At 48.3% G+C, this 53,019-nt stretch carries 53 protein-coding genes and 4 tRNA genes; 45 read left to right on the top strand and 12 right to left on the bottom strand.

Translation table 11 applies throughout. The annotated features are described in order from the left end of the window. The first annotated feature begins 22 nt into the window (after window positions 1-22). From DCCM_RS16585 to DCCM_RS16530, 12 genes are all read left to right on the top strand, one after another. A complete protein-coding gene (locus DCCM_RS16585) occupies window positions 23-217 on the top strand; it encodes a hypothetical protein (protein WP_104373503.1) in 195 nt (64 codons plus the stop codon). Window positions 218-253: 36 nt separating this feature from the next. Next, on the top strand, window positions 254-652 hold the full coding sequence (locus tag DCCM_RS16580; RefSeq protein WP_104373502.1) for a single-stranded DNA-binding protein: 399 nt from the start codon (window positions 254-256) through the stop codon (window positions 650-652). Window positions 653-737: 85 nt separating this feature from the next. Further along, window positions 738-3,014, top strand: a complete 2,277-nt coding sequence (locus DCCM_RS16575; protein WP_165792222.1) for a ParB/RepB/Spo0J family partition protein — start codon at window positions 738-740, stop codon at window positions 3,012-3,014. Beyond that, window positions 3,015-3,152 (top strand): aspartyl-phosphate phosphatase Spo0E family protein, encoded by a 138-nt coding sequence (locus DCCM_RS16570; protein WP_104373500.1) that lies wholly within the window; start codon window positions 3,015-3,017, stop codon window positions 3,150-3,152. A 47-nt stretch (window positions 3,153-3,199) separates the two neighbouring features. Further along, on the top strand, window positions 3,200-3,508 hold the full coding sequence (locus DCCM_RS16565; protein ID WP_104373499.1) for a hypothetical protein: 309 nt from the start codon (window positions 3,200-3,202) through the stop codon (window positions 3,506-3,508). Window positions 3,509-3,601: 93 nt separating this feature from the next. Then, entirely contained in the window at window positions 3,602-3,862 is a 261-nt protein-coding gene (locus DCCM_RS16560) for a hypothetical protein (protein ID WP_104373498.1), read from the top strand. Between the two features lie 3 nt (window positions 3,863-3,865). Beyond that, window positions 3,866-4,504, top strand: coding sequence for an HNH endonuclease signature motif containing protein (locus DCCM_RS16555; protein WP_104373497.1), 639 nt, complete (start codon window positions 3,866-3,868; stop codon window positions 4,502-4,504). A 56-nt stretch (window positions 4,505-4,560) separates the two neighbouring features. Then, entirely contained in the window at window positions 4,561-4,977 is a 417-nt protein-coding gene (locus DCCM_RS16550; RefSeq protein ID WP_104373496.1) for a hypothetical protein, read from the top strand. Between the two features lie 47 nt (window positions 4,978-5,024). Further along, window positions 5,025-5,342 (top strand): hypothetical protein, encoded by a 318-nt coding sequence (locus DCCM_RS16545; protein ID WP_104373495.1) that lies wholly within the window; start codon window positions 5,025-5,027, stop codon window positions 5,340-5,342. Window positions 5,343-5,373: 31 nt separating this feature from the next. Then, window positions 5,374-5,634 (top strand): hypothetical protein, encoded by a 261-nt coding sequence (locus DCCM_RS16540; RefSeq protein ID WP_104373494.1) that lies wholly within the window; start codon window positions 5,374-5,376, stop codon window positions 5,632-5,634. A gap of 42 nt (window positions 5,635-5,676) precedes the next feature. Beyond that, window positions 5,677-6,123: a hypothetical protein gene (locus DCCM_RS16535; RefSeq protein WP_104373493.1), complete on the top strand. Its 447-nt coding sequence runs from the start codon at window positions 5,677-5,679 to the stop codon at window positions 6,121-6,123. A gap of 420 nt (window positions 6,124-6,543) precedes the next feature. Then, window positions 6,544-6,753, top strand: coding sequence for a hypothetical protein (locus DCCM_RS16530; RefSeq protein WP_104373492.1), 210 nt, complete (start codon window positions 6,544-6,546; stop codon window positions 6,751-6,753). Window positions 6,754-7,160: 407 nt separating this feature from the next. Here DCCM_RS16530 and DCCM_RS16520 read toward each other — a convergent pair whose 3' ends face one another. Continuing rightward, the gene (locus DCCM_RS16520) at window positions 7,161-8,351 is read right to left on the bottom strand and encodes a DNA polymerase IV (RefSeq protein ID WP_104373491.1); all 1,191 of its coding nucleotides are present in this window, start codon (window positions 8,349-8,351) and stop codon (window positions 7,161-7,163) included. Between the two features lie 191 nt (window positions 8,352-8,542). On the opposite strand from DCCM_RS16520, the gene DCCM_RS16515 reads away from it, so the two are divergent. The 4 genes from DCCM_RS16515 to mobP3 all read left to right on the top strand — a co-directional run bounded on the left by DCCM_RS16515 (window position 8,543) and on the right by mobP3 (window position 14,604). Further along, window positions 8,543-9,475 carry a tyrosine-type recombinase/integrase gene (locus DCCM_RS16515; protein ID WP_104373490.1) on the top strand — a complete coding sequence of 311 codons (933 nt, stop codon included), beginning with the start codon at window positions 8,543-8,545 and terminating at the stop codon, window positions 9,473-9,475. 233 nt (window positions 9,476-9,708) lie between these two features. Next, window positions 9,709-10,044, top strand: coding sequence for a hypothetical protein (locus tag DCCM_RS16510; protein ID WP_104373489.1), 336 nt, complete (start codon window positions 9,709-9,711; stop codon window positions 10,042-10,044). A gap of 475 nt (window positions 10,045-10,519) precedes the next feature. Continuing rightward, window positions 10,520-10,816, top strand: coding sequence for a hypothetical protein (locus tag DCCM_RS16500; protein WP_128739179.1), 297 nt, complete (start codon window positions 10,520-10,522; stop codon window positions 10,814-10,816). Then, window positions 10,816-14,604, top strand: coding sequence for a MobP3 family relaxase (mobP3, locus tag DCCM_RS16495; protein WP_104373486.1), 3,789 nt, complete (start codon window positions 10,816-10,818; stop codon window positions 14,602-14,604). The genes DCCM_RS16500 and mobP3 overlap by 1 nt, the downstream gene beginning before the upstream one ends. Before the next feature lie 278 nt (window positions 14,605-14,882). On the opposite strand, the gene DCCM_RS16490 is transcribed toward mobP3, so the two are convergent. Then, window positions 14,883-17,954: a tetratricopeptide repeat protein gene (locus tag DCCM_RS16490; protein WP_104373485.1), complete on the bottom strand. Its 3,072-nt coding sequence runs from the start codon at window positions 17,952-17,954 to the stop codon at window positions 14,883-14,885. Between the two features lie 344 nt (window positions 17,955-18,298). Here DCCM_RS16490 and DCCM_RS16485 point away from each other — a divergent pair, with 344 nt between their 5' ends. The 11 genes from DCCM_RS16485 (at window position 18,299) to DCCM_RS16435 (ending at window position 29,073) form a co-directional block, all read left to right on the top strand. Further along, window positions 18,299-18,712 (top strand): hypothetical protein, encoded by a 414-nt coding sequence (locus DCCM_RS16485; RefSeq protein ID WP_104373484.1) that lies wholly within the window; start codon window positions 18,299-18,301, stop codon window positions 18,710-18,712. Continuing rightward, window positions 18,712-20,217 (top strand): VirD4-like conjugal transfer protein, CD1115 family, encoded by a 1,506-nt coding sequence (locus DCCM_RS16480; protein WP_104373483.1) that lies wholly within the window; start codon window positions 18,712-18,714, stop codon window positions 20,215-20,217. The genes DCCM_RS16485 and DCCM_RS16480 overlap by 1 nt, the downstream gene beginning before the upstream one ends. 22 nt (window positions 20,218-20,239) lie before the next feature. After that, the gene (locus DCCM_RS16475) at window positions 20,240-20,578 is read left to right on the top strand and encodes a hypothetical protein (protein WP_207655621.1); all 339 of its coding nucleotides are present in this window, start codon (window positions 20,240-20,242) and stop codon (window positions 20,576-20,578) included. Window positions 20,579-20,613: 35 nt separating this feature from the next. Next, the gene (locus tag DCCM_RS16470; RefSeq protein ID WP_104373482.1) at window positions 20,614-21,459 is read left to right on the top strand and encodes a conjugal transfer protein TrbL family protein; all 846 of its coding nucleotides are present in this window, start codon (window positions 20,614-20,616) and stop codon (window positions 21,457-21,459) included. 11 nt (window positions 21,460-21,470) lie between these two features. Then, window positions 21,471-21,794 (top strand): PrgI family mobile element protein, encoded by a 324-nt coding sequence (locus tag DCCM_RS16465; RefSeq protein WP_231702828.1) that lies wholly within the window; start codon window positions 21,471-21,473, stop codon window positions 21,792-21,794. A gap of 2 nt (window positions 21,795-21,796) precedes the next feature. After that, window positions 21,797-22,453, top strand: a complete 657-nt coding sequence (locus tag DCCM_RS16460; RefSeq protein WP_207655620.1) for a TraC-like domain-containing protein — start codon at window positions 21,797-21,799, stop codon at window positions 22,451-22,453. A 47-nt stretch (window positions 22,454-22,500) separates the two neighbouring features. After that, the gene (locus DCCM_RS16455; protein WP_104373480.1) at window positions 22,501-24,354 is read left to right on the top strand and encodes a VirB4 family type IV secretion system protein; all 1,854 of its coding nucleotides are present in this window, start codon (window positions 22,501-22,503) and stop codon (window positions 24,352-24,354) included. After that, complete coding sequence (locus DCCM_RS16450) at window positions 24,355-25,296, top strand: M23 family metallopeptidase (protein WP_104373479.1); 942 nt, start codon at window positions 24,355-24,357, stop codon at window positions 25,294-25,296. A 106-nt stretch (window positions 25,297-25,402) separates the two neighbouring features. After that, window positions 25,403-26,137: an EAL domain-containing protein gene (locus DCCM_RS16445; protein WP_231702827.1), complete on the top strand. Its 735-nt coding sequence runs from the start codon at window positions 25,403-25,405 to the stop codon at window positions 26,135-26,137. Window positions 26,138-26,222: 85 nt separating this feature from the next. Continuing rightward, entirely contained in the window at window positions 26,223-27,257 is a 1,035-nt protein-coding gene (locus tag DCCM_RS16440) for a DnaD domain-containing protein (protein WP_104373477.1), read from the top strand. A gap of 31 nt (window positions 27,258-27,288) precedes the next feature. Next, complete coding sequence (locus tag DCCM_RS16435; RefSeq protein WP_104373476.1) at window positions 27,289-29,073, top strand: recombinase zinc beta ribbon domain-containing protein; 1,785 nt, start codon at window positions 27,289-27,291, stop codon at window positions 29,071-29,073. On the opposite strand, the gene DCCM_RS16430 is transcribed toward DCCM_RS16435, so the two are convergent. The 4 genes from DCCM_RS16430 to DCCM_RS16415 all read right to left on the bottom strand — a co-directional run bounded on the left by DCCM_RS16430 (window position 29,052) and on the right by DCCM_RS16415 (window position 29,405). Continuing rightward, window positions 29,052-29,126 (bottom strand) — tRNA-Cys (locus tag DCCM_RS16430). The two genes, DCCM_RS16435 and DCCM_RS16430, sit on opposite strands and share 22 nt — an antisense overlap. Before the next feature lie 8 nt (window positions 29,127-29,134). Next, window positions 29,135-29,209: transfer RNA gene (locus DCCM_RS16425), tRNA-Gly, on the bottom strand. Between the two features lie 39 nt (window positions 29,210-29,248). Next, window positions 29,249-29,324 (bottom strand) — tRNA-Phe (locus DCCM_RS16420). A 5-nt stretch (window positions 29,325-29,329) separates the two neighbouring features. Then, window positions 29,330-29,405 (bottom strand) — tRNA-Asp (locus tag DCCM_RS16415). A gap of 431 nt (window positions 29,406-29,836) precedes the next feature. Between DCCM_RS16415 and DCCM_RS16410 the strand changes: the two genes are divergently transcribed. The 14 genes from DCCM_RS16410 to DCCM_RS16345 all read left to right on the top strand — a co-directional run bounded on the left by DCCM_RS16410 (window position 29,837) and on the right by DCCM_RS16345 (window position 42,991). Continuing rightward, on the top strand, window positions 29,837-31,027 hold the full coding sequence (locus tag DCCM_RS16410; RefSeq protein ID WP_104373475.1) for a type II secretion system F family protein: 1,191 nt from the start codon (window positions 29,837-29,839) through the stop codon (window positions 31,025-31,027). Between the two features lie 16 nt (window positions 31,028-31,043). After that, on the top strand, window positions 31,044-31,511 hold the full coding sequence (locus tag DCCM_RS16405; protein ID WP_104373474.1) for a type II secretion system protein GspG: 468 nt from the start codon (window positions 31,044-31,046) through the stop codon (window positions 31,509-31,511). Beyond that, complete coding sequence (locus tag DCCM_RS18255; RefSeq protein WP_165792221.1) at window positions 31,486-31,977, top strand: pilus assembly FimT family protein; 492 nt, start codon at window positions 31,486-31,488, stop codon at window positions 31,975-31,977. The genes DCCM_RS16405 and DCCM_RS18255 overlap by 26 nt, the downstream gene beginning before the upstream one ends. After that, the gene (locus tag DCCM_RS16395) at window positions 31,955-32,344 is read left to right on the top strand and encodes a type IV pilus modification PilV family protein (protein WP_104373472.1); all 390 of its coding nucleotides are present in this window, start codon (window positions 31,955-31,957) and stop codon (window positions 32,342-32,344) included. Before DCCM_RS18255 ends, DCCM_RS16395 begins: the two co-directional genes overlap by 23 nt. Next, on the top strand, window positions 32,341-32,817 hold the full coding sequence (locus DCCM_RS16390) for a PulJ/GspJ family protein (protein WP_104373471.1): 477 nt from the start codon (window positions 32,341-32,343) through the stop codon (window positions 32,815-32,817). Before DCCM_RS16395 ends, DCCM_RS16390 begins: the two co-directional genes overlap by 4 nt. Beyond that, on the top strand, window positions 32,765-33,259 hold the full coding sequence (locus DCCM_RS16385) for a hypothetical protein (protein WP_128739178.1): 495 nt from the start codon (window positions 32,765-32,767) through the stop codon (window positions 33,257-33,259). Before DCCM_RS16390 ends, DCCM_RS16385 begins: the two co-directional genes overlap by 53 nt. A gap of 71 nt (window positions 33,260-33,330) precedes the next feature. Beyond that, window positions 33,331-34,254, top strand: coding sequence for a type IV pilus biogenesis protein PilM (gene pilM / locus DCCM_RS16380; protein ID WP_128739177.1), 924 nt, complete (start codon window positions 33,331-33,333; stop codon window positions 34,252-34,254). Continuing rightward, on the top strand, window positions 34,251-34,886 hold the full coding sequence (locus DCCM_RS16375; RefSeq protein ID WP_128739176.1) for a PilN family protein: 636 nt from the start codon (window positions 34,251-34,253) through the stop codon (window positions 34,884-34,886). The genes pilM and DCCM_RS16375 overlap by 4 nt, the downstream gene beginning before the upstream one ends. Further along, window positions 34,879-35,505: a hypothetical protein gene (locus DCCM_RS16370; protein WP_104373467.1), complete on the top strand. Its 627-nt coding sequence runs from the start codon at window positions 34,879-34,881 to the stop codon at window positions 35,503-35,505. Before DCCM_RS16375 ends, DCCM_RS16370 begins: the two co-directional genes overlap by 8 nt. 114 nt (window positions 35,506-35,619) lie before the next feature. Continuing rightward, window positions 35,620-37,038 carry a TldD/PmbA family protein gene (locus DCCM_RS16365; protein ID WP_104373466.1) on the top strand — a complete coding sequence of 473 codons (1,419 nt, stop codon included), beginning with the start codon at window positions 35,620-35,622 and terminating at the stop codon, window positions 37,036-37,038. 183 nt (window positions 37,039-37,221) lie between these two features. Continuing rightward, window positions 37,222-39,213 carry an oxidoreductase gene (locus DCCM_RS16360; RefSeq protein ID WP_104373465.1) on the top strand — a complete coding sequence of 664 codons (1,992 nt, stop codon included), beginning with the start codon at window positions 37,222-37,224 and terminating at the stop codon, window positions 39,211-39,213. Between the two features lie 279 nt (window positions 39,214-39,492). After that, window positions 39,493-40,929 carry a hypothetical protein gene (locus tag DCCM_RS16355; protein ID WP_104373464.1) on the top strand — a complete coding sequence of 479 codons (1,437 nt, stop codon included), beginning with the start codon at window positions 39,493-39,495 and terminating at the stop codon, window positions 40,927-40,929. Continuing rightward, window positions 40,926-41,798 carry a PRC-barrel domain-containing protein gene (locus DCCM_RS16350; protein WP_104373463.1) on the top strand — a complete coding sequence of 291 codons (873 nt, stop codon included), beginning with the start codon at window positions 40,926-40,928 and terminating at the stop codon, window positions 41,796-41,798. The genes DCCM_RS16355 and DCCM_RS16350 overlap by 4 nt, the downstream gene beginning before the upstream one ends. Window positions 41,799-41,860: 62 nt before the next feature. Further along, on the top strand, window positions 41,861-42,991 hold the full coding sequence (locus DCCM_RS16345) for a VanW family protein (protein ID WP_104373462.1): 1,131 nt from the start codon (window positions 41,861-41,863) through the stop codon (window positions 42,989-42,991). A 114-nt stretch (window positions 42,992-43,105) separates the two neighbouring features. Here DCCM_RS16345 and DCCM_RS16340 read toward each other — a convergent pair whose 3' ends face one another. From DCCM_RS16340 to DCCM_RS16330, 4 genes are all read right to left on the bottom strand, one after another. Further along, window positions 43,106-43,726 (bottom strand): GNAT family N-acetyltransferase, encoded by a 621-nt coding sequence (locus DCCM_RS16340; RefSeq protein WP_104373461.1) that lies wholly within the window; start codon window positions 43,724-43,726, stop codon window positions 43,106-43,108. 120 nt (window positions 43,727-43,846) lie between these two features. Continuing rightward, window positions 43,847-45,202, bottom strand: a complete 1,356-nt coding sequence (locus tag DCCM_RS16335; protein WP_104373460.1) for a sigma-54-dependent transcriptional regulator — start codon at window positions 45,200-45,202, stop codon at window positions 43,847-43,849. Window positions 45,203-45,237: 35 nt separating this feature from the next. Next, a complete protein-coding gene (locus DCCM_RS18810; protein ID WP_165792220.1) occupies window positions 45,238-45,408 on the bottom strand; it encodes a hypothetical protein in 171 nt (56 codons plus the stop codon). After that, window positions 45,405-46,934: an ATP-binding protein gene (locus DCCM_RS16330; protein WP_231702825.1), complete on the bottom strand. Its 1,530-nt coding sequence runs from the start codon at window positions 46,932-46,934 to the stop codon at window positions 45,405-45,407. Before DCCM_RS16330 ends, DCCM_RS18810 begins: the two co-directional genes overlap by 4 nt. A 747-nt stretch (window positions 46,935-47,681) precedes the next feature. On the opposite strand from DCCM_RS16330, the gene DCCM_RS16320 reads away from it, so the two are divergent. The 3 genes from DCCM_RS16320 to DCCM_RS16310 are packed head-to-tail and all read left to right on the top strand — an operon-like array spanning window position 47,682 to window position 50,020. After that, entirely contained in the window at window positions 47,682-48,623 is a 942-nt protein-coding gene (locus DCCM_RS16320) for a sulfite exporter TauE/SafE family protein (RefSeq protein WP_104373457.1), read from the top strand. A 21-nt stretch (window positions 48,624-48,644) separates the two neighbouring features. Beyond that, entirely contained in the window at window positions 48,645-49,127 is a 483-nt protein-coding gene (locus tag DCCM_RS16315) for a DUF1634 domain-containing protein (protein ID WP_207655619.1), read from the top strand. 44 nt (window positions 49,128-49,171) lie between these two features. Further along, window positions 49,172-50,020: a hypothetical protein gene (locus DCCM_RS16310; protein ID WP_231702824.1), complete on the top strand. Its 849-nt coding sequence runs from the start codon at window positions 49,172-49,174 to the stop codon at window positions 50,018-50,020. On the opposite strand, the gene DCCM_RS16305 is transcribed toward DCCM_RS16310, so the two are convergent. Together DCCM_RS16305 and DCCM_RS16300 are read right to left on the bottom strand one after the other, a co-directional pair. Further along, window positions 50,017-51,012, bottom strand: a complete 996-nt coding sequence (locus DCCM_RS16305) for a sulfite exporter TauE/SafE family protein (RefSeq protein ID WP_104373456.1) — start codon at window positions 51,010-51,012, stop codon at window positions 50,017-50,019. The genes DCCM_RS16310 and DCCM_RS16305 overlap by 4 nt on opposite strands. A gap of 134 nt (window positions 51,013-51,146) precedes the next feature. Next, a complete protein-coding gene (locus DCCM_RS16300; RefSeq protein WP_104373455.1) occupies window positions 51,147-51,470 on the bottom strand; it encodes a hypothetical protein in 324 nt (107 codons plus the stop codon). Window positions 51,471-51,987: 517 nt separating this feature from the next. Here DCCM_RS16300 and DCCM_RS16295 point away from each other — a divergent pair. Further along, window positions 51,988-52,947, top strand: coding sequence for an MBL fold metallo-hydrolase (locus tag DCCM_RS16295; RefSeq protein WP_165792219.1), 960 nt, complete (start codon window positions 51,988-51,990; stop codon window positions 52,945-52,947). Window positions 52,948-53,019 lie beyond the last annotated feature (72 nt).

The raw sequence follows: 53,019 nt of genomic DNA, 5'->3' as shown, positions 1-53,019 counted from the left end.
TTTAGTATTAAGGATATAAAAGATGCTGATAAAAAGCGGAAGGGAATATAACGGCATGTGGTCTCGGTTTGAGTCGATGCCGGTGATAGGAAGGGGGTATTTTGATGGAATTCAAGGATGTTGGCATCAGATTGCTGTGCTGAGGTATTTGGCCCTGGTCAGGGTGGTGGGTATTTATTCATGGCGCCGAAACATAGTGCGGCAGCTGCTTGCGTGAAATGAAAAGATTTAATTAAAGAAGGGTGGTCAAAAAATGTTTAATAAGATTATTTTGATCGGCAGACTGACCAGGGAGCCTGAATTGCGGTATACTCCCAACGGTACTCCGGTATCCAAGTTCACCTTGGCGGTGGACAGAAGGGTCAGCAAGCAGGGGGAAAAGGAAGCTGATTTTATTGACATCGTTACCTGGCAGAAAAAAGCGGAGGTATGCGCCAACTATCTGGGCAAGGGCCGCCTTGTGGCAGTTGAGGGGCGGCTGCAGATCCGTTCCTATGAGGACAACCAGGGAATCCGCCGCAAGGCTGCGGAGGTTGTGGCGGAAACGGTTAAGTTTTTGGATAGGGCGAAGGAATCCCAGCAGCAGGATGGAGAGGGCCCTGGGCCTGATGATTTTATCAGTGAAAGCAGCTACGATGATACGCCGTTTTAATTGAAGTAGTGTGGGATTGCCGGTTGTGAAGCCGGCAGTCCCTTGTTCCTTTCATATTTTTTTAATGGACGGGGGTGCAGTTTTAATGCCGGACATTTACAAAGAAATATCTCCTGGCTTAATTTATCCCAATCCGCATAATCCGCGTAAGACTTTTGAACCTGAAGCGATGGCTGAATTAGTGGAAAATATTAAGCAGCATGGGGTGATTCAGCCTCTGGTTGTGGTGGCGGATACGGAAAAGGAGCCGCATATGTGGCGTCTGGTTTGTGGTGAACGTCGCTGGAGGGCGGCGGTGGATGCCGGGTTGGACCTGGTGCCGGTGGTGGTTAAGGATTATACGCCGGAGCAGGAACTGGAGGCAATGATTATCGAGAATTGGCAGCGCAAGGATGTTAACCCGGTCGAGGAGGCGAAAGGCCTAAAGACTTTGCTTGATGCCGGCGGGTATACCCAGGAGGAGCTGGCTAAAAAAATCGGATGCAGCCAGGCCCAGATAGCAAATCGTTTGCGTTTATTAGAGCTGCCTGATAGCGTGAAAGAAAATATTTCACGTGGAATAATTTCTGCCGGCGCGGCAAAGGAGTTGCTGGCCTGCAAGAAGGCTGGCCCGGCCGTCATCGAGGCGGTGGCCGAAAAGGCCGCCGAAGAAGGAATGACGGTGAAAGAGGTGGCCCGGGCGGTGGCCAGGGAGGTATGGAATGCTTCCCGCTGTCTGACACCGCCTCCCGCTCATCAGCCGGGCTTGGGCGGTCCCAAGTTTGACACGGACGGCTGCGAAAAGTGCAAGAAAAAGACCATGCTGAAGTATCCTTGGTCCGACGACAGAGAAGAATTGCGTTGCCTGAAGCCGGCCTGCTGGGATGCCAAACAAAAGGAGGCCCAGCAGGCGGCACAAGAGGAGCAGGAGGCCGAGTTGTTTGAAAAGTATCCGGACGCCATCCTTATCGACGACCTGCCGGAGGCTGTCCGGCACTCAAATGTCTGGTTCGGCGACTACTGCCGGGCTAAAGAGTGCGAACACTACAAACTGGGCCGATGGCGCGGCATAGACGGGACGCGGCATATCTGTCTGGCGCCGGATTCCTTCGCGGCCTGCGAAAAAGACTATGAGGCTGGCCAGCGCGAAGCCAGGGACAGAAAGGCGAAAGAAAAAAAGCAGACCGAATCCTCCGCCGAGGCGGAAATTGAGCAACTGGTCAACAAGAAGCTGGATGGCATGACGTTTGCTGACGTCGGCAAGGATGCCCTGATATATATTGCCGGCGCAATGTTGGGTGGTTTTGAGTATCCGGTCCACTGCGACGTTTTTGAATACCTCGAGCGCGTGGCCGGCCCACTTCCGGGGGACTGGGAGGACGGCCTGCCGTGTGACGCCGAGGGGTGGCCGCACCTGCTTGGCGTACTGAAAAACCTGTCCGAAGCCCAGCTCATACGAATTATATTCGAGTGGCCGGCCCTTGCCCTGGGGATGGAAACCGCCGGCATGGTGGAGTGGTTTCTGAAAGGTGTTCCGGCATCGGAAAAAGAGCCGGCGAGAAAAATCAGCAACAGGGTAGGCTGGATTTTGAACAACAGCTGCGGCGACATAAACTACAACACCAACATTCCCCTGCTCACTGACGAGGAGTTAATCTATTGTCTCGAGCATGAAGATCGAACGAGCGGGATGCAAAAGCTTCTCAGGGAAGCTAAAAAACGCGGCATGGATAAAAAACCAAGTCCGAAGACGGAAGCTGATGTCGGCGCGGGCCCGGGGGGAAGGTACCGCTGCGGAACGTGTGATATAGGCCATTGGTACAGTGGGGAATATACCTACACTCAGCACATGGTTTCCAATGGAGATGCCGTTGAGAAACGGCCATGCGAACCGCATACGCATTATTGCTGCGACTTTCTCGACTTTAAGAGAAAAATCGCACCGGACCGAGAGTTTAATCCGGATATAGCTCCAGACTGGTGCCCCCGGAGCGAATGCGCTGAAGAAGACCCTGACGGACACGGCACTTGCCGTGTCTGCGGCTGCACCGATGACGCCGCCTGCCCGGGCGGTTGCTACTGGGTAGAGCCGGACCTGTGCAGCAGGTGCGCGGGAGAGAATATCCAAGAACCCGAGCCTGAGCCGGCTCCCGAGCTCAGGCGCTACCTCGACACCAAAGGCCGTGAATTCTTTGTCTCTGCCGACGGCGAGGAGGAATATGGTACCTTCTGGAAGTCGCACCGTTTCGGCGGTCATTACCGCATGGAATCCCCGGCCATGCCCATGGTGGCCAGCCAGGCGGAAGCGCAGGCCAACCTTGATGCCTGGGCGGTAAAGAATGGGCTGCAGCCGGTACCGGAGAAGCAGGAGGGGGTGGCGTAGATGATGGATAAAATTAAGCTTCGCCTTAAAATCGAACGTCTGCGCCGGCGTATGTACAATATGAAAGATAATAGCCGCCGTCTAAGGGTCAGCCAGGATTTGGACAGGCTTATCAACGAGTATATGAAGAATGTTTAATTCTTTTACAATAGTATATTTTTCTTGAAATGCGAAGGAGTGAAACAATGAAATTTTATAGTGATGATTATTACACCGTTGTAGCCAAAAATAGGAAAGAAGCTGTTAAATTTTTCATTACTGAAAAATTAACTGATGAGGAAGGGTTAGATGAGATTCAAGAAATAAATCCCGAAAAGAAGAAAATGTTATTCCCAGTGGATGAGTTACCCGAACAATACCATGACGAAGAAATGTATCCCCGAAAAAATTTGTTTGGCGAATACCTTGGAGTTGAAATTACGTTGCAAGAGGCAGTACAATACCACAAAGAAAAACCGCCATATATAATCAGCATGTCTAGCGAATTAATGTAACTGCATACTTCAAATAATATTATGCGGCACCGGCTCGGCAATACCGGTGCTGCACACAATGTTTATGTTGTGCAGTAAGGAGGAGTGTGAAAAATGAGGAACACTCTTGGCGATTTGAACAACCATTTATTCGCCCAGTTGGAGCGCCTGAGTGATGAGGAGTTGAAGGGAGAAGAGCTGAAGGAAGAAATGGCGAGAGCCAAAGCAGTTACGGGCTTGGCGTCGCAAATCATAGCCAATGGTACGCTGGTGCTGAAGGCGAGGGCATTACAACTTGAGTATGTTGGCGATGACGATGGCAGCGGCGAAAAGAAAATGCCCAAGATGCTGAAGGCGCAATTTTTAAAGGAGTAGCGTATGAACCGGAAATATACCCAGGAACACATAGATTATGTAGCGGCCAATATACAAGGATGCCCCTTTAAAGAGCTGACGGATATGTTTAACAGACGTTTTGGGATGAACCTAAAAGTTTCAGCTATGATTTCACTGGCCGACCGTCACGGCCTGCATAACGGGCGCGACACAAGGATACTGCCTGACGGGACTCTGCTCGGCGTGGAAACCCGGTTCAGGCCGGGCCTCACCCCCTGGAATAAAGGCATGAAAGGCTTTAACTGCGGGGGCAAGGAGACCCAGTTTAAAAAAGGCAACAAACCTGCCAACTGGGTACCGATAGGCTCCGAAAGAGTAAATGGGGACGGCTATATAGACATAAAAGTTGACGACGGCAAGCTGCAAAAGAACTGGAAAGGTAAGCATATCCTAATCTGGGAAGAGCATAACGGCCCTATTCCGCCGGGTCATGTGGTTATTTTTGGGGACGGCAATAATAGAAATTTTAATCCGGAGAACCTTCTTTTAGTGTCACGTGCGCAATTGGTTAGACTGAACCAAATGAAGATGATCCAGGAGGACGCCGAACTGACGAAGGCAGGGATCGCCATCGCGGATATCTGCAACAAAATCGGAGAACGGAAAAGAGCTAAAGTTTAAGTCGCATTTCAACAATTCGGTGAAGGTTATTTAACGCAATAAAGGAGTTGGAAAATTTGTTAGAAAAAAGCGTTGCCGGTATGAATGTACTTCATGTTCTTGAGGGCCTATCGAGAGAAGAGTGCTTGAAGGTATTGTCTGAGGTTATAGAGAGTCTAGGGGATTTAGATTTTATTGCAGAGCTGGTCAGAAAAGACTTCGAACCTACAATTACCGCAAAATCTATGTATGAAAGCAATGCCTATGATGAGGGCGATGAAAGTTCTGGTCATGTGTCTCTTGGTGATGTTCTGGAATTTGCCGAAGATATCCTGACCAAAAGCAGTAACTATAATATATCGTTCAGCCACTTTGTAAGGCCAGAAACAGACGAGGAAAGAGAGGAAAACGGGCATACAGCGGTTGATACATGGTATACCGAAGACGAAAGAACTAAAATTGGCGATCTGGAATTGCAGTTTGAAACAGCATAATGTACATTTCAATAAACACGACGAATGTTAGCATTGGGGGTTATGTTTTGGAACCAGAATATCTAATAAAGGCGTTAAGAGATACAGATTCTTATATAGAAATGATCTATCTTAACGGCGGCTGCTATCGCTTTTACAAGTTTTTAAAGAGCATATTTCCAAAGGCTGAACCCTATATAAACCCAAGGAAAGATCATGTTGTTACTAAAATAGGAGATAACTTTTATGATATTAGGGGTAAGGCAGATGGGATGTTTTTACCGCTATTAGAGCAGGACATTAAAATGTGCGAAGAGTGGAGTTTTGCAAGAAATAACTGGTTATATAGAGAGTGCCCATTGTGCAATGAACCTATAATTGCTTGATGCACACTCCAATAAGATTGGAGGATTAGTTATGGCGAAAGAGCTTCTTTGGTCTGAAGATATGGATTATGTTTATGGCTGGAAAAAAGATTTTGAAAGCAAGGATGAATTTATAGGCGAAGTTAAAAAGCAATACGAAGATGGAGAGTGTGAGGTTGTGAATGTTAAGATTGAGCCTTGCATTGCTTCTGAAGAAGGCATTCCTGGGGATAAGGTTATACCGCTGGCATTAACCGATGTGGTTATTGAAAACTTTTACACTGCCCAGGTTCAACCAATTAATGAAGAATAGCTGCGCATTTCAATAAAAATGTGAAGGGAGTAATTTGTTTTTATGAAGATTTATATAAGTGCTTCGTGGAAAAAGCGCGAAGAAGTTAGGACGCTGGCAAATAAACTACGGAAACTCGGGCACGAGGTCTTTGACTTCACGGACCATAGGCGGCGGAATGCGCCGGAAATACCGCCAGAAAAGTTTCCGGAACAATTTGATCCTGAAAAACATGATTATCATGACTATCTGGACCGGCCTGAGTTTAGATTCACCATGAGGGAGAATTATCAGGCCATTGCCTGGTCAGATATAATAATTCTCCTCCTGCCCTGTGGTCTGGATGCTACCGCTGGCTGGGCGTTGGGAGTTGGGATGGGTAAACGCTCAATTATCGTTGGCAACCCAGGTGCGGGGGTGCGTTGCCCCACTCATTTATGGGCAGATGTTTTCACGGGGTCTATCGACGAAGTTATTCAAAGGTTTAGTTGGAGCATATTGACATCTTAATAAACATTTCAAAGAAAATGTGCTGTAGTGACCGAGCAGAAAGCGAGTGAAAAAATTGGAGAAAATGGTATTGCCTCGGTATTTGATAGTAGACAAAGACCACGGAGAACACCGAAATTTATGGGGTGTTGTTAGACGTAGAATCTCAATCCATTCGGTACGACATTGCAAGGTCTGGGCAGAAGCAGCACTTTCGCAGCTTATCAGTTTATATCCGGAAAAAGAGTATCGCATAGAGGAGACCACATACGAAACATACCGCGATCTTTCCGTTGACGATTGTTTAGTATGCCCAGTTGGGAGATGTAAAGATGTTAAAACCATAGAGTGCTGCACACTTCAAAGATGTGGCGACTGGGGAAATGATTCTAGCGATGGTGCAGCACATGTTATTTTTATGAAGAAGGAGTTGGAACGGTATTGATAAACTGGGAATTGCTTGACATGGCGTTTGGCGGAGATTCACCGCCAATACAATACGATGGTACGGATGGAGATCTTCGAAAGCAGCTTCAGAACCACGGTTTTGAGAATCCGCACATCGAAAAAATTATATCCAATGCAAGGTTATTAAGAAGGGTTGTTGGCGGAAACTACAGAGGACAGTTTTACGGTCAACACGACAGATGATGTTTGGCCGCACCCCAAGACAGGGAAGCCGTGCGGTGAGGGAGGTCAGACTGTCCATGGGAATAGTGGCCCGGAAGTGGGGTGATGTCGGCACTGGAGGTGGAAATAAAATCAGGAGATATAATACCTAACACCTGGGATGAAACCTTATGCAGGCCGTGTTCTCTGGGCTATTTTTAAGACACTGCTCTAGCCCCTCCAGACCCACGCGCCTAACGATGTCCATTACCTGCACAGTGTCCGGTACTTTTTCCCGCCGGCTGTTGTAAGCTCTAATATTGACCAAGCATCCTTTTTTTGCTTCGGATTTGCCTTGGATCGTAACAAAAAAAATGCAGTCCTTGCAGCGGTGGATGGCCAAATTTCTCATCTCCGGCAGGAATAACCGGTGCTTTTCCCATAGTGTGTTATCTTTGCTGGCCAAATACGCTCACCTCCATCAGGGAAACACCTCTGGTAATGGCCTTTTCGCCGAAGCGGTCCCGTATTTTGTCGCAGGCCAGGGCCAGTTCCAGCCGACGGCTCTTCTGGCCGAATATATCGTATTGAATGGCGCCGCACCTAGTCAGCTTGTCAAGGGAGACGCCCACAAGCCTCACCGGCCAAGACTCGTTCCAGTGCCTGTGCAGGAGTAGACAGACGTTGTGATATATGTCGTCGGCTAGGTTGGTATAGGGCATGCTCCGGGATCTGGACAGAGAACAGAATTGGGCGTCCCGCAGGGTCAGGGTAACCGTACGTCCCAGGTAACCTCCCTGGCGCACCCGGCGAGCCACCATTTCGCTGAGTTCCAGCATTACCACCTTTATTTCTTTAAATCCCTTTAGATCCCTGGGCAGTGTCCGCTGTTGCCCCATACTTTTGGAGGTGTCCAGGGAACCCGGAACCACTGGGCTATAATCCCGAGCGTGGGCGCAAGACCAAAGCGTTTCCCCATTTTTGCCCCATCTCTTTTTTAATATCTCCAGGGGGAAATTGGCCAGGTCTTCGATTGTGCGGATGTTGTATCGGCGCAGGTGTTTTTCGTACTTGGGCCCAATGCCAAATAATTTCCTAACGGGCTGCGGCCAGAAGATCCTTTTAAAATCCTCGGCGGTTTCCAAGATGGTAAGCCCATCCGGCTTTTGCAAACCTGCCGCCATTTTGGCGATTAGTTTGTTTGGGCCTATTCCTACGCTGCAATATACGCCCACTTCCAGGCGGATTCGCTCTTTCAGTGCTCGGGCTATGTATTCCGGTGTTTTCCAGAGGTGTAGCACACCGGTGAGGTCAGCGAATGCCTCATCGATGGAAAAAGGTTCTATTTGGTCAGTAATATCTCGCATTATCCCCAGGATCATACTGGAGAGTTCCATATACAGCGGATAGTCCGGCCTGAAATAATGGGCGTGCGGACATAGCTTTCTTGCATCCCAAATGCCCATACCGGTTTTTACGCCCAGGGCCTTTGCGGGATATGAGGCGGCCAATACAATGCCCGTTCTTTTTTGGGGATCACCGGCCACAATAACTTCTTTGCCCTGGAGTTCGGGTTGAACTGCCTGATGACAACTGGCAAAAAAGCTGTTCATATCAGCAAGTAAAATCACTCTTTTCATAGTACATATACACCACCAAACAAATGTTCTGTGCTGTATATTATATTTTTATGAGGCGAGGTCGTCAATTGGTAATATATAGAACATTGATGTTCAATAGAAAAGTAATTGGTGGTATAAAGAATATACCTTCTTTATACCTAATGCTTTTAAGTTGATTTTAAAGCCCAGTTAAATAGGGGTGGAATAAATTGCCACAAGTTAATTATCTTAAGAAATTTGGTATAAAGAATTTGGATTGCCTCCTGGACGGTTTTAAAGCCCATCTGCAGTTCACTGATAGAAGTGCTTCATCTGATACTTATTTGGGAATTGTTAAAGCTTTTGCTGGGTGGATGAACACTAAGTACGGTGACTTTAACCCAGCCAGCGTTTCTCCCCTTGATGTTACGGAGTACAGAGGCTATTTACAGAACCAGAAGGGGCGCAAGGGTAAACCGATGTCCCCGTTGACGATAAACAAGAAGATCGTCAGTTTGAGAGTATTTTTTACTTGGCTTGAGAAGAGTGGCCAGGTGAGAGATAATCCTGTGTCTGGAGTGAAGCAGATTGCTTTGGCTAACAAGTCCGTTCCTAAGTGGCTTAACCGGAATGAACAGGCTGCTTTGATTCATGCAGTCCAGGATGGTGGTAACCTGCGGGATATGGCCATTGTAGGCATAATGCTTCACGCAGGCCTTCGGGTGAGTGAAGTATTTGTCCTAGACAGGGCCGATATTGAGATTTCCCATCGAAAGGGTGTTGTCCGGGTTAGAAGGGGCAAGGGAAACAAGTACCGGGAGGTGCCTTTAAATAAAACTATAAGAAAAATACTTGTGGACTGGATGAATATGAACCCGAATCAGGAAGTTCCACTGTTTCCCAACCGTTACGGAAGGGCCATTGGTGTCCAGGGGATCGAAAAACTTTTCAGTTATTATGTTAATCGGGCCAGGCCAAAACTGGATAATGTTACTCCCCATTCGCTGCGTCACACTTTTTGCAAAAACTTGATTGACTCAGGGGTTTCCCTTGACCAGGTGGCCATGCTTGCCGGGCATAGTTCCATGGATGTCACCAAAAGATATACCGCACCATCCATGAATGATTTACAGGCGGCAGTGGAAAAGACGGCTTGGGAATAAATTGCACTCTGTTATATATTGTGCCATTTGCTTATCGCTTGTATTTATTAACTTTTTCAGACTTTTTTTGCCTCTTTGTGCCACGGTGTTTATACCTGTGGCACGTTTTCATTTTCTATGAGTCTTTTTATCAGTATTATCAATGGTTTGAGCCGTGGCAGCATTTTGTGGCACAAATTCTAAAATTATTCCCGTGAAGCCTTGAGTTTCTAGGGCTGGAGGTGTGGCAGCAGATGAAAAAATTCAGGGTTATGTTTGCTCTCTCTAATGAGTGTGCAGAAAAGTTTGATGCGATTGAAAACAAATCGGAATATGTTTCGCTGGCTGTTGAGTGGTACTTGAAATTTGGCGTTGATTTCATTGATCGCATTAGGAGCATTGAATCTATTTTAAAAGAAAAATGTGATCTTAAAGGTCATCAGGAAGAGGTGATTATCAAGAGAATTGATGATTTGGAAGCATCATTGCTAAAAGAACTGGGTTTCCAGGGAGCAGAAAGCCTGAAAGACAGGAATGCCGTCCGGGAAGAGCTTGCCAAACTCCGTCGAAAGCTCTTTCTTAACGACTAATCGGGGGCAGGCCTGGACAGTCTGGCAGGATGAATGTCAACCCTCTGGGGGCTGGATGCTGATCAGGAGGTGTCTTGAATGTGGAGCAGTTCTATGAACGGGTATGTGCCCGTGATGGAGTTGTTTTTTTTTTCGGTCCCGCAGGCTGGCGGGGGCAGAATTATTGACTGCATTTCAATCGCTTTTTCGGGGGTCTACGGCCTCCGATTTTTAAGGCAGGATAAGGCGCGGTGCCCGCGCTTATCACACATGCCCGGCAGAGCCGGGCAGAAAAGATTTTGAGGATTTTCAATAGAGGTTCTCTTGATGTGTTAGAGATTCTACTGCGGTTCTCTCTTTACTTAAAAGCTAGGAATATCACGGCATGAAAGGAGATTCTTTAGTGAATCAAAACAAACTAAAACCAATTACTATTCGTCTTCCATTAGATATTTACAGAAATTTGCAGTGTATTGGAAATGAACGTGGTGAGTCTGTGGCGGTAATTGTCAGAAGAATTATTAGTGAGGCCCTGGCATCTGATGCAGCTGTATCCTCATTGGATATTATCAGAAGTGCCACCAGGGAGGTTATCAGAAACGAGGTAAAGCCATTGGAGAACCGCCTTGCCAAATTGAATGCCAAAACTGGCATGGCAAGCGCTACTGCAATGTTTATGCTTGTTCAAACCCTGGATGATCTGGGTAAACATGATTGTGTGGAGATATATGAAAAGAGTCGCAAGAAGGCGCACGCCTATTTGAAAGAGCGCAACGATCATGAGGTGTTTTGATGAGAGCGCCTTTTATTTTTAAAATGTCCTTTTATAAACCCGGTGATGGCAACGAGGCTAAAAATGCGTGTCATATTCTTTATATCGGTACCAGGCCTGGGGCTGATAGAGGCGAGGGCGATGTGGAGATCGGAGACAAGGAGTCCAGTTTTTATTATAAATACTTTGTTAAATATGATGAGGATGAGGCGGCAAAGCATGTCAAATATGCCTCTGAGCGGCCCAGAAGCCACGGTCTGTTCGGTCGGGATGAAAAAAATGTTCCCGATCTCGAAGCAGTACAAAATGAGTTGTGGCGGCATAAAGGTATCGTCTGGCGGGCTGTTTTATCCTTGCGTGAAGATGATGCCATTCGTATGGGATATGACAATAGGAAGGCCTGGGAGGATGCACTGCGGGCTTCAGTCCCCGAGGCTGCTGGAAAGATGGGCATTTCCGAGGAAAATCTGCGCTGGGTGGCCGCATTTCATGCCGAACCGGGGCACCCTCACTGTCACCTTGTATTCTGGGAAGCCAAGCCTGAGAGGACGCGCGGCGTATTAAGCAAGGGCAAAAGTAGCGGCGAACTAATAGATGTGAGGAAGGTTTTTGTCCAGCGGATATTAGCCGGGGAAAGGGCCAGGCTAGGCGGTGAAAAGACGTTGTTGCGTGATATGGTTAGAGATTTCGGGAGGAATGACGTAAGGGAACTTCTTAAAGAGATGAGGTCGGAACAAAATTACGTGCGTTCAATTGACGGCGCTGCTGGCAGGGTTTCGCCCAGGCTGAACGATGATGTCAGGGCCGCATTGAGTGAAAAGCTTGAGCAGATTGCCGGCATGTTGCCAGGTAAGGGCCGGGTTGCTTTAAAATATATGCCGCCTGAAGTGAAGGAAAAGCTTCGTGATGTGGCTGATTGGCTGCTGAAACAGCCTGGATTTTCCGAATCTGTCGGGCGATATGTTGAGATAGCCCGGGAGATGGCCAGCCACTATTCTCATAATGTTCATTCGCTTGACGAGTCAGGCAGGAATGCTTATGAAGACCTTCGGGATAGGCTCAGCCAAGATTTGCTGAAAGGTGCCGTTGAAATTGGAAAAGTGGAAAGGGCAAGCGATTCTTCATGTGATGATTTAGTTAAAGACGGGGGAAGTTTGGAAGGCTTTGAAGGTGATGCGGAGCCGCCTGAACCGGAAAGCGGACAATTGGAAAATTATGTGGAGCCGCTGGAAAGTGAACCGGCAGCAAGTGGTATGGAGCCGAAAGCATCCGGAACAGCGGGTTCCAGCAATGTCATACCCGGTGGAAATGTAAAAGAAGTTTCCGAAAAACTGGTAGAAGATGCCTGGCGAACAGTGGATAGGGCGGTTTTCCGGGTTGATCCTTCTGTACGGCTTTTGAGAGGTGAAATGCCGGCGATTGAGGCCGGCATTAAAGAACAGGTTATCAAAAGCTTGAAAGAAATCTCCGGACTTATTCCGGAGGATTCGTTGAAAGGCAGGATTGCCCTGGCCTATTTACCCCGGGAGGTGAAGGAAAGGGCGCGGGAGGTGGCCGGACAGCTTTTGGAATCAGACGTAACAAAACCGATCATTGAAAAATATTTTAGACTTGCCGGCGGAGGCCAGGGCAGTGACGCCTTCCGCCAAATTAAGGAGCGTGTTGCGGAGCAGGTTGTTGAAAGGGCGGCGGAACTGCTGACCAGGGTAATTCCGCCCGTAATCATGCTGCCTCACAAGGGGCGGGTTGAAGATGCCGTAGCGCTATTAAAAGGCGCTTCAGCCGACTATATTCGCGGTAACATGAAAGAGGTGAAATGGACCGTCGGGTCAATGTACCGCGCTTTGACAATGCTTGGCGTTGATGAGGCCGAAAGAATAACGGCCAACTGGGCGGCGGGAGCTGGCATCAAGGACTTTAAAAAAATACTATCCGATGCTGCTGATGATAAAAAGCGAAAACATATAAGCCGCAAGGGCTGGACCAGGCTACGGGAGAATTTGGGGTTGGAGGATGAGGAATGTCTCTATCCCTGGTTTGGCGTTGTGCAGGAACAGAAGCAGTTGCCGGAAGAGGGTGGACAGCAGGAGCAGGAGAAGGAAGATATTCCGCATGTTTTGGTTGAGAGTCGCATAGCTTCTGCACTGAATTCTCTTGAAAGCGCTGCGGACAAACCTGGAAGTTATGCAGAGGTATACTGGACTGCCAGGGCTTTCTGCAATACGCTGCATGCACTGGGTGTTGGCGAGGAGGAACGGGCGCGGATTATCAGAGGGTGGGTGGAAAGGTCCGGGGTGGAAGTGTCCGAAGCCAAGCTCCGGGATGTACTGGATAGGGTTACGGTCGCGCCCAGGGAAGGCTTCTGGTTGGGGCGGTCCGGCTGGGTTCGTTTGAGTGTGAATTTGGGTGTTACTGTTCCGGCTGCGGTTCCCTGGAAAATCACAACTTCCCCAGGAAAATATCCGGGTGCCGATAAAAATAAGGTTGCCGGGGAGCTCTGGCGTGACGCCTGGCATACTTCTGAAAGGGCTATCCACCGCCTGGACGGGGGCGGGTGTGAAAGCGTCCCGAAAATAGAGGACGGTTTCAGGGCTGAGATTGCCGGTAAATTGAAGACAATTGCGGACCTTATTCCGGAGGAATCCTTGAAAGGCCGGCTTGCCCTGGCCTACCTGCCCCAGGAGGTGAAGGAAAGGGCGCGGGATTTGGCCGGACAGCTTTTGCAGTCGGGGAAACTTGCCCTGCGCACGGAAAAATTTGTTGAGCAGGTTTGCGCCGACCAGGGTGAGGATGCCGGTAAAGAAGCTTTTCACGAGCTTAAGGAGCGTGTTGCCGAGCAGGTTGTTGGCCGGGCTGTGGAACTGCTGCCCAGGGAAATCCCCCAGGTGGAAATGCTGCCCCATGATGGCCGGGTCCAGGATGCTGTAAAGCGGTTTGAAAGCGCTACCGCCGAATATATCCGCAGTGATATTGATGAGGCTAGGTGGACTGCCGGGACCATGTACCGCGCCCTGGTCCGCCTGGGTGTGGACGGCCAGGCGGCGCGGGAAGCAACTGAAAGGTGGGCTGATGGCGTCGGCCTGAAAAAGGAGGCAGCCAGGGCCATAAGCGGAGAGATTGTAAGGATGGAGTGCATAGCGCAGGAATGTCGGGAGGAAAACAAGCCGGAACCCGTTCACGTCAGCCGCAAGGACTGGACCAGGCTACGGGAGAATCTGGGTATGGAAGAGGAAGAATGCCTTTATCCCTGGTTTGGCATACTGCGCGAACAAGAGCAGTTGCCGGAAAATGAAAAACAGCAGGAGAAAGAAACTATTCCGCATGAGCTTATAGATAAGCGCATTTCCCCGGCTTTACATGCACTTGAAGGCGCTGCCGGAAATCCGGAAAATTATGCCGAGGTATACTGGACACTCCGGACTTTTGCCAATACACTTCATGCCTTGGGAGTAGGAGAAGAAGATAGTGCCCGGATGGTAAGGGGGTGGGTGGAAAGGTCCGGGGTGGAAGTGTCGGAAGCTAGGCTCAGGGACGTATTGGATAGGGTTACTGTGGTTCCAAAGGAGGATTTCTGGCTGGGACGGAGGTCGTGGAACAGATTAACGGAAAACCTTGGTATTCACAACCCGCCGGCATCCCCTTGGCGGGCTAATGTTGACCGGTATGGAAATATAGCGGGACAGTTGTGGAAAGCTGTCTGGAGGAACATGGAGAGAGAGCGAACCAAGCTGGAGGCGAAAAGGCTGGTATTAAAACGTATGAATGATATGAGGCGACAAAGAGCTAAGGAGGGGAGAGAGATTGATTAAAGATGATGGATGTCGAGAGTGTAAAGTAGCACCGATGTAATTAAACCCGGTGCTAACATGAATTGATATACTATAAATTTAAACAAATGAACCCACAGGAAGATGTGAATTGTCAGTAAAATTGATTGATATTTTGTATAACCTTTCTATTGGTTTTGTGTATAACATATCTTTTTACGGCAGAACCTACATAGTGTTAGGTGTAGTTATTTTATCGAGAGAGCTCTTATTGTAAAATATTGAGAAATCAAAAACGTGTCAAGAATCCATACCTTTAATTAATCTTTAGTTAAAAATATTGGCTCCTCAGTAGCTTCATCTGGATCTGCATCGTTAATTTCTAAATAATCTTCTTCTAAAGGACATTCAGTCTGCTCATAAAATTTATCATTTAATCGTTTTAGAAAGTCGTAGTCAGGGTCAATATTCCTTGCTTTGTCAAGTTTTTCAATAGCTTTTTGCTTGTATCCATTATCAAATAAGTAAAGGGCGTACATGCATAGGTAATAACAATTTGTTTGCTCAAGATCACAAGCTTCATCATATAATCGAAGTGCCTTATCGGGATTTTCATAGCGACATGCTCGAGCCTGAGCAAATTTTATTTCCGCAAGTTCCCATTTAAAGCTGTTTCCATATTGATCATAAATATTCTCAGCTTCATTTGCGTGCTCATTTGCTAAAGGAATATAGATTTTTTTACTTGACAATGCAATTGCATAACTAGCCCATAAATATGCGCCTCGCGGATTGAATTTTGTGGCTAACTTAAAATATTTTTCAGCATTTATAATATCACTGCAATAAACGTAAGATTTAGCCATTCGAATAAAAATATCTGTTCTTTGCTCGCCAACAGCATCGTAAATCATATGATAATAGCGAACAGCCTCTTCATAATTTTTGTCTTTATACAAACGATCTGCAATAGGCTTTAGTTCCTCAATGTATCGGTATTTAAATTGCATAACTTTATCTATTTGCAAACTTCCAGCGCAATGATAGATCAGGTTAGATAAAATAAGTGGGTTAGTTTGTGTCTTTTCTGCTTGCTGATTACTATAAAGTTCCTCGTAATAAGTGGCTAATGACTTGTGGTAATTTGCTCGTTCCTTTACCTCAAGTAAATCATAGTAGTATTCTTTGAATAATGGATGCACTTTAATGCGTAAATCGCCTTTTTCTACTAAGAAGCGGTTAGCGAGACTGTCTGCTGCAGGTAGTAAATATGCGTAGTATTTTTTGATAAAATTTATTTCAATTGGTGTTTTTGTTGTGGATAGTAAATTCATTAGCATGGTTTCGTCGTCAGAAAGATTGACTTCTCCTAGTAGATTTTTAATCATACGCTCTTGAAATCTCAGGAGTAGAGCTCCTTTTAACTCAAAGTCCTGCAATTTATTCTCGTCTATGAGTTGTGCAACAAGAATAGCTGCAAGAGGATTTCCATAAACGATATCAATAATGTTGTCACCTATTTCAATGGGTTTTGTAGAGTTTGTGATTTTACGATAGCAATAACTTATAATAAATCGCACATCTTGGTCGATTAGGCGTGATATTGCTGTTGGCTGAATTCCGATTTTTTCAATGTCTAAGATCTTTCGGTTGCTTGTTAATATTAATTTTAACTTGGTTGAATTTTTTGCATGCTCTAGGAAGTGAAGAAAGAAATTCTTGATCTTCGTATCGGAAAAGACACCATTTGTTTCAGTTAAGTTGTTGATATTATCAACAATTAAGGAAATGGGAGGGCCAAGCTCAATAATCTCAAATATTTTACCTGCTACGTTTTCTATCGGTACGCCTTTTTGCTCAATATATGGGAGGTTTAGAACGTAAGATATCTGATCAAAAAGTAACTCATAGCCAATACCTTTTTCTAACTCTATATATCTTATCTCCCAAGGAGGTGGAGAAGGTAAAACCTTTGTGCTAATCTTTTTAACCAGCTTTGTTTTGCCTATGCCACGCAACCCTTGTAAAAGAAAAACGTTGTCGTTGCTATTAAAAAACTGGCTAAGACATGAAAGTTCATTGTCACGTCCAGAAAAAAGATTATCATCATCTAAAATATTAATCTGCTGTTTAGTATTTTTTTCAAAGGAAGAAAGATGTTCGGCAAGCTTCGATAGGTTATAATAGAGCTTATCTTCCGAAGAAGCTTGATGCATATTTGCTGCAATGGTATTTAAAGCTAGTTTGCTTTGTTCATATTTTAATTGCTGGAAAGGGATGTTGTTTATTTTGATGTATTCAAGAGTATTCTCAGCTACAGATTTTTCAAACAACCCATTTTCGGCTACTATTTGCAAATAACGAATTTTTTTAGCTAATATTGCATCTCTACACTGATTGATTGTGTCATCTATTGTGTTAGAATCGTAATTGATTAAATAATTATCAATCGACTGCATGGTTAATAAATGCGATTTTTCTTGACCATAAAAAATATTAACAACTTCATTAATAGAAATTGCTTCAACAGTATTTACTGTTCCAATAGCACTATGCATTCGGTCTAAGTCTATTGTAGCAGTAACTAGGCATTCAATATTTCTTGGAACTGGTGCTGTTCTATTATCATCTGCAAACCAATGTTTGCTGTATTTTGAGAACGCACCTGAAATCAAAGAGCCACCTATACTAGCACAATTTGCATAAATAACAGGTGTTTCATTAAATTTGGAAATTGTTGCCAATGCTTGGAATGGTTCGGTATTTCTTGACCAAGACGGTATTACTAGAATGCCTTTATTGTCTTTATTAAACGATAATATTTTGCTTCCACTAATTGCATCAATGCATATTTTAATTTGCATTGTATAATTTCCCATATTAAACTTATCTTCCGTTGGATTTTTAGGTACGCGAAGGCTACTAATTTCAGGTGCAGCTTTTTGGTTTTTTAATGTGTACCCCAATACACCTATAGAAGATAAGACTGGGCACATTGCACAGCCAAGAATGCTTTTTATGTCTGGATAATTTTTTGGCAATTTGCAGTCTGCATTTGTTATCATGTGAGTGCCCGCTACAATAATTATATTAGTGTCTTGTATTGCTTCAACCATATCATTAAGTATGGACACAGGAATAGCGTATTCAGGAAATACTAAAACATTAATCCTTAAACTTATTGCTTTTTTAATTAATGTAAGTATTTTTAGTTTAATCCAACTTATGTAATTATCTTTCAAACTTTTTCTTAGTCTCCTACTTCCAGGATAAATGAATTCAGATATTGATGTGCTATCGTCACCATGTGGTTCAATTAACATGTCTATTTGATTGTAGAGAAATGTTGGTTTAAAGTCAATTTGAGCTACTGCTACTTTTAACTTAGCCATTACTTATCCTCCTTTAAAACTCTTAAAGGCAAAATGTGTTATAATTTAAGGGCACTTTGCTAAAAAAATCTCCTACCTGAATATGCTTACTAACAATAAAATTGTTAATTTTTTATAAAATTATGGATTAAAATTAATTAAAATTAAGTTGGTGGGATATTGAAAATATCATAATGTACTATATTGCAAATAATTACAACAGGAAGTTTATTTATTCCTTTTTTTAAAGAGAGAAATTTCATTATTTTTCAACAATAAAAAAATTAAAGTTACAGAGATACTGAAAATACCTTTAAACCGAGAGCCGCAAGGCTCTTTTGTTTTTTGAGGAGGTGTATACGCAAATGAAATTCCGTTTGTACCTTGTGTTGACCCTGGTTCTGCTGGATTTGTTCCTATTGCCGCCTGTCCTTCATATGCCCAACCATTGGAAGGCATACGGGTTTAAGGCAGGTGCTGTTCAGTGGAAACAGGAGTTTCTCGGGAGGCCCTGGGAAGGGCCGATGATTCTGGTTGCTGACGAAAAGGTCAGGACTGCCTGGTGCTGGGCGCAGCTTATAATGGGTGCGGCTGTTGTCAACATTTTTCAAAAAGGGAGGCGAAGAAGCGGAAAAAAAGGTGACGGCCCGGGCGGGCCGCCGGCAGCTGGGGATGGGCAGTTTGGCACGTCGCGATGGCAGACGGAGAAGGAAATAAAATCAAACTTTAAAATGGTTAGCTTCTCATTTAAAGGGATAAAGTCAAGGGGGAAAAGTTGATGGTAAAGGTTCCTGGTGGGATCGTCGTTGGTGCCCAACGTCGGGGAATGCGTTTTGATACTTGGCTGGACGTGGAAGATACCCACATCCTTTTAATTGGCGGCACCAGGTCCGGGAAATCGCGCAGGGTGATTATGCCTTCCATATGGATTTTGGCGCATGCCGGGGAAAGTTTTATTGCAACCGATATTAAGGGGGAATTGAATGCACACAGTGCGGCCTTTTTAAGAAAGATGGGCTATAGGGTCGTGGTGCTGGATCTCCGCGACCCGGCCAGGAGTTTGAACAGGTGGAATCTTTACGATCCTGTCCTGGCTGCTTTGAAGAATGGCGATTATTCCAGGGCCTCACGGGCGGCCCAGTCAATTGCCCACATAATGACTTGCAAGGATATGCCGCCCGGGCTTTACAGGGGTGATCCGATCTGGCCCAACTCGCAAAGAAGCCTAACCACCGCCTTGATCATGGCGGTGGCCATGGAAGCGCCTGATGAGGCCCGGCATATGGGAAGTGCTTACCGTATGCTGACCACGTTGGGTATTGATGGAGGTGAGTTGCTGGATGAGTATTTTAACCGATTGCCGCTTGGTCATCAGGCACGTCTTGACTACGGAGTGGCGGCCATGGCCGAAGGGCGGCTGAAAAGCGGCATTTATACCGGGGCGGCGGCGCAGTTGGCTCTTTGGACCGATCCCGGGGTGTGCTGGCTGACTTCGGAACAGGATCATGACCTGGCCGGACCGGGAAACGAAAAGACTGCCGTCTTCCTGGTGATACCCGATGAGGACAGCGCTTTTCACACTCTTGCCACTATTTACATTACCCAGGCATACCAGGCGTTGGTGGAGCTGGGCAACCGGCACGGGGGAGTGCTGCCCCGGAAAGTTTATTTTCTGCTGGACGAATGCGGGAACCTGCCTCAATTCCCCGACTTTGATATAAAGATTACGACCGCCGCTGGCCGTAACATGAAGTTCCTTCTTGCACTCCAGGGGTTGGACCAGCTTAAAAAACATTACGGACTTCAGGCCAATACCATATCCGGAAACTGTGCCACCTGGATTTATCTGTCCACTTCCGATCAGGATACGCAAAGGTTGCTTAGTGCCAAAAGCGGCCAATATACTGTCCGGACGGACAGTTATTCCAGCCAATCAAGGTCCAAGTCATTTGAATATTCCCATGGTGTTTCTGAGAGCCTTACGGGCCGGGCGCTGCTAACGCCGGATGAAATAGGCAGGTGGCCCAAAGGAAGATCCCTGCTGTTTAAAGCAGGCCAGTATCCTGCTCAGCTTCCGCTGCCGGATCTTTCCGAATGGCCGGCGGCAGCTGACCTGGTGATTAAAGATACTGAAAATTACGCTGAGGGGGTGAGTTTCGAGACACCGCAGTTCTGGGTGCCCCAGTTTTCAAGCCCGGTTAAAAAGAAGTCTTCTGTTGATGGAACTGTAAAGAGGTCTTCTAAGAAAGGGCCGGCCAGGGATGCCATTGATAATGTTCATTAAAGCATACAAAGGAGGAGTTTGAATGAAGAATAAGGTAATTCGCGTTGCAGGCAAAGGTGCTAGGATTCTATTGAGCGCTGTTCTAATAGTTTCATATACTTCCGCAGCCCATGCAGCACCACCAGCTATAATCACGGGGTTTTTAAATCTGGTTAATGACGCCACAACCTGGCTGCTAGGCCTGGTGCCCGGTACCGCAGCAACAATGATAGGCTACCACGCGTTAATGAAGCAGACCTCGGAAGGTGACCAGGCCGAGGTTGCAAGCCATAACAGGGCCATGGTCAACGTGCTGAAGGCCGGCGCCATCGGCACGGGGGCGGTCGGCTTGGTAAAGACCATTCTTGCATACTTCAGCTGATGGTTTTTTCCGTATCTTGAAAGGGGGATTGCTTCTTGGGGGTACTTGCAAACCTTATATGGGAAGGCTTTGTGAATGTTCTGGCCAAACTTTACAACAATCTGGTGACAAGCCTTACTGGCGGGATGCTGAATTCCATGGCGGCTGCGCTGCAAATTCTGGATTCCACTTATGTCAGGAATGTCATAGTTGACGCCCAGGTAATCGGCGGGTCCTTACTCACATTAAAAATCCTTTACGATACTCTTTACACATACATTCTTCGCGCCAACGGAGAGCCCACAGATCCAGGTGGGCTATTGTTTAGGGTATCCATGGCGGCGGCTGTGGTTGGGGGCGCTCCTTGGATAGCCAGACAGGTATATTCCGCCTGCACGGACCTGGCGACGGAGATTGCGGGTTCCCAGGCCATTGACTCCAGCCAGCTGTCCCCCTTTGTCGCCCTGACCAACCCGGGGGTGATCATTACCCTGGTGGCCATAGCCGGCCTTGTGCTTTGGATATTGATACTGATTCAGACCGGCGTCAGGGCAGTGGAGCTGGCGGTGCTGTCCATCACCGGTTCGGTTATGGCCGTGGGCCTTACAAGCCCGGACCAGGGGACTTTCGCCGCTTGGTGGAGGGAGTTGGTGGTGCTGAGCATGAGCCAGGTGATTCAGATATTCTTGGTTAAAGGTGCGTTGAGCTCGCTGACCCTGGTGTCTGTTGGGACCGTCATGCAGATGTTTTTTTTCCTTGGATGGCTGTGGGTGGCCTACAGGACGCCGGCGGTGTTAAGACAGTTTGCCTATTCCACCGGTATAGGCGGCGCGGCGGCAGGAACCGCCCAGCAGGCCGGCTATCTGCTGATTATGCGTAGAATATTTACAAGGGGGGTTTGAAGTTGAGCGATATGAATGACTCAATGGATTCTAATATGAAATCTTATTTAATCCCGCAGAATGTGGAGACCAAATTTCAATTCTTTCCGGGGTTTGGCTGGTTCGAGGTGGGGGCGGTTGCCGCCGCTTTTCTTTTGGGTGCTCTTTTGGTATATGTACTGGGATGGTTTACAAACAGCCCGGGGAAATACATCCTGCTGTTACTTCCGCCGGCTGCGGCTTTCTTTCTGTTTAAACCGACGCCGGACGGGAGCAGTCTGTACCAGCTGCTCAAGAATTATAGGGATTGGCTTCGGTCGCGGAAAAGGTATTTATATGAGTACAGGGAGGATTGAATATGTTACTCAGGATTAAAGGCAGAGGTAAAAAGAAAAAGGGTGATTTGCCGGCGCGGGAGGATATATCCTCCCGTGAGCCTTCCACCCGGGACTGGCTTCCCATAGAGGATATTGGCGGCGGCCTGATTGTAAGGCGTGACGGCTGGCTTGTGGCGGTCCTGAAGGTGGAGCCGTTGAATATAGACTTGAAAAGCGATAGGGAAAAGAAAAGGATCATCAAGGCTGTGCATGAGGTTTTCAACGGGCAGCGGGAGGCTTTTCAAATTCTCAGCATCGGGCGGCCTGTTGACTTGGATGGTTATCTTCAAGAGCTTGAGGTAATGGTTGGAAAAGCCGATGCCAAAAGGAAAAGGCATTTGCGGGAGTACATCCGGCATGTGGCGGGGATTGTGACGGGGGGCGAGGCGCTGGAGCACAGGTATTATGTGCTGCTGTCCCAGGAGCCGGACCCCCAGGCCAGGGATGAACTTCTAAAGAGAAGCTATGAGATGGCCGCAGGGCTCAAGACTTCCGGTTTGAAGGTTACTTTGTGCCAGGACCGTGAGATCATTGATCTAATGTTTTCTTTTATGCACCCCGCCCAGGCCGCATTTGAGCGCGCCCCTTCTTCTTCCGAGCCGGAGTTGCCGCCAGCTGTTAACTGGGGCGTGGAATAGCCGGGGGACAGGAATTTTGTGATAAATAAAGGAGGCTGACAGGTTATATGATAGTGCCTTTTCTGAAAAGAGATAAGCGGGATTCTTCTTTAAAGAGGCCGGCATCAGGACTGAGTTCCGGTTCCGGTCTCTTGAATGTGCTGGCCCCAATGGCTTTTGATTTTAGGCAGAGGCAGCTTACCATGGGGGACATGCTTTGCCGGGTTCTGGTGGTTACGGGCTATCCGCCCAATGTTGAGCCCGCCTGGCTTTCCCGGGTGGTGACGCTGCCGGGGGTTTTTTCAAGTATTCACGTTACGCCGACAGATCCTTATCAATTGATTAACAGTATAAACAATTCCATCGGGGAACTGGCCGGCAAGCTTGAAACAACGGGCAAAGCCCTATATAAAATGCGTGCTCAAAAGTCGTTGAAAGATGCGGAAACGATGCTAAAAAAGATAGACCAGGAGAATCAAAACGTATTTTATGTTACTGTGATTTTTCTTGTTCTGGCCAGTGACGAGGATACTTTAAACAGGCGTTCCAAGCGTCTTGAAAGCGCCCTGGCCGCCCCGGGGATGAGGGGAAGGGCGCTTATTTTCCGCCAGGAGGAAGGGCTATTGGCTGCCGGTCCCTGGGCGGTTCTGCCGGAGAAGGTCAGCAGGGCCGGACGGCGGAACATGGTGTCGGAAACGGTGGCTGCGTCTTTTCCTTTCGCCGCAGGGGGAATAAAGGACGGCTTCGGAATTCTCCTCGGGCGTGATAAATACGGCGGCATTGTGCTGCTGGATATTTGGAGAAGGGGAGGGGACAGACCCAACTCCAGTTTGCTGGTCCTGGGCAAGCCAGGGGTGGGCAAGTCGTTTACCGTCAAGCTGATCCTTTACCGGGAATACCTCCAAGGGTCCAAGATCATTATGATCGATCCCGAGCGCGAGTACCGGGACTTGTGTATGGGATTGGGCGGAAGTTGGATTAATTGCGCCGGCGGTAGCGGGAGGATTAATCCGCTGCAGGTAAGGCTCTATCCGGTAGATGAGGATGAGGCCGGTAAGGATGGGGACAAAAGAGCCCTTGGGCCGCTGTTTTTGCATATACAATTCTTGAGGACTTTTTTCAGTCTGTACCTAAGAGATTTGAGCGATGTGGAAAAGGCTTTGTTGGAAGACGCGCTGGTGGAGCTGTATGCCGGCTTTTGCGGGGTCACCTGGGATACCGAGTTTGAAGCCATTCGTGGCATACCGGCGGAAAAGTGGCCGAATACCAGAGACCTGTATGAGCTTGTGGCGGAAAAGGCGGAGAGCGATCCTGAGCTCTGGAGAAGACTTGCAATATTGTTGAAAAGGGCCGGCGTTGGTTCCGACGCTGCCTTATGGGCCGGGCCTACCACGGCCCGGGTGGATTCGGATGTGATAGTCCTGGATATTTTTAATCTCATGAATGCCGATAATTCCGTGAAAAAGGCGCAATATTTCAATGTGCTGAGTTATGCCTGGCATATCATTGAGACGGACAGAATGGAGAAGGTCTTTTTCGGCGTGGATGAGGCTTACCTTCTGGTGGACCCTCAAACGCCACAGACATTGGAGTTTTTACGGAACACGAATAAAAGGATCAGGAAATACTCCGGCAGTTTAGGCGTGATAACCCAGAACGTGAGTGATTTCCTTGATCCTGAAGTGAAAAGGCACGGGGGAGCCCTGCTAAACAATCCAACTTATAAGCTTTTCCTGGGGCAGGGTGAAGATGACCTTGAGGCGTTGAGCAGTCTTTTGCGGCTTAGCGAGGCCGAGCAGGACCTTCTTATTTCCGCCGAAAGGGGGGAAGGCCTGCTGGTGGCGGGAAACCAGCGCATCCGGATGAATATTGAGGCTTCGGCGCATGAGATTGCTTTGTTTGGCAGCGGCGGGGGGATGTAAATGCATCTTGCGCTAAAGCTGCTGCTGGCCCTGGTGCCCAAGGATAAAGCAATACATATTTTGTTGGCGGGCATTCTACTGCCTGTATTTCTCATTTGCGTATTGTTTTCCGGTCCGGTAGTTGTACACGAGAGGGTGCCCATGGTTAGCCAGGAGCAAGCAATGCTGTATTTTAACGCTGCCAAAAGGGTCAGCAACAGCACCAGTTCTCCCTGTGATAAGGGGGTTATTGTAAACTGGCAGCAGGTAATTGCAATAGATGCTGTTTTGCTAAACCAGGATTTCAGCAATGCAAATGAGGACAGGGCTTATCAACTGGCCAGAAGATTTGTTGAAAAGATTGGCGAATGCACCCACTGCCAGGGTACTGGAGAGAAAAGAACCTGCAGCACGTATCCGGTTTACAGGCTGAAAACCATTGACGAGGTTATGGACGAGCTGGGGTTTAGCCAGGAAGAAAAGGAAAGGGTAATGCAGTTCTTAGCTGCGGATCTCAGCTTTCTATTGAATATTTCCGGAGTGCCCCCGGGATGGGTTCCGCAAACCGGACCCTGGGCATGGCCGGTGCCCGGGAATTATTCTATATCTTCCGGCTTTGGCCCGAGGATAGATCCTTTTACAGGGGATGTCGGCAAGCATGATGGAATAGACATCCCCGACGTTATAGGAACCAGGGCGGTGGCGGCCCGTAAGGGGGTTGTGGTTCACTGCAGTTGGTCCAGCGGTTACGGCAACCTGGTTGAATTGGATCATGGCGATGGCATCCACACTTTGTACGGGCACCTTTCAGCATATAGTGTCATAAAAGGGCAGGTGGTGGAGATGGGCCAGGAGATTGGCAGGATCGGCAGTTCCGGGAAGTCCACCGGACCTCACCTTCATTTTGAAGTCAGGGTGAATGGTGTTCCGGTTAACCCGTTGACTTTTTATGGTGGCAGCTGAGTTATTCCACGTGGAATAACTTTATTATTTTGCCGGCTCGCATGGTTTATGCGGGCCGGCCTTTTTATTAAGAACGGAAAACAGGAGGCGAAAAGGATTGGATGTTATGAGAATAATAGATTCCGGGAGGTTGAGAATTCTATTTCAGCCCATTCGTGACAGGAGAAAAAATGTGGTGGTGGGTTACGAGGCCCTGGTCAGGGGGCCGGAGGGCAGCCCCCTGGAGCTTCCTAAAAAGCTTTTTAAGGCTGCCCGTAAAGCCGGCGGCAGGCAGGAGCTGGAGATGGCGTGTTTTAGAAAGGCTCTTTCCGTGTACCGTTCCAGGCTGATCGGTTCAGGAGCGCTTTTGTTTGTGAATTTTCACCCGGTTGTACTGTCCAGTTGTATTGACGAGATACTGTTCGAGCTTGACGGGTGCCGGAAGAAAACAGTTATTGAGATAACCGAAGCATCCAAAATTAGATGTGGCCGCGATGTTTTCAGGCAGCTTAAAAATGGCGGCGTAAGGGTGGCCCTTGATGATGTCGGTATAGGGGACAGGAGTTTATCCAGTATATGTGATTTGGAATCTGATTATTTGAAAGTGGACAAAGGGGTTGTCCGCGGCATTGTTTCAGGCAACGGCAGCGCGGATAAATACGGGCTTGTCTTGAGTTTCCTCGTTAAATTCGGAAAGCAGTCGGGGGCTAGGGTAATTGTTGAGGGGATTGAAACTTTGGAGCAGCTTAGATTAACGGATAAAACCGGTGTTGAGCTTGTGCAGGGATTTTATTTTGACCGCCCCATGCCTGCGGAGCATTGGGCGGACAGTGGCAATAAATTGGTTGTAACGAAAATGTAAGGTGTCAGATAAATAACTGCATCCTGGTTTTTTATTTAAGAGTCCATATTTTTATTACAAAAATCATATATGCGGAGGCTGTTAAATGAGTGAAATTGTTCGTGGCAGAACCAAGGGATACTTGACAATTGAAAATCACATTGAAGACGGACTGCTTGAAATTGGCAGTATTGATCTTGCCGGTTTCTATGGTGCCCTAAAAAGGTTTGTGGACAGACGTGAGAATGAAGAGGGCAAATCAGCCATGCCGTGGACTGTTGATTACTTTTGTAATAAATTTAAAATCGGTAAACAGAGGTTCTATAGGTTGTCGGGAATATTATGGCAGATTGGCTTGTTGGATGTTGAAAAAGATATTGGAATAATAAATCCCAAGAACGGTACAAGGGGTTGGCGTAATAGGTACGTGGTGCATGACTATGCGGATTATGAGGGTCCTTTGCGTAAAGTCAGGGAGGGTTCGTATAAATATAAAAAAGAGACGGCTGAAGATGAATCAGGCGATGTGAATATTCAACAAGAAGAAGCTGGAGAGTCTAACGATGTTTCAGTTGATGAAGTTTATAAAGAGGGGGAAGATTTGGCCGAATCATTGAATAAAGAGGTATTTCCATATCGGAATACCCCAAAGCGGGGTATTCCCACCACAGGTATTCCCACTACGGAAATACCTGTCACGGGAATACCCACTGCGGGTATACCCACAGTGGAACGGCATATAAAATATAATATATATAAAAAACAAGATCATAAAAAACAAACCAAAGAAACTACCATTCATTCAGCCATTCATCATGATGATGATAATATTCGCGCGGGAAAAAAGGAGCCTGTGGATATTGTGGATAACTCGGATGGGCACGGAATAAAAAAAATATTAACTAATGCCGGATTCGAGGGGACGCCAATCGAAATGGAGTATATTGCTCATTGGATAAATACGTTTTCCCATGATATGATTAAATATGCAGTGGACAAGTCTGTTCTAAACGGTAAGAGAAGCTTGCCGTACATTGGGGGTATTTTTGAAGATTGGCTGAAAAAAGGAGTAAAGACAATTAAACAGGCTAAAAGTGAATCACGATATGATTCTGTTCTTCTGAAGTTGAAAGAAACTTAAAATTTGTTATAAAAAAGCGAGTGACAGCGTTATGGATGAATTTCTTAATTTAAGAGCAACCAACATAACTGAAACAGGAAAAAAACTTTATGCCGTGGCCGCAGCTCGTACATCAACAGAGGATCAATTTATAAGAGGAAATTCCATAATTGAGCAGAACAGTCGCATAAATCAATGGGCTGAGAAGAATAATGTTATGATTGTGGCAAGGGAAGATATAGATCACTCCGCCTATAGGGGTCTGGATGAAGATCCGCGAATGCTACGTTTGCTGGAAAAAGCAAAATCTGATTCAAGGGTCAGTCTTTTTTTAGTTGACGAAAAAAGTAGATTCGCCAGGCGCAAAGTGCTACGGGTTAAGTGGGCGGACGAGCTCCGGAAACATTGTGTCGAAGTAATCGGTGTCAGCGAACCACAGTACGACCGCAAGTCCGTTATGGGCGTCTGGTGGGAGGGAATGAGCGAAACCAAGGATGAAGCCCGGTCGGCGGAAATAGCCTATTTTACGATGCGTGGCATGCTTCGCAACTTTCAGGAACGTGATTTAAAAACAGGCAATTGCTACCGAAACGGCGGACCTCCTGCCTATGGCTACAAAAATATTCATGTAACAAGAGGAAAGGATACCAGGGGTAAAGATATTATAAAATTACTTTGGGACGTTGAGGAAGAACAAGCTAAGATTGTACGATATGTTGTACTAACCTGTTGGCTTAGTAAGAATATGACCCTAAAATCGATCCGGAACCACCTTCAATCTACAGAGCCAAAGTGGGATGGCCGACGGGATCTTGTGCTTAATGCAAAGGGTAAACCATGGAGCCTTTCATCAATTAGGGAAATGTGCGTCAAGGCTTTGGAGGGCTACTATAATGGTATCGGATATTTCAATCGGACTGGTAAAGACCTTGTTGGTTCCGGTCAAAAGTGGAAAAACACAGAGGAATGGTTACGTGTAGAAAATGCACACCCAAAGATAATTTCTGATGAAGAATACATGGAGTTGGTAAAGGTGAAAGGTCCAGAAATGGAAAGAAGAAAAAAACCAGGTTTTAGAGTACCACGGGCGGAAAACAGTAGATACCTTTTTAGTGGTAAAAACCTTGTAGGCGAAAATATGTTTATATGTCTTCGTTGTGGTGGGCCTATGAAGGGTTCCCCTTCAGGAGGGTATCTTTACTATATATGTTCTAATAGGGACAACCAGGCCAGCTGCGATAACAATGCCCATCTAGCGCAGGATGAAATAGAAAAGATAGTGGTGGAGCATATAAAAGGTTTTTTTACGCCGGCTATGCTTGATGAAATTGTTCGTGAGGCTGAGAGGCTGGCAAATACGGATGATTCTGAACGCGAAGAAGCTGAAAAATATATTAAAAAATCTATTGAAGAAAAACAACGTGGTATCGAAAATATACTGGAAGCAATAAAGCATGCAAAAGACCTTGTTATAATGCCTACGTTAACAGCCGAGCTCGACCGTCTGCAGAAAGAAAAAACTTATTTGTTAAACGATTTAGATGAGCTAAAAGAAGAAATGCCTAAAACGGCAAAAATTGATAAAGACTTAGTATTTAAAAAGGTTAATTTTCTCGAAAAAGTATTGCGTGATAAAGATATCAGCAACTATGATAAAAAAATGGCCGTCCGTGGTTTTGTAAAACAATTACAATATGATCCGGCAGATAACATTTTGCATATTTATTTCTGGCCTTCGCCCGTGGATCAGTCAAGTCCAGAAGTATTGGGAGAATTAAATCAAAAAGCCAGGGAAATTTATTCCCCGGCTTTACGTGGAGGCGACACCCAGATTTGAACTGGGGAATGGAGGATTTGCAGTCCTCTGCCTTACCACTTGGCTATGTCGCCGCATAAAATGGAGCGGAAGACGAGATTCGAACTCGCGACCCTCGCCTTGGCAAGGCGATGCTCTACCACTGAGCTACTTCCGCATGCTTTTAAATTATATTATTTTAATTTTGCTGTCAAGTTGGTGCCACGGGCCGGAATCGAACCAGCGACACGCGGATTTTCAGTCCGCTGCTCTACCAACTGAGCTACCGTGGCATATATGGCGGAGCTGACGGGACTTGAACCCGCGGTCTCCGGCTTGACAGGCCGGCATGTTAACCACTACACCACAGCTCCGTATGCGTCATCCGGCTTGTTTTGACTGTTGCCTCCGCCGCTTACAATGATAAGTATACAAAATCTCGGGCGTGAAGTCAAACAAAATTTTTGTTTTTGATGAGTTATCTTGAGCCAGAACAGGTAAAATTCAGCTGGCGGGAGGACATTGTAAAACCCGCAGGCCCGGGCTTAAAAATTAAGCTTGGCTCCGGGAAGCCCCCCGCCCGGGATATTATACCCTTAAAACGGGATTTGACGCCGGCAATATTTATTTTTCCTGAATAATGTGATAAATTTCTGGTACTCTCAGCTTAATAGGGTGGAAAAAAAGATGTCCGGGTTTTATCCCGGACAAGAGGCAGAGCATTGTGAGTGACTATTCCACATTATTCCTAAAACAGTTATATTGTTACATTTTAGCTATAATGTATTCTTTTGGGTGAGTTGTTATGGCCGCGTACTTATATGGCGCCAGGAAGGGTTCGGGCCGTTTTTCCGCCGGTTTAATCCGGGCCGGCAATAAATTGGATGCGGCCGTGTCTTTAAAGGAAACAGGACTTTTCATCATCTGGCTGTACAGTCTTCCCATACCCTCAAATATTCCGGCAGTAATGCGTACTTTCGGAGTAAACAAGAAGCGGCTATACCTGTTTTGCAAGCAGCTTTCCAGCATGCTGGCGGCCGGCGTGGGCCTGGAATATTCCCTGGAATGCCTGGCCCAAAGAACGGCGGGAAAAAGCTTTAATTCAGCAATAGTCTCGGTGCTCACCATGCTTAGAAAGGGCACTCCCTTCTCCCGGGCCCTTGCCGGACATCCCGTGTTTCCGGAATTAATGATTAATATGGTCAGGGCCGGGGAGATGGCCGGGGCGCTGGAAGAGACCCTGAATGATATCGCGGATTATTACCGGAGGGATAATGATTTTTCCGCCAAAATCAAATCCATTTTGATTTATCCGGCTTTTTTACTGTCAGCCACCCTGGTGATGATTATCTGCATGGTTGATTACGTGGGTCCCAAATATTTGTCTGCATACCAGCAGTTGGGCATTGCGCCGCCATCAACAACAATAAATATAATGAAGATCGGCGCACTGCTTAAGACCTTCTGGCCGTCGGCACTGCCGGCGGGTATTATTCTTTACTTTTTATATAAAAAGATTGGTGTTACTGAAACCGGGGCAAGGTTGTTTCTGGCATTTCCCCTGGCCGGCAGGCTGAGCAGGTACATTGCCCTTTACAGGTACTGCTGGGTGCTGGGAATGCTTCTGGAGAGAGGCGTTCCCTTTCTGGGCGCTTTACAGGTCTCCGGCCGGGTGCCGGGAAATATAGCGGCCGGAAGAGCCGCTGACAGGATTATTAAGGGTGTAACGGCAGGCTATGGTTTAAGCAGGGTAATGGCCCTTGATAGTTTTTTCCCGCCGTTGCTTATCCAGATGGTCAGGGTTGGTGAGGAAACCGGAAAAATATCCGAAGCCCTCCTTAAGGCGTCCCGGTTTTACCGCGGGGAAGCCCGGTACTTAACCAGGAATATAATGGCTGCTGTTGAACCGGCTTTGATTCTGTTCATGGGAGGGGTAATCGGTTTCATTGTCATGGCCATGCTGTTGCCAATGACAAACCTGATAAATTCTCTGTAAAAAGGGTAGTGGTGTTGTGGCGCCCGTCGGTATCAAGAAGGCGGTTAACAATGGTTTTACATTGCTGGAAGTGATGGTGGTCATAGGGATTATCGGCATAATGGCTTCCATAATTATGTCAACTTCAGTTCAACAGGTGGAAAAGTCCCGGTCCAAGAAAACCCAGGCGGATTTAAAGACCATGAAGGGGGCTCTGGACATATATGCCATGGAGGAGGGCCGGGGTAAATATCCCGCTGAACCGGACCAGGTGATTGCGGCCATGGAAGGCCAGGGAGTTGCCTGGGAAGCCTGCCGGGACGGCTGGGACCAGCCTTATGCGTATTATGTCAACGCTGAAAAGACAAAATATTATCTGCTTTCCCCGGGCAGCGGCGGGGAGGCGGAAACTGACGATGACATTTTTGTCTCGGAAAAGCAAAATCCCATCCGGGACTATCCTCCTTCCATCGGAGCATATGAAAAGATCTGTGCATCGGATTAAGGAACTCATTTCAGGTCGCAGGGGATTCACGCTTCTGGAGACGGTGGCGGTGATGATGGTTGCGTCTGTAATGCTGCTTTGCGTTTTACCCTCCCTGACCCGGTTTCAATCGGCACACGCCCTTTATTCGTCAGCCCTCATGCTGGCCTCGGATATAAGATGCCACCAACAGGAGGCGGTGGGGGCTGAGAATGAAAACGCCACCTATCAGATTAGTTTTGATACGGAAAGGGACGAATATTCCCTCATGCTGGCCACTGAGAGACTGCGTACCGTTTTATTGCCCGGCTCGGTGGACCTGGTGTTCACCAATTTTGATTACAATCTGTTGAAATTTACCCTGCAGGGGGCGCCGGTGTCGGGCGGTCATGTGATGCTAAAGGATACCGTGAGCGGCAAAAGTTTTTATATAATAATTAATCCCGTGGCTGGGAGGGTAAGGATTGATACCGTTCCTCCGGAGTGAAAGAAAAACCGGAAGCGGGGGGTTCACCCTGCTGGAAGTGCTGACGGCCTTTTTGGTGTTTACCCTTTGTATTACCGCTGTGCTGGATTTATTCTTTAGCGGCCTCAGGCACCAGGTACAGGCCTGGGAAGAAACCAGGGCTTCCTTTGCTGCCTCGGCCATACTTGAGCAGGTAAAAGAAATGCCTTTTGAATCGGCTGAAAGCAAGGCCCGGGCGGAATATTCCGGGGAGCCCGGCCTTAACTATGCCGTGGACGTGGGGCCGTCCGCCCGCCCGGATATGAAAACCATTTCCGTTACGGTGTTTTATGACCTGGCTGGAGAGGAAAAAAGCGTCAAGCTGATGATGGAGAGGTTGAATCGTTGATGGCGAAATTACGGCCGGTAAATGGTTTCACTCTGCTGGAGCTGTCCGTTTCCGTGTTTATTTTTATATTGCTGGGAACCGCGGTAACAACCGTCATGTCCCATGGAGCAAGAATCTGGCGCCACGGGACGGAGAGGCTGGAGGTGGAAGAGAATCTAAGGCTGGCCATGGACCGGGTGGTGAGGGAAATACGGGAGTCTTCAGCCCTTTCATCCCCGTCTCCGGATAAATTGATTCTGGATGTGCCGGAAAACGGTACCACTGTCAAAGTGGAGTACTGGTTCAAGGACGGTCAAATTTTCAGAAAGCGTAAAGGCGGGACCAATCCGCTGGCCATTAACGTGAGCGGGGCTGATTTTTACTGCGCGGCTGTTGAGAATCCGGGCAGTGTACATATAAGATTCTGGGGAGTAACCGGTGATGGGGAAACAATATCGTTGTCTTCCGCGGCCTCCGGCAGGGCGGATAAGTAAACCCAACAGGCCCGAGGCGGCCTTTGTCGCGCTCTGGACGGCTTCAGCAGTTCTGGTGCTGGCTGCGATGGCCACATCCCTATTCGGGCTGGCCTGGGGGGAAAGGGTAATTTCCCTGCAGCAGGTAAAACAACTGCAGACATATTATATAGCCGAGGCCGGGGTGGAGTATGCCCTGTCCCGCTGCCGTGAGGACGGGGAGTGGACAGACGGACTTCCCCGGGTATTTAACCATGATTTTGCGGGGGGCACGGCTGTGGTAAGCGCTGTTAAGGAAACCGTTGACGGGGAAGACATTACTGTCAGGGTGGAATCCCGGGCAGTATACCAGGCCTATAAAAGAACAGTTGTGGCCAGGGTGATATTGGGCCCGGAAGATGCCATAAAGGTTATCGGCTGGCAGGAGAAGTACAATGTTTTTCCCAAGGCCGGAGGCCATTGAAGAACTGCGCGCCAGGCCTGTTTTCAAAGGGCCTGTGCATATTTTTCAACAAACAGCCGGCGGTGTTAAATATGATCAGGCTGATTTTTGCAAATAAAACAGCATATGGTTTGCACCTTGAGCCGGAAGGGCTGAGGGTGGTGGGTGTCAACCGTCGCGGCAAGGAATACCTGGTCTGTTGTCAGGCTTTTTTCCCTTCCGTGGAGGGGCGTCCCGGAGAAAAGAATTTTCCTGTGGTGAACCTGGAGGACGCTGCGGAGTTAATGGACGGCAAGGGTAGCGGGGCGGTGGCTGCCATGCCCGGAGATTTTTTAAGCATCCGGTTTTTCCAGCTTCCCCACATGCCCCTAAAGGAACCCGAAAAGGCTGCCGAATGGGAAATGAGACTGCTGTCCCCGGGCCAGGATGTACTGGTCAGGGTGCTCAGGCTGGGCGGACAGAGGGCCGGGGGCGGCAGCCTGGTGGATATGCTGGGCATATCTGTTTCCCGGCAGGTGGCCGGAGATTTTTACCTTTACTTTTCAGCGTCCGGTATCAGGCTATCGGCGGTGGAACCGGAATTTATCGCCCTGTGGCGCCTGTTAAAATATTGCGGCGCCCTGTCCGGCAGCCGGGATGAATATATCGCGGCGGCCTACGTGGGGATTTCCCGGTCGGTTCTTCTGGTGTGCAGGAATTCTGCTATCATGCATAGTAAAGTAATCCCGGCCGGAATTAAACGGGGAATGCCCCGCCGGGTTAGCCACGGAGGCAGTGACGGGCTGTTAACGGAAATTGAGCAATCCTTAAAACAAATGGCTGCTATGGAAAAACACTGTAAAATAGACGGGGTTTTGCTCTGCGGCCAGGCCGGGGAGTTGCTGGCCGGTGAAAAAAAATTGGCATACAAAGACATTATATTCCGGATATTGAGTGTGGAGTTCGGCGGCGGTGAGGTGCTGGCTCCGGAAATGGCCGTTGCGGCGGGCCTTGCTTTAAGGGGGCTGTGGAGTTGATGTACAGGGTTAATTTAATTCCGGAGGAGTATTCCGGCCGGGGGTTTGGCGGGCGGACAGGATTGAAAACAGCGGGCAGTATGGCGGCGCTTACCCTTTTACTGTTAATATTAACGTATGTTTATCTCCAGTCCGCCGCGGCGGGTTACCGGCAGGATGCGGCTGAATATCGCCGGAATGCCTGGAAGCCGGCAATGTCGCCGGCGGATATGGAGCGTTTACAAAAAGAACGGCGGGTTTATGAAAGCAGGATACAGCTTACGGGAGGTATTGCCCGGAGAGAATTTTTTCTTTCAGCCCCCGGGGAGAATATTTTTAAAGCCGTGCCCGGGGGGGTGGTATTAACCCGCCTGGAAATAAAGAAATCCGGGGTGGAGGGGTCCGGCTCCGGCTCAAAAAACGGCGGTGATTTCTATAAGGCGGAGTCTGATGAAAATCTGGTCATAACCGGGGAGGCATATTCTCTTGAGGCGCTGGGGGAGTATATAGCGGCCATTCAGGAATTAAATATTTTTAAGCGTTTAATAATCCGCGAGGCGTCATGGGAAAGGGAGCGTTATAAATTTATCCTGAGCGCGGCATTCAATAACGGTGTGGCAACGGATGCGCGGGAGAGCGGGAATAATGATTAATAATCCAACCGGCAGGGAAAAAGTTTTACCGGCGGTTTTTTTGTTTTTACTGCCGCTATGGATTTTTTTTCATTTTTTTATGCTTCCCGGCTACCGGGAATACAGGGAAGCCAGGAATGAAATGCAGGATGTCAAAAATAGCCGTAAAATAGAAAATACAGGGGATTCCGCAATAAACCGGGAGGCGGCCCTGTTGGGAAAGGCCAGGGCGGATTGGGAGGAATTAAAGACAAGATATGCCGGAAGCGGCCGTCAGGACACTTTAATTGCTCATTTGGGAAAGCTGGCCCGGGAACATAATTTAACGGTCCACGGTATTGGGTGCGGCAGAATTTCCACAATTGACGGCATTATTGTTCAACCTATGGAAATAAAATTTAAGGGACGATATGATGATGTCCTTGCGGTTTCAGGGGAACTGGAGAAGGGAAATTACTGCCTGGAGGTAAAAAGCGTCAAATTTGAACAACCGGAAGGTAATATCCAGGATAATGTGGAAAATAATAATTCTATTTCCAGTCCGGCTGAAAACCCGGAGGTCATTGACAGCCTTAATATAATGGAAGCTCCGGTGGCGGCGGGACTTTTAATTAATGTTTACTTCCTGCCGGATGAATGATATTGCCGGAGCTATATTGAAGCCGGGCGGGGAATAAAGATAATAAAAAAGCTAAGACTAATAATTGTCAATATTTGCTTGATTGCCCAAAGCTGATTAACGGGGTGGTTTAATTTGCTGGATAAAGGAGTACTGGAAGAGGTTTTGGAACTTGCGCTGGCCAACGGCGGGGACTTTGCCGATATTTTTATCGAGCGTAAAAAGGCCACCGGAATAGGTTGTGAAGGCGGCAAAATTGAAAGGGTGCAAAGCGGACTGGATGTGGGGGCCGGCATCAGGGTGCTCAACGGGGAATCCACGGCTTATGCCTACACCAACGACCTTACCAGGGAAGGCCTCGCCGGGGCGGCAAAGATAGTCAGCCACGCCGCCCCGGGGGGCAAAAAGAGCTGTAATATTGATTTGCGTAAAATAAAACCGCTGGTGGAATTTGAATTTCGTGAGCGGCCGGACACTGTGAAAACCGAATTGAAAGTGGAATTGGTGGAAGCGGCGGACAGGGCTGCCCGGGCTGTTGATCCCGGGCGGGTCAAACAGGTGATCGTCGGCTACGCCGATGTAATCCAAAGCGTGATTATCGCCAATAGCGCCGGAGATTATGTGGAGGATGAACGGATCAGAACCAGGGCCATGGTGCATGCCGTGGCGTCCGGGGGAGGGGGCATGCAGACCGGCTACGAGGCGGTGGGGAGCCTTTCGGGCTTCGAGTTGCTGAAAAACAATCCCCCGGAGGAGCTTGCCCGGGCGGCAGCCCGCAGAGCGGTTCAAATGCTGGAGGCCCGACCGGCTCCCGCGGGGAGAATGCCGGTGGTTATGGCCGGGGAAGCCGGTGGCACTATGGTGCATGAAGCCTGCGGGCACGGTCTGGAAGCCGATCTGGTGCAAAAGGGACTGTCAGTGTATGCCGGTAAAGAGGGCGGACGGGTGGCGGCGGAATCCGTCACGGTGGTTGACGATGCCACCATGCGGGACCGTTATGGTTCTTACGCCTTCGACGACGAGGGGGTGCCCTCCAGGAAGGTCGTGCTGATAGAAAAAGGAGTTTTGAAGGACTTTTTATATGACCGGCTTTCCGCCATGCGGGCCGGCAGGGATTCGAACGGACATGGCAGGAGGGAGTCATTCCAGGATAAACCCATTCCGCGCATGGGCAATACATATATCGCTCCGGGCAGGGAGGATCCGGAAAAGATAATAAAGGAGGCCGGACGGGGCCTGCTGGTAAAGAAAATGGGGGGCGGGCAGGTTAACACCACAACCGGTGACTTTGTTTTTGACGTGGCCGAGGGGTATATGATTGAAAATGGAGAGATAGGCCCCATGGTGAGGGGCGCCACCCTTACCGGCAACGGGCCCGAGGTGCTTGGCAACATAGAAATGGTGGGCAGCGACATAGGCTTTACCATAGGTACCTGCGGTAAGGACGGCCAGGGGGTTCCCGTAAGCGACGCCCAGCCCACCATATGGATCAACAACATCATTGTGGGTGGAACGTCCCATGGCGGAGATAACCCCAAAATAAGGAGAATATAAAAAAATCAGGCGCCGGAAAATACCGGGGCCTGATTTTTTTACGAATTTGAAAATTTCACAGGGTAAAATAAAATTTTTGCAGGAAATATTTTAACAACAAAGAATATAGCTGATAAGTTAGCATGTTATTATTTAATATGCGAACTGTAAATATGATTTCAATTTTTTAAGGGGGCTGGATTTTTGAAAGAGCTTTTTAAACCCATTGAAATTAACAGCCTGCGGATTAAAAACAGGATTGCCATGCCTGCCATGCACCTGGGATACTGCGAAAACGGTTTTGTTACCGACCGCCTGGTGGATTTTTATGAAGAGCGGGCAAAGGGAGGGGCCGGACTAATCATAGTGGGCGGCTGCGCCATTGACCATCACGGCTATCCTTCCATGATAAAAATAGATGACGACAAATATATTCCGGGTCTTTCCCGGCTCACAGAGGCGGTGAAAAAGCACGGCGCCGCCATTTCGGCCCAGTTGTTCCAGGCCGGGCGATACTCCTATTCCTTTATGTTCGGGGTGGAGCCGGTGGCCCCGTCCCCGGTGCCGTCCAAACTTACCCGCCAGACCCCCAGGGAGTTAACCGGGGATGAAGTGTTGGAAATGATAGAAGCCTTCGGGACGTCGGCCCTGAGGGCCAAACAGGCCGGTTTTAGCGCCGTGGAGGTAATAGCCAGCGCGGGTTATCTTGTTTCCCAGTTTCTTTCACCCATTACCAACCTTCGCCGGGACAGGTTCGGCGGCGAGCTGGAAAACAGGATGTTATTCGGCATTGAGGTGGCAAAAAATATAAGACAAAAGGTTGGTCCCGATTATCCCGTGTTCTTCAGGGTGGGCGGCAACGATTTCATGCCCGGGGGCAATACCAATGATGAAATAAGATTATTCTGCGTGGAGCTTGAAAAGGCCGGGGTGGACGCCATTAACGTAACCGGGGGCTGGCACGAAACCCTGGTTCCCCAGATAACCATGGGAGTGCCCAGGGGTAATTACGTTTATCTGGCCACCCGGATTAAACAGATGGTTAATATTCCGGTAATAGCCTGCAACAGGATAAACGACCCGGTGCTTGCGGAATCCATTCTTTTTGACGGCCTGGCGGACATGGTGGGAATGGCCAGGGGTCTTATCGCGGATCCCGAATTGCCGTTAAAGGCTGCCCAGGGGCGTATCAATGATATCCGGCGCTGCGTTGGCTGCAACCAGGGCTGTCTTGACACCGTTTTCACGGGCGGCAAGGTTTCCTGCCTGGTAAATGCCAGGGCCGGCCGGGAGTTCGAGTTGCAAACCTCGCCCCCGGTTAGGTTGAAGAATGTGCTGGTGGTGGGTGGAGGCCCCGCGGGCCTTGAGGCCGCCCGGGTAGCCGCGGGCAGGGGCCACAGGGTGACCCTCTGGGAGAAATCCGGCTCCCTGGGAGGACAGTTGAATATCGCCTCCATACCTCCGGGCCGGCAGGAGTTTTCACTGCTGGTGGACTATTTTGCCTACCAGATGAAGGAACTTGGTATCCAGGTGGAATTGAACAAGGAAGCCACGGTGGAAAATGTGCTGGAATTTGGCGCGGACGCGGTGATTGTGGCAACCGGGGCCTCGCCCATATCACCTCCCATACAGGGCTCGGATGGTGGAAATGTGGTGCAGGCCTGGGATGTGCTGGCTTCCGAAGTCAATACGGGCGGCAAGGTGGCGATTATAGGCGGGGGCGCGGTGGGATGCGAAACAGCCCTGTTCCTGGCCTGCAAGGGGACCATCAGTCCTGAAACAATGCATTTTCTGGCACTGAACAGGGCTGAGACATGGGAAAGGCTGGTGGAACTGGCCTCCAGGGGAATTAAAGAGGTCACAATAATTGAAATGCGGCGTTCCGCCGGGGCGGATATGGGACAGTCCACCCGCTGGACAGTATTACAGGAGCTGCACAGGTATGGCGTTAAGGTAATAACCGGAGCCGTGGCGGATGAAATTACCGCCTCGGGAGTATATATAAAAAAAGGCGAGCAAAGGGAACTGGTCGAGGCGGATACCGTGGTGATGGCGGTGGGTTCCAGGCCTGAGAGCTCACTGTGTGAGCTGTTGAAGGAAAGAGTTAAAGAAATATATATGGTGGGTGATGCCGTATCTCCACGCAAGGCCCTTGATGCCGTTTACGATGGTTTTACGGCGGGAGAGGTGCTTTAAAAAAGCCGGAGGTTCACAACCCTTTCGAACATTAATAAAATGCCGGGATTACACCGGCATTTTTGTTTGCGCCCGGATGAAAACCCGGCACCGTGAGGTAATCATTGTATACCGCTAAAATACCTCAATTTGGCAATATCTGTAGCTTATTGGTATAAAATTGTTGGCAATATAAATGTTTATTTCATACTTTATGTCAAAATATTGACAAAAAAGTCGCTATGGTCTTAAATATAAGTTAAATGAGATGTTCCGGCAACCGGACACTGGGGTGTAGTGATGGGCGAATTTCTAACTTTTACCACATTATTCAATGCCGCCATATTCATCGGTATCTTTGCCATCAGGCGCAGCATTCCCATAAAAACCCAGGTGCTGATAATTGCCTTTTTCATGTCCGTTTTTTTCTGCTTCCTATATCCATTGCTGGCTTCGTATTTTACATTTCCATTTGTTATCTATGTTTACATATTACTGGTGGTAATCGGAGCAATATTGCTTTTCTTTATCGAGAGATTATATTTCGCTCCGGAGGCTGACGATAGACGAACGGACGGATACGCGGCGGGAAGCGCTTTTACCGTTATGGAATCCGCGGTTCCGGCGCCCTCCGCCTATCCTGTTTATAAACCCCTGCCAGGTATCGGGCTGGGGGATAAAGGTTGTCTTTCCGGGGAAAGGATTGCTTTACCCGCGGGGAATAGCCCCAATAAACCATTCCCGGAGCCTGTCGCGGGGTTGTCAACGGATTTGCAGCCCGGGCTTGCAGTAGAAGAGGCAGGGGGAGAATACCAAAAAGGCAATGTTATAGCCAATGACATAGTTGTGGAAGATAGCTGCCTGCCGTCCATAAATGAGCCGCCGGCGGAGGTAGTTGAAATAATCTCCGCTGACGCCGCTGCTGTGGACAATTATGCCTGCGACCACCGGGAGCCTCCTCAGCCGGGTATAATAATTGGTAAAGAAGAGGAGGACTTTTGTGTTCCGGTGTCAACCATGGAATTCATTAAGCCGGAAAATGAAGATATGGCGGAAGAATTGTCCCGGACAGTTTTTTCTGTGAGCGTGTTTCCGGATGTGTACCAGTGTGCCTGCACCGATGCCGACATATGCCGGGATGACGGGACGGATGAGTTGCTTGATGATATTGATGTAGAACCGCAGAACATTAAGAATGAATGCCTGGAGGAAAATATCCTTCTTTTAGAGAATGAATATAATCGAAATATGGAAGAAGTTGTAGACGAAGCCGTGGAAGAGGCCGCGGCTGCGGAATTGACGGAACAGAACGGCGGATTTGAGGTTGGTTATTATATCGACGACTCCCCCTATGATTGCCGGCGGGAGGATTGTCTGGCTGACAGGGCGCTTATCCCCGACCGGTCCTCCGATGCCCTTCAAGGGGAACAGCCGGCTGTTTTCCCCGGGCATTGCGATATCAACAGCATGGTGGATGTGGCCTTTGATAAAAAATCCTCCGGGGATCTTGCAGGGGCGGTGGCTGTGTTTATGCATGCGCTCAGGCTTAATCCCTCCGCCCGTCTGGCAGTTCTGATATGCCTTGAAATGAGCGCCATATACAGGGACATTGGACAAACTGAACAGGCGGCCGCTGTGCTGGATATGTTACTGGCCCGCTGGGGAACTGTAATTGACGGAAAAATATATGAAGTCATCAAAAACAGTATTAATGAATTGAAGGGAGAACAGGCATGAAAAAAGCGCAACCTTTTGTGGGGCTGAATGTAATGGGCATAGAAATGGGGGAGCAGCTTGGCAAGGTGGCCGGATTTGTAATTAATCCCGATTCCGGCAGGGTGGATTATCTTCTGCTGGAGAGGGATATCTGGTATGGGGAAATGAGGGCGTTGAATTATGACGCGGTTCTTGGCGTGGGGGAATTCGCCGTTACCACCAATAACAGCAAGGAAATCTATAGTGTGAGCCAGAAGCCGGAAATAATCTCGCTGCTGGAAAAAGATATCCAACTGGTCAAGGCCGGCGTAATAACACGTTCCGGTGAATACGTGGGCGTGATAACCGAGTACTACATCGACGAAAAAACCGGTAAAATAGCCGGATGTGAAATTTGCGGCGAAAAAGGCGAAATGCTGGGCATAATCCCTGCAGACAAGGTTATTACCTTTGGTTCCAAATACATTGTGATTGATGACAACCGTGAAGAATTCCTGCTGCAGGAACTTTCCGGCACGCCTCAGACTGCTGTCCCTGCCGACGCCGACGGGAAGGACGCGTCCGGTTCAGCAGTCCTGGAGGAGGAGTCCGGCGGCGTTTCCATCCCGGAGCCGGCTGTGGAATCCGTTGAAAAGCCCGCTGAGGAAGCGGTGGAAGAAGAAAAGGCAGCCGAAGAGCAAAAAGCCGCAGAAGCAAAAGTCGCGGAGGACCCGCTGGAATTGTTTGAGGCTCGTCAGCGCCAGTATCTATTGGGTAAAAAGGCCGCCAAAAAGATTATCGGGGCCGGTGGAAAGGTAATAGTTGATGAGGGAGAAATAATAACCAATGAGATTATTGAGCTGGCAGTGGCGGATGACAAATATATCGAACTGACCATGAATGTTAAATAATAACTATGCGGTGTTTGTGCGGATCTGTTCAATTAAACCAATATTAATCAAGGGCTAGTCAAATGACTAAAAGAATAATATTGCTGGCAGCTCTGCTGGCCATGCAGGCAATGGTTGTTCCTGTTGCGGGGGGAGTGATACTTTCCGACCGGTGGGGTAAGGTTATTGTATCCGGAATCTATCTTGACGGTATACCCCTGGAAGGCATGACCCTGCAACAGGCCAGACAATATTTGAAGGAACGTATTCCACCCGCCGATAAGGGTGTGTTAAAGTTGCAGGCGGGCGGAAGGGTTTGGGATATTGCCCTGAAGGATATTAATGCCCAGTATGACTTGGATGAAGCTTTAGACAGGGCTTTTTCCGTGGGACACTCCGGATCGGTCATAAGAAGGTTTACCGAAGCGGTGGGCGCCGACGGCAGGAGCGTGGATTTTCTGTTGCCTGTCAGGTACGATAGGGAATTATTGCACTCGGAAATTGATAAAATCAACCGCTGGTACAAAGCCGAACCCGCCAACCTCCCCCATAGCGCAAAGCTTCACTGGCGGGAAGACAGGGTTGAAATGATTCATTCGGTAACGGGCAGTGAGATAGATATAGATGCTACCATGGGCAGGCTGTCGTCATGGCCCTTTCAGGCGGGAAAAGCAATGCCGGTTGTGGTCAGGCCTGTTCGGCCGGATATATCCGAAAAAGATCTTGCGGGAATTAATGATGTTATTGGTTACTTCAACACCGAATTTGATCCCCAAAGAGTGGACAGGGTGCATAATATCAAACTGGCGGCCCAGTCCCTTGACGGAATACTTTTAAAGCCCGGAGAGGAATTTTCCTTTAACAGCACCATTGGAGCCATAAGCGGACAGAACGGGTATAAAAAGGCTACGGTGATTATAGGCAACAGATTGACTGACGACTACGGCGGAGGCGTCTGCCAGGTAACCACCACCCTGTATAATGCCGGACTGAAGGCGGGGGTGGAGGTGCTGGAGCGCTATAGCCATACGGTTCCGGTTAGTTACGTGAAGCCGGGAATGGATGCCACCGTGGCGCAGGGGTTTAAGGATTTCAGGTTTAGAAACAGCAGCCATTATGCCCAGTACATATCCTGCGGGGTGGACACCGTGAAGGGCAACGTGGAGGTGTGGATACTGGGTAAAGCCGATCAAAAGGCTAACGGCAATACCTGACGTGCGCCAAAATGAGACTGTTTATCTCCAGCTGTCGAGGACGGGGTTTTTGCGGACTGTCAGCCGGATAATAAAAAGAGGCGGGCGCCTAAGCCCGGCCTCTTTTTTGCTAAATCAGTCCACCAGGGAGTTCTGGTAGGTCAGGTCGTCAAATGCCTTCATGTAGGTGCTGGACACCTGTGAGCCGAACCGGACCATAAGCATGTTGGCGGGATGCTCCAGGATGTCCGGGTCATCCGTCCGGCGCTTTTTAAAATCCACCGTGCTGAACAGTTTGGTAAGCATTCTCTGGTAAGACATTACGTCCAGTCCGCTGTTTCTAAGGTCCCAGTGCCAGAAAAACTCTGTGGTTATAACCACGTACTCTTCCATAACACCATTTGCAAAAGCTGCTTTCAGAAGCGCTGTTCCTATGCCCAGCCGTTTGCATTCCTGGCTGACTTCAATGGCCCCGAGCTCCAGTATGCGAGGGTGTTTGCTCCACCTGGAGTACTGGCTGGGATAGTGGAACATTACATAACCCACTATTTCCTTGTCCAGCCTGGCAATATAAACCATACCCTCGGGAGAATTGGCCACTATTACCATGGACTCGTGCTGCCTGTCCGGGGCGCGGAAATTTGACAGCTTCTGGTTCATGGTAAGAGACATCAACAAGTCGCCGCCAACAGGACCTTCGATATATATAGTACCCTTGGGGGTATTGATTTCTCTGCCGTCTTTTGATATATCCATAGTCACCACCGCTAATTTTGCTTGATTTTTGTGCCTATTTATTTATAAAAATATTCTGATAAAAGTATAATAAATCCTTCTTTTTCAGGAAAAGATTTTTTTATTTTTTATAAACCCGGTTCAACTTAATACTATCCCGTGTTTCTGTACCCGGTATAGCAGGGCGGACCTGGTAATGCCCAGTAACTGCGCGGCCCTGGTTTGATTTCCCTTACTTTTTTCCAATGCCTTTATAATGAGCTCCTTTTCCAGATCCTCCAGGGATATTCCATTTTCGGGGATACGCACCACGGAACCCATCTCATATCCCTCGGAAATTTCCTGTATCTCTATGGGAAGATCCTCGGGTGTGATTTCGTTTCCGTGACATATTATGGCGGCCCTTTCCACCACGTTTTGAAGCTCCCTGATATTACCGGGCCAGTTGTACTGGGTAAGGAGTCTGATGGCTTCGGGAGAAAATTTGTTCACAAAATAGTTGGGCCGTAATTTTTCTAAAAAATGGTTGGCCAGTATAGGTATATCCTCTTTTCTATCCCTTAAGGGGGGAAGGTTAATCTGAACAACGTTAAGCCGGTAATATAAGTCTTCCCGGAAAAGACCCTTTGACATGGCTTCCGCCAGGTTTCTATTGGTGGCCGCAATGACCCTCACGTCCACATGCAGGGTTTCGGTTCCCCCCACCCTTTCGAAGGATTTTTCCTGCAGCACCCGCAATAGTTTTACCTGCATATTAAGGGGCATTTCAGCTATCTCGTCCAGGAAGATAGTGCCTTTGTCCGCCAGCTCGAAACGGCCCAATTTACGGGCTACGGCACCGGTAAAGGCCCCCTTTTCGTGGCCGAACAGCTCGCTTTCCAGCAGGTTGTCGGGCAGGGCGGCGCAATTAACCGGCACAAAGGGGCCGTCGCGCCTGGGACTGTTGCGCTGTATGGCTACCGCCGCCACCTCCTTGCCTGTTCCGCTTTCACCGGTGATGAGAACGGTGGCGTTGCTGTTGGCCACCTTTTCGATAAGTTTGGTCACCTGTTTTATGGCGGGGCTTTCCCCAACCATCATTTTATATTTTTTGGCGAGTTCGGAACGAAGGAAGTTGACCTCGGTGACCAGCTGGCTCATCACCAGGTTTTGTTTGATGACCAGTTTCAGTTCATCAAGGTCAAAGGGTTTTGTTATATAATCGGAAGCCCCCTCCTTCATGGCCTCAATGGCTGTTTCAATGGTGCCGTGGGCTGTAAGCATTATTACGGGAAGCTTGGGGCACATTTCCTTTATCTTTTTCAGAACTTCCAGCCCGTCCATTTCAGGCATTTTTAAATCCAGAAGGACCAGTGAGGGAGCCTCCTCCCTGATTATATCAAGCCCCTGCCGCCCCCTGTTGGCGCTTAAGGCCTGATAGCCTTCCTGACGCATGGCTCTTTCCAGAGCCCAGCACATATGTTCCTCATCATCAATGATTAATATTTTGGGTATCATGCCAACTATCCCTCCGCGCCCCTGGGGGGCCGTTCCTAAAACTTTCGTCCGGCTTTGCCAGGTTCCCCGGCCAGTATTATCGGGGACATTCCTCCAAAGGTGGTGTGTCCCCCGATCTCCGTACTATTAGTACGCTCCGGGCTGTCCGGCTTCTCCTTTCGCGCCATACCTGTTTTTTGAAGGGCCTCCGAATATGGGTTTATCAACAGGCACCCGGTGTTAATAGCTTAACAGTAAAAGTGGTTCCCCTGCCCACTTCACTATTTACCTCCAGGGTGCCTCCGTGACTTTTTACAATCTGGTGGCTGATGGATAACCCCAGGCCTATTCCGCTATCCTTGGTTGTGAAAAACGGGTCGAAAATGCTGGAAACCGTTTCGTGCGGTATTCCTTCACCGTTATCTGTAAATTCAATACATACATATTCGTCTTTCTGATAAGAAGCTATTTTTAACTCACCGCCTTCGGGCATGGCTTGAATGGCGTTTAAAATCAGGTTTACAAAAACCTGTTTTATTTTTTCACCGTCGGCGTTTACCGGCGGTATTTCTTCAGCAGGATAAACATGCAGGTCAATTCTGTGCTGCCGGAGCATCGGGCTGGTAAAGGTCAGCACCTTGTTCAGCAGGGAGTTTACCGATACGGGCTGAACCAGCGGTTTGCTGGGGCGTCCAAAATCCAGCAGTTCCTGGATAACCCGGTTTTGCCGGTCCACGTGTTCTTTTATCACCGCGGTATATTCGGTAATATCGTGAGTATCCTTTAATTCCGCCTCCATGACCTGGACAGTGGCCTTGACCACACCGATAGGGTTGCGCAGTTCGTGCGCCACACCGGTTACCAGGCGCCCCAGGGCAGCCAGCCTTTCCGTGCGGCGCAGTTCTTCCTCCAGCTTTTCTTTCTCCGCCAGTCCCATGGCCATTTTATTTATGGCCTGGCCAATCTGGCCCGGTTCACCGGGCAAATCGGGAAGCAGTTTGGTTATGTCCTTTTCCATGGCGGCCAGGCCTTTTTTTAAATTGCTCACCCCGCTGGTCAGGTTGTGAATGACAATCAACGCTCCGGCGGAGCCGATGAAAAATCCGAAAAGGGCGATATACCTGGTAATCATAAGAAAATTACGGCTTTGGGCAAAAATGGGATGCAGGCGCTCGTCCGCCCAGGCCACTGCGATTAATCTGTCGTTGTATTTAAGGGGAACAAGATATTCAAAGGTTTCGTCATTTAGGCTGCTGGCCAGGCGGGCCAGCGGCTTCTGGCTGGCCACCACCGCTATCAGACCCGAATTGGCTTCATCCAGTATTCTTTTCTCCCTCTCCCGTTCCTCCTGAATTGACCGTTTACGGTACTGGTGAAGGAAACCCTGGACATAAATTTGTTCGTTGTGAGGAAGATACAGCCCGAATCTAACGCCCGGGTACTGGGGCACCAGGGGTTCGGCAATTTCGTTAAAGGACTGCTTCAGGTAATTGTCCAGTTCTTCCTGGGGTATACCTGATATTTTTGCTCCCTGATATTTTTGCTCCAGGGCCCGGGTGACTCCCGGCACTATCTGGGCTTGCACTATGTTCCCCAACCGCTCTTTTCTATCCAGTATCAATGCCTCGTCACTTTTAGAGGCGAAAAATATATCGTATAGCATTACCAGTATGGGGATTAGCAGAAGAATAGCGGTAACGGACATTATCTGGAATTTTATGCTTTTTTGCGTAAAGGAAAGGTTCAGGTGCAAGCGCCTCCCTCCTGCGCGCGTAAGCAGTTTAAGTCCGGTATTAAGCCTGCCAACCGGCATGTGAATAAAAACACACTACGGTTTACTGTATTATAACATACACTGCCCGGGATAAAGAAGAGAAATATTGTACTTTAATATGTGGATTTGGCAGGCGGCTGTCCTGAAAATTTAGCAGGATGGTTAATATGTGGGGCGTGCGGCCATTTTTTATTGTTCAGTATTGTACAATAATTTCTTCCAGACCGCCGGTTTACAGTGGTAAAGGGGTTTTCCAGATTTTGAAACCACATAAAATAATTGATTAAACAGTATTCATCCGGGTGGACATAAGCCTGAAGTCATAAAAAGTGTTTGTGAATGATATTTATATGTGTGTGAAATCAGACAGTATGTATGCTGTTGTAATGAACTTCACAACCCGGTATTATCAAAATATTGCAAAGGGATTGTGTGATATCAAACAATAAGGCCGCCCGCAGATTGTTACATAGTGCCCAAACCCTTGATAAACGGGGCTCTTTTTTTGTGGCACGGTATCTGCATTCAGGATGATGGCAATAACGGTAATCGGGTGACAGAGGGCTTAAACCGTGGAAATGAGGGAGGGATGCCGGAACAAAAGTACTTTGTGGGACTAATAGCTAACATAAAAAAACCGCACAGAATTAGGAATTTATAACTTGTAAATTTTTTAACGTGTTTTTCGGGAGTTGTCAGTACATTGTAATATTGGAGGGAGAGGAAATGTTTCAGTCAATTATTGATGCAGGTAATTTGCTTTCAGCCTCCGCCGCCGGTTCCCAGGCGGGCCAGGCGGCTGCGGCAGCCGCCACGGCCGGCTCCGGGACCCCCTGGTGGATGTGGCCCCTGATGCTCTTTGTGGCCACCTTTATAATGGGAATATTGGCGGTTCTGGCCGGTGTGGGCGGTGCTGTCCTGTACACGCCGATTATTTCGGGATTTTTCCCTTTTCACCTGGATTTCGTAAGGGGCGCCGGATTGATTGTGGCCCTGGCCGGAGCTCTGGCAGCCGGCCCCGGGCTTCTCAAGCTAAACCTGGCCAACCTGCGTTTGGCCCTGCCCGTGGCGTTGATAGCCTCAACCTTCAGTATACTGGGGGCCTTCATGGGATTGGCGCTGCCCACCAACGTGACCCAGATGGCCATGGGAATCACCATCATAGCCATATCAGTCCTGTTTATAGTGGCCAAGAACAATGAATTTCCCAGGGTTGGGGCTCCCGACAAGCTTACCGCGGCGTTGGGCATCTCGGGCGCTTATTACGAGCCTTCCGTGGGCAAGAAAATCGATTGGACCATATGGCGTACTCCCCAGGGTTTCCTTATGTTCTGCGGTATTGGCACCATCGCGGGCATGTTCGGACTGGGCGCCGGCTGGGCCAACGTACCGGTGCTGAATATGTTGATGGGAGCGCCTTTAAAAGTGGCGGTGGGCTCCAGCAAGTTTCTGCTCTCCATAACCGATACATCCGCCGCCTGGGTATATCTCAACCAGGGTGCGGTAATTCCAATCATAGCGGTTCCCTCCGTGCTGGGCATTATGATGGGTTCATTTGTGGGAGTAAGGCTTTTGGCCGGAGCAAAGCCAAAAATGGTTAAATACCTTGTTATAGTAATGCTGCTGTTTGCCGGTATAAGGTCTCTGTTAAAGGGCTTTGGTATATAGGGGAGAAGGAGGCGTAAAAATATGAGCAAGGCGAACATTAATGTCGCTGAACATGGTCCTGTGAAAAAGGCCGAGGATAAAAAGCAGGTTCAAAAGATAGAGATTCCCCAGGAGCAAATTAAATATGCCAACCTGCTTCTATACGGCGCCTGGACCGGGATAGCCATTCTGTTGGTAACTTTTACTTTATACATGGGCGGTATCTTGAAAGCTTTCGTACCTCCTTCCCAGATGCCCCAGTACTGGACTATGAAGGTTGGCGATTACCTTCACGCCACCGGTGCTCCCACCGGCTGGTCCTGGCTGGGAATGCTGGGTTATGGTGATATAGTGAACTTCATTGGCGTTGCCCTGCTGGGTTTGCTGACCATTGGAGGCTACCTTATACTGCTGCCCGCTTATTTAAAGAAAAAAGACACCCCCTATACCGCTATAGTGATAGCCGAACTGATAGTGCTGACTGTTGCCGCCTCCGGTATTCTGGGCGTGTCTGCCGGACATTAAGCCGGGAATAAAGCCTGTCTGATATTTTTAACAGGGTAAGTTTGGTGTATACTGTAAGACGTGTTCCTTTCCCATTAAATGCAAGGACGTTTTGTGTCTGGTGTTTTGTGGTTGGCCGGGGCGGAAAATTTAAGGGAGAGGATTTTATTCGCCCCGGCCGGCTTAAACTGTTTGTGGGGGTGGTTATCGTGGCCGACAAGGATTTTATCGAGACTTTCAGCCGGCAAAAAAAGGCTTTTCTGCGGAAATTCAGCAGAGAGGCCGATAAGCAAAAATCCGATTCCAGTCCCGCTGTAGAACATAAAAAAGTATTGGATTGGTTTGAAAGCTGGCTTAAGGGCGAAGCTGAAGCTGTTTCCGGGAAAAGGGAGCGCGCCAGGGAAAGATTAAAGGAACGGGTAAAGGAAAGGGAACAGGGTGCACTTTCCTTTGAACAATTTGTGGATATGGTTTTGGAGCAGACAAAGGAGTTGCTGGCCGAAAGAGATATAGAGATTAATTATTCCCTTCCCGGCCAGAGCCTGGGAATAAGTGAATCCTGGAAATGCGTAAAGGTCTTTGGCAATAACGATATATATTACCGCATAGGAAGAACGAGGCCCCGGAAAGGGCCCCGCAAGGGAGAAGAGCTGCTGGTTTTGGATCTGGTAATGGACGGCTACAAAAAACAGGTATTCGTGCCCCTGCTGGATAGAAAGGAAATAATAGAAGAAAACATCGGCAGTGATCTGGAACGCGAGCTGCCAAAGGTTGAAGCCACGGGAAAATACAGGTTTAAAATGCTTTTGCCCTTTGATCTGGTGGAAAAAGGAGATGTAAAAGAAACGGCAAAAAAGTTCGTTGATTTTATTTCCGCCACCAAACATCATCTCAATGAACTCGGCGTTAATTAATGTACCGGCTTTTCCTCCACTTGAGCTGTTCGCTGTGAATGTTTAATTGATGTTATTAAAAGGTTGACTGATATTATAGCCACCAATAGCGTGCAGGCTCCCAGCAACGCCTTGCCGGCCGGCATGCCGGACCCGCTGATGTTTAAAATTTCAGCCGCTGCGGAGACCGCCAGAACAATGGCAAAAATCAGCCTGGAGTTGCTCCATCTTATTTCAGCCGGAAAAAACAGCGCAATTTTGTCCCCCAGCATTACGGATATTACAACCACCAGGACCAATAGCAATTCCAGATTGCCGGTCAGTGAAAAACTAACCATTCCCGCGGAATCAATAATCAGAATGGGCAAAACACTGGACGCGGCTGCCATTGCCGCGGGCAGTCCCAATACGTACATGAATAAAGGCGCGGCGGCAAATGAGCCTCCCAGCCCAAGCAGACCCGTGGCAAAGCCCAGCAACAGGCCCACTGCGGTCACTCTGCCCACTGTAATGTGCTTCAGGCCGACAGCGCCCGGCGCTGCCAGGGGATAACGCCATCTCAGGCCGAAGGGCGGCAGGGGATTATCCTCAAAATAACCGTGACGGTAATAGGTGCGCCAGTGGCGCATATAACCGAAGGCGGCGAATAGTGTCAGCAACACATAGGCCGAGTGTACCGTTGGTGCCGCGATGCCCCGTTCCGCCAGGAATATGTAGAGCATTCTTCCCGCTATAATTCCCGGCAGGCCCATGAGGCCGACCACAAAACCTACCCTGCGCAGGGAATGCTTCTTTGGGTTCCCGCTTAAACAGGTAAAAGCCGAGTTGCTGAAATTTTGGGTAATTCCGGCGCCTGCCGCGTAATTCAGCGGAATGCCCAGCATGTTGAGCAGGGGTACCATAAAAAGGTTGGCCGCCTGACCAAAACCCTGGCGAAGTATACCCACAAGTATGCCGCCTGCAAATAAATATAATGGATTGACGGCTGTACCGGCCACAGATAAAGATAGCATGGCCTTCACCTCAAATGTTGTTTGTTAACGTACACCAAATTGTATTTTGAAAAGTCTGTTGATGAATGTAAATAAAAGAGCGATCTAGTATGTCTAATAATGTACAAATTATACGTGAGATAAATCACTTTTATTTAGCCAAAAAAACTCTTGCCGTACCAATATGCACAATAACAAGCATAAGCCAGTGATATTGTTGCCACTATACTCAGGCTTACAAGGGCTCTTTTCCCGCTGCAGCTGCCGCGCAGCATCTCAACCCTGGAGAGTTCCGCCGCGCAGAAAGGTTCACCCAGATATTTTTCAATCCAGTTTTTGCTTTCTTTAACCTCTGCGAAAGGAACTCCCGTATGTGTGCCGAAGCCTCTTTTACGGCCCCTCGCCTCGCTTAGAACAATAATATTGCTGACGGGCCTGTTTTGGGTTTTATTAATCCTGGTGCTCCCTGCGTTCATCATTTAAACAACCCCCCTTGGAAAAATTAAATGTTTCCGGTGTTTTCCTTTCCGGCTCCCGGTGAAATAAATTTATGACATACCACCTCCCGACCAGGTCAGGGGATATACCTTCCGGTATGGTTTGAATTTACTGTTCCTTAGCATTTTTGGAAAGGAATATTCCCCAATGTAGTGAATTTTTTAACATGGTTGTTGACAACAATACAAAGGTATATTCCGAAGATTGTTACAAGCAGGTTAATAATGTGGCTGAATTGCCGGCCAAGCCACAGAAAATCAAATGCGTTTCTCTTTGTATATAATATCACAAGCAGTGACAAAATGACAATATGATTTGGAGGAGGCATGTGAAAAAAATAATTAATTTAAAATGACAAAAATATTTGCCTGGCTGTAAAATATTAATATAAATGAGAACATTATGACAATAATTCTGTCCCGGCAGGAATTTAGATTAAATGTGTGGAAACTTTCTGTTAATTTGCAGCCGAAGTATGACCGGTGGCAGGAGGTCCCTATGGAGATTGATAAAAATATTATTAAGCTGATGCTCCCGTTACCTTTCAGACTGGACTACATAAACTGCTATTTGTTGCGGGGTAAAGAAGGTTGGGACATAATCGATTCGGGGCTTAATTATCCTCCTGCCCTTGCAGCCTGGGAAAAATTTTTTAAATTATATAATATAAGATATACGGACATCAATAACATCTATTTAACTCATTATCATCCCGATCATTACGGTACGGCCGGCTGGCTGCAGGCTCTAACCGGCGCGTCGGTGCATATTCACAGGGCGGAGAACGCCCAGGTGGAACAGTTGTGGAAAAAAGGCAGGCTGAACTTTCCACTGGTAGGGGATATGTTTAACGAGCACGGTATGCCGGCAACCCTTACAACCGAGGTTGTGGATAATTTATCGGAAATTCTTGCCAATGTCCAGCCCCACCCGATATTGAGTTTTCTGGATGGCGGAGAAGAAATAGAAATAGGTTTACGCCTTTTTAAGATTTTGCATACCCCGGGCCACTCGGACGGACATCTTTGTTTTTTCTGCGAGGCTGAGGGTCTGCTTATTTCCGGGGACCATATATTGCCTCATATTACTTCAAATATTGGTTTATGGCCTACTTCCCATTCAAATCCCCTGGAGCACTATCTGACTTCCCTGGAAATGACCGGCTGCCTGGAGGTTAAAAAGGTGTTGCCCGGGCACGGAAATGTGTTTAACGATTGTGCCGGCCGGGTTGACCAGCTAATCCGGCACCACCGGCAGCGGCTGGTGAGCATAGCCGACATGGCGGCTAACGGGAGCACCGCCCATAAAATATGTGAACTATTATTCGGTGAGGATCTCAAATTGCATGAACTCCGCTTTGCCATGGCTGAAACCCTGGCTCATTTGGCCTACCTGGAAAGCAGGGGAAAAGTGATTTCCAAGAGAGAGGGAGAAGTTATAATATATAGGAAGGTGTAGAGGAAAGGGGACACACCTCTCTTTGCAGCACTGCTTTGGGGTCGGAGGAATGTCCCCAACGTATGTTAGGGG

It is taken from the genome of Desulfocucumis palustris, from assembly GCF_002933875.1.
GTDB classification, from domain to species: domain Bacteria; phylum Bacillota; class Desulfotomaculia; order Desulfotomaculales; family Desulfocucumaceae; genus Desulfocucumis; species Desulfocucumis palustris.
This window is presented reverse-complemented; position numbering and strand designations above follow the sequence as displayed.

Excerpts from the sequence above, each read along its gene's own strand:
- DCCM_RS16435 (WP_104373476.1), top strand. The coding sequence starts at position 27,289 with ATGGATGAATTTCTTAATTTAAGAGCAACCAACATAACTGAAACAGGA.
- DCCM_RS16540 (WP_104373494.1), top strand. The coding sequence starts at position 5,374 with ATGGCGAAAGAGCTTCTTTGGTCTGAAGATATGGATTATGTTTATGGC.
- DCCM_RS16345 (WP_104373462.1), top strand. The coding sequence starts at position 41,861 with ATGACTAAAAGAATAATATTGCTGGCAGCTCTGCTGGCCATGCAGGCA.
- DCCM_RS16585 (WP_104373503.1), top strand. The coding sequence starts at position 23 with ATGCTGATAAAAAGCGGAAGGGAATATAACGGCATGTGGTCTCGGTTT.
- DCCM_RS16355 (WP_104373464.1), top strand. The coding sequence starts at position 39,493 with ATGGGCGAATTTCTAACTTTTACCACATTATTCAATGCCGCCATATTC.
- DCCM_RS16510 (WP_104373489.1), top strand. The coding sequence starts at position 9,709 with ATGAAAAAATTCAGGGTTATGTTTGCTCTCTCTAATGAGTGTGCAGAA.
- DCCM_RS16485 (WP_104373484.1), top strand. The coding sequence starts at position 18,299 with ATGAAATTCCGTTTGTACCTTGTGTTGACCCTGGTTCTGCTGGATTTG.
- pilM (WP_128739177.1), top strand. The coding sequence starts at position 33,331 with ATGATCAGGCTGATTTTTGCAAATAAAACAGCATATGGTTTGCACCTT.
- DCCM_RS16535 (WP_104373493.1), top strand. The coding sequence starts at position 5,677 with ATGAAGATTTATATAAGTGCTTCGTGGAAAAAGCGCGAAGAAGTTAGG.
- DCCM_RS16295 (WP_165792219.1), top strand. The coding sequence starts at position 51,988 with ATGGAGATTGATAAAAATATTATTAAGCTGATGCTCCCGTTACCTTTC.
- DCCM_RS16315 (WP_207655619.1), top strand. The coding sequence starts at position 48,645 with ATGAGCAAGGCGAACATTAATGTCGCTGAACATGGTCCTGTGAAAAAG.
- DCCM_RS16440 (WP_104373477.1), top strand. The coding sequence starts at position 26,223 with ATGAGTGAAATTGTTCGTGGCAGAACCAAGGGATACTTGACAATTGAA.
- DCCM_RS16335 (WP_104373460.1), bottom strand. The coding sequence starts at position 45,202 with ATGATACCCAAAATATTAATCATTGATGATGAGGAACATATGTGCTGG.
- DCCM_RS16450 (WP_104373479.1), top strand. The coding sequence starts at position 24,355 with ATGCATCTTGCGCTAAAGCTGCTGCTGGCCCTGGTGCCCAAGGATAAA.
- DCCM_RS16300 (WP_104373455.1), bottom strand. The coding sequence starts at position 51,470 with ATGATGAACGCAGGGAGCACCAGGATTAATAAAACCCAAAACAGGCCC.
- DCCM_RS16560 (WP_104373498.1), top strand. The coding sequence starts at position 3,602 with ATGAGGAACACTCTTGGCGATTTGAACAACCATTTATTCGCCCAGTTG.
- DCCM_RS16305 (WP_104373456.1), bottom strand. The coding sequence starts at position 51,012 with ATGCTATCTTTATCTGTGGCCGGTACAGCCGTCAATCCATTATATTTA.
- DCCM_RS16455 (WP_104373480.1), top strand. The coding sequence starts at position 22,501 with ATGATAGTGCCTTTTCTGAAAAGAGATAAGCGGGATTCTTCTTTAAAG.
- DCCM_RS16580 (WP_104373502.1), top strand. The coding sequence starts at position 254 with ATGTTTAATAAGATTATTTTGATCGGCAGACTGACCAGGGAGCCTGAA.
- DCCM_RS16480 (WP_104373483.1), top strand. The coding sequence starts at position 18,712 with ATGGTAAAGGTTCCTGGTGGGATCGTCGTTGGTGCCCAACGTCGGGGA.
- DCCM_RS16565 (WP_104373499.1), top strand. The coding sequence starts at position 3,200 with ATGAAATTTTATAGTGATGATTATTACACCGTTGTAGCCAAAAATAGG.
- mobP3 (WP_104373486.1), top strand. The coding sequence starts at position 10,816 with ATGAGAGCGCCTTTTATTTTTAAAATGTCCTTTTATAAACCCGGTGAT.
- DCCM_RS16520 (WP_104373491.1), bottom strand. The coding sequence starts at position 8,351 with ATGAAAAGAGTGATTTTACTTGCTGATATGAACAGCTTTTTTGCCAGT.
- DCCM_RS16570 (WP_104373500.1), top strand. The coding sequence starts at position 3,015 with ATGATGGATAAAATTAAGCTTCGCCTTAAAATCGAACGTCTGCGCCGG.
- DCCM_RS16370 (WP_104373467.1), top strand. The coding sequence starts at position 34,879 with ATGATTAATAATCCAACCGGCAGGGAAAAAGTTTTACCGGCGGTTTTT.
- DCCM_RS16575 (WP_165792222.1), top strand. The coding sequence starts at position 738 with ATGCCGGACATTTACAAAGAAATATCTCCTGGCTTAATTTATCCCAAT.
- DCCM_RS16410 (WP_104373475.1), top strand. The coding sequence starts at position 29,837 with ATGGCCGCGTACTTATATGGCGCCAGGAAGGGTTCGGGCCGTTTTTCC.
- DCCM_RS16460 (WP_207655620.1), top strand. The coding sequence starts at position 21,797 with ATGTTACTCAGGATTAAAGGCAGAGGTAAAAAGAAAAAGGGTGATTTG.
- DCCM_RS16385 (WP_128739178.1), top strand. The coding sequence starts at position 32,765 with ATGGGGAAACAATATCGTTGTCTTCCGCGGCCTCCGGCAGGGCGGATA.
- DCCM_RS18255 (WP_165792221.1), top strand. The coding sequence starts at position 31,486 with ATGAAAAGATCTGTGCATCGGATTAAGGAACTCATTTCAGGTCGCAGG.
- DCCM_RS16465 (WP_231702828.1), top strand. The coding sequence starts at position 21,471 with ATGAATGACTCAATGGATTCTAATATGAAATCTTATTTAATCCCGCAG.
- DCCM_RS16555 (WP_104373497.1), top strand. The coding sequence starts at position 3,866 with ATGAACCGGAAATATACCCAGGAACACATAGATTATGTAGCGGCCAAT.
- DCCM_RS16340 (WP_104373461.1), bottom strand. The coding sequence starts at position 43,726 with ATGGATATATCAAAAGACGGCAGAGAAATCAATACCCCCAAGGGTACT.
- DCCM_RS16475 (WP_207655621.1), top strand. The coding sequence starts at position 20,240 with ATGAAGAATAAGGTAATTCGCGTTGCAGGCAAAGGTGCTAGGATTCTA.
- DCCM_RS16490 (WP_104373485.1), bottom strand. The coding sequence starts at position 17,954 with ATGGCTAAGTTAAAAGTAGCAGTAGCTCAAATTGACTTTAAACCAACA.
- DCCM_RS16445 (WP_231702827.1), top strand. The coding sequence starts at position 25,403 with ATGAGAATAATAGATTCCGGGAGGTTGAGAATTCTATTTCAGCCCATT.
- DCCM_RS16350 (WP_104373463.1), top strand. The coding sequence starts at position 40,926 with ATGAAAAAAGCGCAACCTTTTGTGGGGCTGAATGTAATGGGCATAGAA.
- DCCM_RS16320 (WP_104373457.1), top strand. The coding sequence starts at position 47,682 with ATGTTTCAGTCAATTATTGATGCAGGTAATTTGCTTTCAGCCTCCGCC.